This window comes from Microvirga zambiensis WSM3693, from assembly GCF_016735695.1.
GTDB classification, from domain to species: Bacteria; Pseudomonadota; Alphaproteobacteria; order Rhizobiales; family Beijerinckiaceae; genus Microvirga; species Microvirga zambiensis.
Map to the genome: position 1 here is coordinate 1 of NZ_JAERQD010000030.1, position 55,602 is coordinate 55,602.

General features: G+C 61.0%; 56 protein-coding genes (1 of these 56 only partly in view). 30 read left to right on the forward strand and 26 right to left on the reverse strand.

Annotation, left to right across the window (positions count from 1 at the left end; all coding sequences use genetic code 11):
- Positions 1-209: 209 nt before the first annotated feature.
- From JKL46_RS20610 to JKL46_RS20630, 5 genes are read right to left on the reverse strand one after another with little or no spacing between them, the layout of a single operon-like run.
- Positions 210-914: a fumarylacetoacetate hydrolase family protein gene (locus tag JKL46_RS20610; protein WP_201836915.1), complete on the reverse strand. Its 705-nt coding sequence runs from the start codon at positions 912-914 to the stop codon at positions 210-212.
- Positions 914-1,666, reverse strand: a complete 753-nt coding sequence (locus JKL46_RS20615; protein WP_201836760.1) for an ABC transporter permease — start codon at positions 1,664-1,666, stop codon at positions 914-916. Before JKL46_RS20615 ends, JKL46_RS20610 begins: the two co-directional genes overlap by 1 nt.
- Before the next feature lie 11 nt (positions 1,667-1,677).
- Positions 1,678-2,478 (reverse strand): ABC transporter ATP-binding protein, encoded by an 801-nt coding sequence (locus JKL46_RS20620; RefSeq protein ID WP_201836762.1) that lies wholly within the window; start codon positions 2,476-2,478, stop codon positions 1,678-1,680.
- A 1-nt stretch (position 2,479) separates the two neighbouring features.
- Positions 2,480-3,313 carry an ABC transporter permease gene (locus tag JKL46_RS20625; RefSeq protein ID WP_201836764.1) on the reverse strand — a complete coding sequence of 278 codons (834 nt, stop codon included), beginning with the start codon at positions 3,311-3,313 and terminating at the stop codon, positions 2,480-2,482.
- Between the two features lie 9 nt (positions 3,314-3,322).
- On the reverse strand, positions 3,323-4,318 hold the full coding sequence (locus tag JKL46_RS20630; RefSeq protein WP_201836766.1) for an ABC transporter substrate-binding protein: 996 nt from the start codon (positions 4,316-4,318) through the stop codon (positions 3,323-3,325).
- A 175-nt stretch (positions 4,319-4,493) separates the two neighbouring features.
- Between JKL46_RS20630 and JKL46_RS20635 the strand changes: the two genes are divergently transcribed.
- Positions 4,494-5,195, forward strand: coding sequence for a FadR/GntR family transcriptional regulator (locus JKL46_RS20635; RefSeq protein WP_201836768.1), 702 nt, complete (start codon positions 4,494-4,496; stop codon positions 5,193-5,195).
- A 64-nt stretch (positions 5,196-5,259) separates the two neighbouring features.
- On the opposite strand, the gene JKL46_RS20640 is transcribed toward JKL46_RS20635, so the two are convergent.
- Positions 5,260-5,568: a hypothetical protein gene (locus JKL46_RS20640; RefSeq protein ID WP_246529432.1), complete on the reverse strand. Its 309-nt coding sequence runs from the start codon at positions 5,566-5,568 to the stop codon at positions 5,260-5,262.
- A gap of 94 nt (positions 5,569-5,662) precedes the next feature.
- Here JKL46_RS20640 and JKL46_RS20645 point away from each other — a divergent pair, with 94 nt between their 5' ends.
- From JKL46_RS20645 to JKL46_RS20710, 14 genes are all read left to right on the forward strand, one after another.
- Positions 5,663-7,486: a tetratricopeptide repeat protein gene (locus JKL46_RS20645; protein ID WP_201836772.1), complete on the forward strand. Its 1,824-nt coding sequence runs from the start codon at positions 5,663-5,665 to the stop codon at positions 7,484-7,486.
- Positions 7,487-7,625: 139 nt separating this feature from the next.
- A complete protein-coding gene (locus JKL46_RS20650; RefSeq protein WP_210381416.1) occupies positions 7,626-9,071 on the forward strand; it encodes a DUF1254 domain-containing protein in 1,446 nt (481 codons plus the stop codon).
- A 38-nt stretch (positions 9,072-9,109) separates the two neighbouring features.
- Positions 9,110-9,400 (forward strand): hypothetical protein, encoded by a 291-nt coding sequence (locus JKL46_RS20655; protein WP_246529433.1) that lies wholly within the window; start codon positions 9,110-9,112, stop codon positions 9,398-9,400.
- A gap of 381 nt (positions 9,401-9,781) precedes the next feature.
- Positions 9,782-10,534 (forward strand): FadR/GntR family transcriptional regulator, encoded by a 753-nt coding sequence (locus JKL46_RS20660; protein WP_201836774.1) that lies wholly within the window; start codon positions 9,782-9,784, stop codon positions 10,532-10,534.
- A 25-nt stretch (positions 10,535-10,559) separates the two neighbouring features.
- Positions 10,560-11,465, forward strand: a complete 906-nt coding sequence (locus tag JKL46_RS20665) for an NAD(P)-dependent oxidoreductase (RefSeq protein WP_343074086.1) — start codon at positions 10,560-10,562, stop codon at positions 11,463-11,465.
- Positions 11,466-11,481: 16 nt separating this feature from the next.
- On the forward strand, positions 11,482-12,165 hold the full coding sequence (locus JKL46_RS20670; protein ID WP_201836778.1) for an amino acid ABC transporter permease: 684 nt from the start codon (positions 11,482-11,484) through the stop codon (positions 12,163-12,165).
- A 10-nt stretch (positions 12,166-12,175) separates the two neighbouring features.
- Positions 12,176-12,844, forward strand: a complete 669-nt coding sequence (locus JKL46_RS20675; RefSeq protein ID WP_201836780.1) for an amino acid ABC transporter permease — start codon at positions 12,176-12,178, stop codon at positions 12,842-12,844.
- 1 nt (position 12,845) lies between these two features.
- Positions 12,846-13,601 carry an amino acid ABC transporter ATP-binding protein gene (locus JKL46_RS20680; protein ID WP_201836782.1) on the forward strand — a complete coding sequence of 252 codons (756 nt, stop codon included), beginning with the start codon at positions 12,846-12,848 and terminating at the stop codon, positions 13,599-13,601.
- Between the two features lie 31 nt (positions 13,602-13,632).
- Positions 13,633-14,427 (forward strand): transporter substrate-binding domain-containing protein, encoded by a 795-nt coding sequence (locus JKL46_RS20685; RefSeq protein WP_201836784.1) that lies wholly within the window; start codon positions 13,633-13,635, stop codon positions 14,425-14,427.
- Positions 14,428-14,493: 66 nt separating this feature from the next.
- Positions 14,494-14,940: a ribose 5-phosphate isomerase B gene (gene rpiB, locus JKL46_RS20690; RefSeq protein ID WP_201836786.1), complete on the forward strand. Its 447-nt coding sequence runs from the start codon at positions 14,494-14,496 to the stop codon at positions 14,938-14,940.
- 33 nt (positions 14,941-14,973) lie between these two features.
- Positions 14,974-15,885 carry a ribokinase gene (locus JKL46_RS20695; protein ID WP_201836788.1) on the forward strand — a complete coding sequence of 304 codons (912 nt, stop codon included), beginning with the start codon at positions 14,974-14,976 and terminating at the stop codon, positions 15,883-15,885.
- Between the two features lie 539 nt (positions 15,886-16,424).
- The gene (locus JKL46_RS20700; protein ID WP_201836798.1) at positions 16,425-17,576 is read left to right on the forward strand and encodes an acyl-CoA dehydrogenase family protein; all 1,152 of its coding nucleotides are present in this window, start codon (positions 16,425-16,427) and stop codon (positions 17,574-17,576) included.
- A gap of 35 nt (positions 17,577-17,611) precedes the next feature.
- Positions 17,612-19,576, forward strand: a complete 1,965-nt coding sequence (locus JKL46_RS20705; protein WP_201836800.1) for a non-ribosomal peptide synthetase — start codon at positions 17,612-17,614, stop codon at positions 19,574-19,576.
- Positions 19,573-20,568, forward strand: coding sequence for a thioesterase domain-containing protein (locus JKL46_RS20710; protein WP_201836802.1), 996 nt, complete (start codon positions 19,573-19,575; stop codon positions 20,566-20,568). Before JKL46_RS20705 ends, JKL46_RS20710 begins: the two co-directional genes overlap by 4 nt.
- Before the next feature lie 84 nt (positions 20,569-20,652).
- On the opposite strand, the gene JKL46_RS20715 is transcribed toward JKL46_RS20710, so the two are convergent.
- The 5 genes from JKL46_RS20715 to JKL46_RS20735 are packed head-to-tail and all read right to left on the reverse strand — an operon-like array spanning position 20,653 to position 25,700.
- Positions 20,653-22,245 carry a gamma-glutamyltransferase family protein gene (locus JKL46_RS20715; RefSeq protein ID WP_201836804.1) on the reverse strand — a complete coding sequence of 531 codons (1,593 nt, stop codon included), beginning with the start codon at positions 22,243-22,245 and terminating at the stop codon, positions 20,653-20,655.
- Between the two features lie 53 nt (positions 22,246-22,298).
- Complete coding sequence (locus JKL46_RS20720; RefSeq protein WP_201836806.1) at positions 22,299-22,988, reverse strand: GntR family transcriptional regulator; 690 nt, start codon at positions 22,986-22,988, stop codon at positions 22,299-22,301.
- Positions 22,989-23,011: 23 nt separating this feature from the next.
- The gene (locus JKL46_RS20725; RefSeq protein ID WP_201836808.1) at positions 23,012-23,884 is read right to left on the reverse strand and encodes an ABC transporter permease; all 873 of its coding nucleotides are present in this window, start codon (positions 23,882-23,884) and stop codon (positions 23,012-23,014) included.
- Positions 23,881-24,687, reverse strand: a complete 807-nt coding sequence (locus JKL46_RS20730; protein WP_201836811.1) for an ABC transporter ATP-binding protein — start codon at positions 24,685-24,687, stop codon at positions 23,881-23,883. The genes JKL46_RS20725 and JKL46_RS20730 overlap by 4 nt, the downstream gene beginning before the upstream one ends.
- Positions 24,684-25,700, reverse strand: coding sequence for an ABC transporter substrate-binding protein (locus JKL46_RS20735; RefSeq protein ID WP_210381417.1), 1,017 nt, complete (start codon positions 25,698-25,700; stop codon positions 24,684-24,686). The genes JKL46_RS20730 and JKL46_RS20735 overlap by 4 nt, the downstream gene beginning before the upstream one ends.
- Positions 25,701-25,879: 179 nt before the next feature.
- Between JKL46_RS20735 and JKL46_RS20740 the strand changes: the two genes are divergently transcribed.
- Complete coding sequence (locus tag JKL46_RS20740) at positions 25,880-26,623, forward strand: fumarylacetoacetate hydrolase family protein (RefSeq protein ID WP_201836813.1); 744 nt, start codon at positions 25,880-25,882, stop codon at positions 26,621-26,623.
- Between the two features lie 192 nt (positions 26,624-26,815).
- Here the strand turns inward: JKL46_RS20740 and JKL46_RS20745 are convergent, their stop codons facing one another.
- The 6 genes from JKL46_RS20745 to JKL46_RS20770 all read right to left on the reverse strand — a co-directional run bounded on the left by JKL46_RS20745 (position 26,816) and on the right by JKL46_RS20770 (position 32,499).
- Positions 26,816-27,835 carry an ABC transporter ATP-binding protein gene (locus JKL46_RS20745; RefSeq protein WP_201836815.1) on the reverse strand — a complete coding sequence of 340 codons (1,020 nt, stop codon included), beginning with the start codon at positions 27,833-27,835 and terminating at the stop codon, positions 26,816-26,818.
- A 31-nt stretch (positions 27,836-27,866) separates the two neighbouring features.
- Positions 27,867-28,721 (reverse strand): carbohydrate ABC transporter permease, encoded by an 855-nt coding sequence (locus JKL46_RS20750; RefSeq protein ID WP_201836817.1) that lies wholly within the window; start codon positions 28,719-28,721, stop codon positions 27,867-27,869.
- On the reverse strand, positions 28,718-29,578 hold the full coding sequence (locus JKL46_RS20755; protein ID WP_201836931.1) for a carbohydrate ABC transporter permease: 861 nt from the start codon (positions 29,576-29,578) through the stop codon (positions 28,718-28,720). The genes JKL46_RS20750 and JKL46_RS20755 overlap by 4 nt, the downstream gene beginning before the upstream one ends.
- 78 nt (positions 29,579-29,656) lie before the next feature.
- Positions 29,657-30,889: an ABC transporter substrate-binding protein gene (locus JKL46_RS20760; protein ID WP_425493288.1), complete on the reverse strand. Its 1,233-nt coding sequence runs from the start codon at positions 30,887-30,889 to the stop codon at positions 29,657-29,659.
- A 42-nt stretch (positions 30,890-30,931) separates the two neighbouring features.
- On the reverse strand, positions 30,932-31,738 hold the full coding sequence (locus JKL46_RS20765; protein ID WP_201836821.1) for an SDR family NAD(P)-dependent oxidoreductase: 807 nt from the start codon (positions 31,736-31,738) through the stop codon (positions 30,932-30,934).
- Positions 31,735-32,499: a FadR/GntR family transcriptional regulator gene (locus tag JKL46_RS20770; protein WP_201836823.1), complete on the reverse strand. Its 765-nt coding sequence runs from the start codon at positions 32,497-32,499 to the stop codon at positions 31,735-31,737. The genes JKL46_RS20765 and JKL46_RS20770 overlap by 4 nt, the downstream gene beginning before the upstream one ends.
- Positions 32,500-32,629: 130 nt before the next feature.
- On the opposite strand from JKL46_RS20770, the gene JKL46_RS20775 reads away from it, so the two are divergent.
- From JKL46_RS20775 to JKL46_RS20785, 3 genes are all read left to right on the forward strand, one after another.
- Positions 32,630-33,754, forward strand: a complete 1,125-nt coding sequence (locus JKL46_RS20775) for a mandelate racemase/muconate lactonizing enzyme family protein (RefSeq protein WP_201836825.1) — start codon at positions 32,630-32,632, stop codon at positions 33,752-33,754.
- A gap of 191 nt (positions 33,755-33,945) precedes the next feature.
- Entirely contained in the window at positions 33,946-34,812 is an 867-nt protein-coding gene (locus tag JKL46_RS20780) for a DUF6772 family protein (RefSeq protein ID WP_201836933.1), read from the forward strand.
- Positions 34,812-35,147, forward strand: a complete 336-nt coding sequence (locus JKL46_RS20785; RefSeq protein ID WP_201836827.1) for a hypothetical protein — start codon at positions 34,812-34,814, stop codon at positions 35,145-35,147. Before JKL46_RS20780 ends, JKL46_RS20785 begins: the two co-directional genes overlap by 1 nt.
- A gap of 27 nt (positions 35,148-35,174) precedes the next feature.
- Here the strand turns inward: JKL46_RS20785 and JKL46_RS20790 are convergent, their stop codons facing one another.
- The 8 genes from JKL46_RS20790 to JKL46_RS20825 form a co-directional block, all read right to left on the reverse strand.
- The gene (locus JKL46_RS20790; RefSeq protein ID WP_201836829.1) at positions 35,175-35,723 is read right to left on the reverse strand and encodes a chromate transporter; all 549 of its coding nucleotides are present in this window, start codon (positions 35,721-35,723) and stop codon (positions 35,175-35,177) included.
- Positions 35,716-36,273, reverse strand: a complete 558-nt coding sequence (locus JKL46_RS20795) for a chromate transporter (RefSeq protein ID WP_201836831.1) — start codon at positions 36,271-36,273, stop codon at positions 35,716-35,718. Before JKL46_RS20795 ends, JKL46_RS20790 begins: the two co-directional genes overlap by 8 nt.
- Positions 36,274-36,378: 105 nt before the next feature.
- On the reverse strand, positions 36,379-37,440 hold the full coding sequence (locus JKL46_RS20800) for an ABC transporter substrate-binding protein (RefSeq protein ID WP_201836833.1): 1,062 nt from the start codon (positions 37,438-37,440) through the stop codon (positions 36,379-36,381).
- 90 nt (positions 37,441-37,530) lie between these two features.
- The gene (locus JKL46_RS20805; RefSeq protein ID WP_201836835.1) at positions 37,531-39,219 is read right to left on the reverse strand and encodes an ABC transporter permease; all 1,689 of its coding nucleotides are present in this window, start codon (positions 39,217-39,219) and stop codon (positions 37,531-37,533) included.
- Positions 39,216-40,340 carry an ABC transporter ATP-binding protein gene (locus tag JKL46_RS20810; RefSeq protein ID WP_210381418.1) on the reverse strand — a complete coding sequence of 375 codons (1,125 nt, stop codon included), beginning with the start codon at positions 40,338-40,340 and terminating at the stop codon, positions 39,216-39,218. Before JKL46_RS20810 ends, JKL46_RS20805 begins: the two co-directional genes overlap by 4 nt.
- A gap of 290 nt (positions 40,341-40,630) precedes the next feature.
- Positions 40,631-42,049, reverse strand: a complete 1,419-nt coding sequence (locus JKL46_RS20815) for an MmgE/PrpD family protein (protein ID WP_343074087.1) — start codon at positions 42,047-42,049, stop codon at positions 40,631-40,633.
- Complete coding sequence (locus JKL46_RS20820) at positions 41,980-42,738, reverse strand: SDR family NAD(P)-dependent oxidoreductase (RefSeq protein ID WP_201836840.1); 759 nt, start codon at positions 42,736-42,738, stop codon at positions 41,980-41,982. Before JKL46_RS20820 ends, JKL46_RS20815 begins: the two co-directional genes overlap by 70 nt.
- A 2-nt stretch (positions 42,739-42,740) precedes the next feature.
- The gene (locus tag JKL46_RS20825) at positions 42,741-44,096 is read right to left on the reverse strand and encodes an MmgE/PrpD family protein (protein WP_281399914.1); all 1,356 of its coding nucleotides are present in this window, start codon (positions 44,094-44,096) and stop codon (positions 42,741-42,743) included.
- 212 nt (positions 44,097-44,308) lie between these two features.
- Here JKL46_RS20825 and JKL46_RS20830 point away from each other — a divergent pair, with 212 nt between their 5' ends.
- From JKL46_RS20830 to JKL46_RS20860, 7 genes are all read left to right on the forward strand, one after another.
- Complete coding sequence (locus JKL46_RS20830) at positions 44,309-45,673, forward strand: MmgE/PrpD family protein (RefSeq protein ID WP_201836844.1); 1,365 nt, start codon at positions 44,309-44,311, stop codon at positions 45,671-45,673.
- Between the two features lie 129 nt (positions 45,674-45,802).
- Positions 45,803-46,300, forward strand: coding sequence for a MaoC family dehydratase (locus tag JKL46_RS20835; RefSeq protein WP_201836846.1), 498 nt, complete (start codon positions 45,803-45,805; stop codon positions 46,298-46,300).
- Positions 46,297-47,454 carry an acyl-CoA dehydrogenase family protein gene (locus JKL46_RS20840; protein ID WP_201836856.1) on the forward strand — a complete coding sequence of 386 codons (1,158 nt, stop codon included), beginning with the start codon at positions 46,297-46,299 and terminating at the stop codon, positions 47,452-47,454. Before JKL46_RS20835 ends, JKL46_RS20840 begins: the two co-directional genes overlap by 4 nt.
- Entirely contained in the window at positions 47,451-47,927 is a 477-nt protein-coding gene (locus JKL46_RS20845; protein ID WP_201836864.1) for a MaoC family dehydratase, read from the forward strand. The genes JKL46_RS20840 and JKL46_RS20845 overlap by 4 nt, the downstream gene beginning before the upstream one ends.
- Positions 47,928-47,965: 38 nt before the next feature.
- A complete protein-coding gene (locus tag JKL46_RS20850; protein ID WP_201836866.1) occupies positions 47,966-49,171 on the forward strand; it encodes a CaiB/BaiF CoA transferase family protein in 1,206 nt (401 codons plus the stop codon).
- 12 nt (positions 49,172-49,183) lie between these two features.
- Entirely contained in the window at positions 49,184-50,098 is a 915-nt protein-coding gene (locus JKL46_RS20855; protein WP_201836868.1) for an HpcH/HpaI aldolase/citrate lyase family protein, read from the forward strand.
- Between the two features lie 18 nt (positions 50,099-50,116).
- The gene (locus tag JKL46_RS20860; RefSeq protein ID WP_201836870.1) at positions 50,117-50,848 is read left to right on the forward strand and encodes an IclR family transcriptional regulator; all 732 of its coding nucleotides are present in this window, start codon (positions 50,117-50,119) and stop codon (positions 50,846-50,848) included.
- Positions 50,849-51,020: 172 nt separating this feature from the next.
- Here the strand turns inward: JKL46_RS20860 and JKL46_RS20865 are convergent, their stop codons facing one another.
- Entirely contained in the window at positions 51,021-51,914 is an 894-nt protein-coding gene (locus JKL46_RS20865) for a LysR substrate-binding domain-containing protein (RefSeq protein ID WP_201836872.1), read from the reverse strand.
- Positions 51,915-52,052: 138 nt separating this feature from the next.
- On the opposite strand from JKL46_RS20865, the gene JKL46_RS20870 reads away from it, so the two are divergent.
- The 4 genes in view from JKL46_RS20870 to JKL46_RS20885 are tightly spaced (at most 48 nt apart) and all read left to right on the forward strand, a layout consistent with a single transcriptional unit that may run on beyond the window.
- Entirely contained in the window at positions 52,053-52,847 is a 795-nt protein-coding gene (locus JKL46_RS20870) for an SDR family NAD(P)-dependent oxidoreductase (RefSeq protein WP_201836874.1), read from the forward strand.
- Between the two features lie 48 nt (positions 52,848-52,895).
- Positions 52,896-54,155, forward strand: coding sequence for a ribulose-bisphosphate carboxylase large subunit family protein (locus tag JKL46_RS20875; protein ID WP_201836876.1), 1,260 nt, complete (start codon positions 52,896-52,898; stop codon positions 54,153-54,155).
- Positions 54,152-55,519, forward strand: coding sequence for a four-carbon acid sugar kinase family protein (locus tag JKL46_RS20880; protein ID WP_201836878.1), 1,368 nt, complete (start codon positions 54,152-54,154; stop codon positions 55,517-55,519). Before JKL46_RS20875 ends, JKL46_RS20880 begins: the two co-directional genes overlap by 4 nt.
- A 38-nt stretch (positions 55,520-55,557) precedes the next feature.
- Positions 55,558-55,602, forward strand: partial view of an SDR family NAD(P)-dependent oxidoreductase gene (locus tag JKL46_RS20885; protein ID WP_201836880.1) — the start only. 735 nt of this gene lie beyond the right edge of the window; the window shows 45 of its 780 coding nt (coding positions 1-45); the start codon lies at positions 55,558-55,560; the stop codon falls past the right edge of the window.

The following is a 55,602-nucleotide window of genomic DNA, read 5'->3' on the forward strand; positions in this document are numbered from 1 at the left end:
GATGAAGTGCCAGATAATGCGGGTCATCTCGTCGCCGTCGAGCTCGACGACCGGATTGGCTACCTTGATCTTCGCCACTTTTGGCTCCTGACCGATTTGGATGCGGCGGTTGTCTCCCGCCTTAAAATTGCACCGCAGCACATGCGAATGCACCGCGGTGTTAAATGCCCCTCGCCCGTACCGAGACGTTACAATACGGACTGTACAGGTTAGACGACGACGACTTCGATCTTGCCGACGCCCTCTACGAAACCTTCCATGACATCGCCGCGCACGACTGCGCCGACGCCAGCCGGCGTGCCGGTCATGATGATGTCGCCCGGCTGCAGGGTGAACAGGCCGGACAGGTACGAGATCATCTCCGGCACCTTCCAGATCAGCTGGTTCAGGTCGCCCTGCTGGCGGAGTTCGCCGTTCACCTTCAGGGCCACAGCGCCCGATGTCGGGTGGCCGATCTCGCTTGCAGGGACCAGCGGACCGCAGGGCGCGGAAGCCTCGAAGGCCTTACCGACTTCCCATGGCCGTCCCAGCTTCTTGGCTTCGCCCTGGAGGTCGCGGCGGGTCATGTCGAGGCCGACGCCATAGCCGAAGACGTGATCGAGCGCCGCTTCCACAGGGATGTCGGTGCCGCCCTTGCTCAGCGCCACCACCATTTCGATCTCGTGGTGCACATCCGAGGTTGCGCTGGGATAGGGAAACTTGCCGTCAGTGACGATGCTGTCCGGGTTTTTCTGAAAGAAGAACGGCGGCTCCTTCGAAGGATCATGCCCCATCTCGATGGCGTGCTCGGCATAGTTGCGGCCGACGCAATAGATACGATGGATCGGGAAGAGCTTGTCGCTGCCCTGCACGGGCAATGTGGCAACCGGTGCCGGCTGAATGACATATCCGGTCACGGCGAGAGGCGCATTCATCATCTTACTCCTGCGTAATAGTCGACTTTTTTCTCAATATGTTCGATGGCCGCCGACATCAGCATCGCCGCAACGAAGAGGATGATCGTCAGAGCCCAGAAGTTCTCCATGTCGAAGCTGCGTGAATAGAGTTCAAACAGTTCGCCATATCCAATGATCGCCACCAGCAGCTGGCCGATCACAACACCCTTTACGCCGCGCACAAGGCCGAGACGGATCCCCGCGAGGATCTCCGGCAATGCGGCGAGGAGAACGATTTTCCCGTAAAGGGCGAAGGGAGAGGCGCCATAGCAGCGCCCCATCTCGATGAGCGAGTTCGGCACATGCTGAATGCCCGCTCGCGTATCCAGCACGATGATCCACACCGCGAAGAGGAAGACCGTCACGATGACCGTGGTCTCGCCCATGCCGAAGAGGATCATCAGCACCGGGACCAGGGCCGAAAGCGGCGCACTGACGAAGATGTTGACCCAGATGCTGAACAACTCGTCCGCGGCCTTGAACCGCCCCATCAGCACGCCGAGCGTGACGCCGACCACGATGGCGAGCACCATGCCGACGGCGAAACTGTGCAGCGTGATCAGTGCAGCCGCCTGCCATGTCCCGGTCTGCACCATCGCGATGCCGGCCATCATTACGCTCGAAAGCGGCGGCACCAGGAACATCAGACCGGATTGACCGACCAGCTCCCAGATCACGCACCAGACCAGGAGGGATGCCATCATCGGCACCCGGTAGCCGTAAAGCGTCATGCCTCTCTCCCTCAGTCCACGTAGTGCTTGAGGCCCTGCCAGATCTCCTCGACCGTATCGAGATAGCCCTGGTCACGACGGATGGCATCGGGAGACGCCGTTCGGTCGATCTTCGGCTCGATGATCTGTGCGACGCGGCTGGGCCGCCGCGAAAGCAGCACGATGCGATCGGATACGTAGACGGCCTCCTCGATGCTGTGCGTCACGAAGATGAAGGTCTTGCGCTCCTTCTCCACCAGCTGCAGCAGGTCTTCCTGGAACTTGCGGCGATTCTGTTCATCCACCGCCGAGAACGGCTCATCTAGGAGCAGCACCTCTGCATTGACGGCGAAGGCCCGCGCAAGACCGACGCGCTGGCGCATGCCGCCGGAGAGTTCGTGCGGGTACTTGTCCTCGAAGCCCGTGAGGCCGACTTCGGCAATGTAGTGACGGGCGATGGACTGGCGCTCCGCCTTGCCCATGCCTTTCAGCTCGAGCCCGAAGGCCACGTTCCGCATCACCGTCGCCCACGGCATCAGGGCAAAATCCTGGAACACGAAGGCGCGCTCCGGGCCCGGGCCGGTGACGGTCTTGCCGTTCACACGCACTTCGCCCGACGTCGGCTCGACCAGACCGGCGATGATTTTGAGCAGGGTGGTCTTGCCGCAGCCGGAGGGGCCAAGCAGCGTCGTAAGCTTGCCACGGGGGAAGTCGAGATCGATGAGGCGCAGCGCTTCGATGTCGCCGTAGTTCTTGCAGATGCCGCGCACCTCGACGGCGACGTCGCCTGCAACCTGAGTCACGGCGTGAATGGCAGAAGCGGGAACGGTCATATCAACCTCTCTTCTTTTCAGGACGCAGCACACGGACCTCGAATGCTTCCAGTGCTGTTAGCGTCAAGGTCGAGACCAGGATGATGGAAACAACTGCCGCATACATTTCCGGATAGTTGGCCACTGAGCGATGGTAGGTGATGAGATCTCCGATTCCGGTCGGCGTGATCAGGAGCTCGGCCAGGATGACGCCGATGAACCCGGCGGCAAGGCCGAGGCGCAATCCAGCGAAGATTACCGGACTGGCATCGGGGATGATGATTTTGGAAATCTGCTGGAGCCGCGTGCCCTGAAACGAATGGCACATGGCGACCAGAGACGGATTGGCGTTTCGTACCGCCTTGTAGCCGTTCAGAACAATCACCGGCAGGGCAAGCATGATGACAGCGAGGGTTTTTGCCACAAGGCCGATGCCGTACACGAAGGTGATGAGCGGGATGAGGGCTGCCATGGGAGCCGATTGAAGGACGATGAAGAGTGGTGCCACGAGCCACTCGGCCTTGCGCGACAACCCCATCACGATGCCGAGCCCGACCCCCACCACGGCTGAAATGGCAATGCCGATGATCAAGGGCTGAACGGTAGATCCGTAGGCAATGATGAGGCTGCCATCGAGCAGCATGGAGACGAAGGCCCAAAGCGTGTCGAGGAAGGTCGGAAACGCATAGCTGATCGGCACACGCCCGGCGATCTCCCAGATCAGGAAGAAGAGTCCCAGTGAAATCGCTCTCGTGGCAATCGGGTGGCCTGTGAACAGGCGGCCGAGGCTCAAGCCCCAGCCTGCCGGCGAATGGACGGCCCGCGCGGGGCCGTTCACTTGAGAGGAAGCCATCATGCCGGCGCCCTACTTGGAGCCGACTTTGGCGAGGACGCGATCCAGCGGTCGGGTGTCCCAGAAATCCTCGACCTTCAGACTGGCGGCCTCACCCGTGAGCTGGCCCGAGAGGGTATAGAAGGCGAAGTCGTCCTTTGCCGCTGCAGCGCCGCCCCCGTTGAGCGGGAAGGCCTTGCCCTTCGCGAGTTCATCGAAATAAGGCCCGATGTCACTTGCCTGCGCGGCAGGCAAGTCGGGAAGCAGCTTGTACTTGGCGCGCCACTCCGAAACCACGGCCGGATTGGCCGTCACTTCGCGCCAAGTGGTGAGAATGGCCTCGACGATCTTGTCGACATCCGCCGCGTTCTTCTCGAGAAAGTTCGTGTTGGCGAACAGAGCCTCGTCGGTTGCGTTCACGCCTTCGAGCGGCAGGATGACGAATTTGCCGGGAGCCTGAGTCTCAAGCAGGCGGCGACCTGAGGAATCGACGATACTCGCCTTGACGTTGCCTTGGAGCAGAGCGCCCGTGCGAACCTCGGCGCCTGGGATGTAGCTGATTTTGGAGAACTTGATGCCCTGCCGCTGCTCCATCAGCTTCATGATGGCTTCGGTTCCGGAACCGCGTGAATGAACGGCGACCTCCTGACCGTTAAGATCCTTCCAGGTCTTGTAGAATTCGCCGTTGACGGCCGGGTAGAAGCGCAGCGTCGAAAGCTGCATGAACATGCGGATCGGCGCCTTGACCTTTTGCACGAGAGCATAGGGTCCTCCAACGCCGATGTCGGCCTGGCCCCCGACCACTGCCTGGGCAGCGATGTCTTCGGACTTCAGGTACGTCATCTCGATATCGACGCCCTGTTCCTTGGCCCGCTCGAAGGCCGCCAGGAGGTGCAGGGATTCCACACTGGCGATGTCACCATAAACCACACGAACCTTGGCCGCTTCCGCTGCGCTCGAGGTCAGGAGCGCGGTACCAATCGCGAGAACTGCAGCGCCTGCCTTTAAGCACATTAAGTCCTTGAACATGTTTCTCTCCCGTTGTTTTAGGCGGTTTACCCGCTCTGGATGCCGGCCGCACCATTTACGACCAATAATGCATTGGTTGCAATTGGCTGAGAGAGTGTCAAGGATTATTTCTATTGACGCGGTGCAATATTTGGATCAAAGATCCGACCAATCTCGAATTGGTTGAGACGGGCAGATGCAGATGTACAGTGAGGCAGGATCCAATCGGGGCATCGTCACCCAGCTGAGAGCCTACCTTGCGCAGACCGAACTGCCTGAAGACGGCCGCTTGCCGCCCGAACGGGACCTCGCTGTCGCCCTGGGCGTCACACGGACCGAGCTGAGGAAGGCGCTTGGAACACTCGAGGCCGAGGGTCAGATTTGGCGCCACGTCGGGAAAGGCACCTTTTTGGGGAACCGCCCCACCGACAGTCTCTCAGATATCGCCGCCTTGGCGAAGCGGACCAATCCGGCAGAGTTGATGCGCGCCCGCTTGATTATCGAACCCGAGATCGCTCGTGCGGCCGCCTTGACGGCGACGCCGATGCACCTCGCCGAGTTGAGGCTGTGCCAGACCAGGACACGGGAAGCTGCTACGTGGCGGCAATATGAAAACTGGGACACCCGTCTCCACCGCACCATCGCTGAGGCGACGCAGAACACCCCACTGCTTGGATTGTTCGATATGCTGAATTCCCTGCGCCGGGCGGTGACATGGGGCCGTCTCAGGTCGAATCCCGTCAAACCGGAGCCCGACCATCACAGCTTCATCGAGCATGAGGCGATCATTGCAGCCATCGAAAACCGCGACATGAACGGCGCTGCAGGGGCGATGCGGATCCATTTGCAGAGTGTGGAGCGCAATCTTTTAGCGCGGCAGTCGAACTCTGCACTCTGATCCCGGAGAGAAGCGGATCAGGCTCTAAGTTACACGCTGCAGTCGCGATCCGGCTCTGGTGTCATCATGGCAGCTCACTGCCCTTGCGGCGGTCCAGCTCGGCCTCGATTTCGACCGCGAGTTCCCGCACCATATCCCGATATTCGGTACAGCGCGCTTCCCTCACCGACGAGGAAGAGCGCTCCCAACGCGCGAGAGCCGCTTCGGCCTCGGCGAAATCCTCGCACAGCGACAGGAACTCCTCGTCCGTTTGGGCCAATTCCTCGATGGCATGTCCCCGGTCGGGGAAGCGGGCGATGACGGCCTGGACGGCGTAGTGCATGGCGTAACCCCGTTGCCGGGTTCGGGCGGCGCGGGTGCGCTGTCCCATCATTGCCAGCATCGACCCATACCGCGCGCATGGGGAGTATGTTACGGTAGGTTACGGGGACGGCGTCTTGCGATGCCCACGGATAGCGGACCGATCCATGCTCGGCGAAAGCGATGGCACTGACGGTGCCTCGCCGCAGGCGCAGTCGCAGCCGGCGGCGGATGACGTGCGCGCCCAGCTCGAGGTTCTCCTCGCCAGCCCCGACCTCGACGCACCCGCACGGGCCCGAAGGTTCCTGCGCTATGTCGTCGAGGAGACGCTTGCCGGCCGCGCGGACCGCATCAAGGCTTATGCCATCGGGACGGAGGTGTTCGAGCGAACGTCGGACTTCGATGCCCAGAGCGATCCGGTCGTGCGCATCGAGGCAGGACGGCTGCGCCGGGCCCTCGAGCGCTACTATCTCTCCGATGGCCGGTCAGACCCGGTCATCATCACCATCCCGAAGGGAGCATATGTCCCGCACTTCGCCTGGCAGACGCCGCATGCCGCAGAATCGCATCCGTCCCCAGCCGCTGGGCCTGGATATCCTGTCGGTTCGCCGCCACGGCGCTGGACGCCCTGGCTCGGCGCGGCGACCCTCGTGGTCGTCCTCCTTGCCGGCCTCGTCCTGTGGGGCATGTTGCGTGACGATGCAACCGGCGCACCCCAAGCATCCGCCCCCTTGCCCTCCGGAGAACCTACCCTCGTCGTGATACCGTTTGCGGATTTTGGCGAGCCTCCGGCAGCCAGGACCTATGCCGATGGCCTGACCGAGGAGATCCTGAGCCAGCTTGCTCGCTTCAAGGAGATCACCGTCCTCGGGAGGGAGACGTCCCGCAGCATCTCGCCGGGAGCGGATGCCGCCCGCATCCGCCATGACCTCGGCGCCCGGTATGTGCTGGAGGGAAGCGTCAGGACCGCAGCGCACCGCCTGCGCATCACAGGCCGGCTCCTCGATGCGGAAACCGGCATCGTCCTGTGGTCGCAGACCTACGACGAGGATTTGCAGGCCAGCGATATTTTCACGATCCAGGACGATGTCGCGCGCAAGGTCGCCACGGCGGTGGCGCAGCCATACGGCATCATCCAGCGGGCCCGCCAGACCCAGTCGGGCATGCGCGCGCCGAACGACCTGGAGGCTAATTCCTGCACCCTGCGATTCTACGAGTACAGGGCAGCGCTGTCGGAGGAGAGCCATGCCGCGATCCGGGCCTGCCTGGAACGGACCGTGGGGCTACATGCAGATTATGCGACCGCCTGGGCAATGCTGTCCGTCGTCTATCTCGATGAGGATCGGTTCGGGTTCAATCCGAGGACCGAACCCGCCACGGCAATCGAACGCTCGCTCGAGGCCGCCCGCCGTGCGATTCGTCTCGATCCGGAGAACGTGCGGGCGCTTCAGTCCCTGATGATGGCGCTGTTCTTCGCCCAACGGCCGGTCGAGGCCCTGGAGGTCGGCGAGAAGGCAGTGGCGCTGAACCCGAACGACACCGAGCTGCTCGGCGAATTCGGGACGCGTCTTGGTCAGGCCGGAGCCTGGCGGCGTGGTGCCGAACTGCTGGAGCAGGCCCTCGCCCGCAACCCGGGCCATTCCGGCTATTATAGCGGGACCCTGGCGGTCTACGCTTACATGCAGCGCGACTACACCCGCGCCGAAAGCCTGATCCGGCAGGCGGCGCTGGAGAAGTTTCCCCTCTACCACTTCGTCGCCTCCGTCATCTACGCCCAGCTCGGCAAGGCAACCGCAGCCGCCGAGGCGCGCGACGCGTTCCTGCGCATGCGTCCGACCATCTTCGATCACTGGGACGACGAGATGGCCAAGCGAAATTATCCGCCGGAGGACGCGGCCCATTTCGCCGAGGGCGCGCGCAAGGCCGGCTTTCCGGTCCCGGCACGGACGGCTGCGGAAATGGCCCTTCAGGCATCGGCAGCCCGACACTGACGGTCGCCGCCACTATGTAAATTACACGATGCTACAGGCGCAGACGCTCCCCTGTTGCTAGCGTCCGGTCAGTGCGCAGAAGGCGTGCTCTCTGGACGCCGCGCCGTGTTCGCAACGGAAACGCAAAGGGAGTTTCGTCATGACAATCGATCTGACCCGTCGCCAGGCTGCGATCGGAGCCTTGAGCCTGCTTGCCGGGACTTCCGTGAGCACGCCCAGCAAGGCCTATCTCGGCGAGATGCTAGGCATCGACGACGGACTCGAAGAGTTCTGGCTGGCAACCGACGCCTATGTCTACGGCTACCCGTTAGTCACCATGGAGATGACGCGGCGCATCATTACCAACGTGGCCGCCCCCGAAGGCACCCGGGCGCCGATGGGCCAAGTCATCAAGATGAGGCACTATCCGGATGCCGCGTTCCGCGACGTGACCGCGCCCAACGCCGATACGCTCTACACCACCGCCTTTTTCGACGTCGGCCAGGAACCCTGGGTCCTGAGCCTGCCGGACATGAAGGACCGCTACTTCCTCATGCCGATGCTGGACGGCTGGACGAACGTCTTCCAGGTTCCCGGCAAGCGCACCACCGGCACCGGCGCCCGGACCTTTGCCATCACGGGGCCCGGCTGGACCGGAACGCTGCCGGCGGGCGTCAAGGAGTACAAGTCGCCCACCAACATCGTCTGGCTGCTCGGCCGCATCTATTGCACCGGCACGCCGGAGGATTATGCGGAGGTGCATGCGCTCCAGGATCAGGTCAAGCTGATGCCGCTCAGCGCCTACGGCAAACCGTACACGCCGCCCCCCGGCAAGGTCGATCCTTCGATCGACATGAAGACCGCCGTGCGCGATCAGGTGAACAGCATGGACGCGGTGGCCTACTTCACCCTGCTGGCGCAGCTGATGAAGGCCAATCCTCCCTCAGCCGCCGATGCCCCCGCCCTCGCGAAGTTCGCCCGGATCGGGCTCGTCCCCGGCCAGGATTTCGACGCCAGCAAGCTGCGTGCCGATTTCGCCAAGCGCATTCCGGAGATCGCCAACGATCGGATCATGATCCAGTTCAAGATCAACAAGGATGTCCGCGACATCAATGGCTGGGGATTTACGACGAAAACCGGCATCTACGGCACCGACTACCTGATGCGGGCCCTCATCACGGCGATCGGCCTTGGAGCCAACCGCCCGCAAGACGCCGTCTATCCGACGTCGCAGAAGGATGGTGACAGCCAGGCCTATGACGGCGCCAACAAGTACGTCATGCGCTTTCCCAAGGGCCAGTTGCCACCGGTCGAGGGCTTCTGGTCGCTGACGATGTATGACGGCGCCTATTTCTTCGTGCCCAACCCGATCAACCGCTACTCGATCAGCGCACGCCAGAACCTGAAGGCCAATCCGGACGGGTCGGTCGATCTCTACATCCAGAAGGACTCGCCGGGAGCGGACAAGGAGGCGAACTGGCTGCCGGCGCCGGCCGGCAAGTTCATCCTGATGCTGCGGATGTACTGGCCGAACGAAAGCAACCCGTCGATCATCGACGGCACATGGACCATACCCCCGGTCAAGAAGGCTGCCGACCGGGCATAGCCGGCCGCCGACACCTACTATTCAAGCCACAGGAGGAAATGATGATGAGATGCCTGCTCACGTTCTCTGTCCTCACCCTATGCGCAACGACGGCCATGGCCCAGGTCGGGCCACCGACCTCCCAGCGGACCTGCGGCGCCAACCGCCAGCTCGTCATGAAGGAAGGCGCAGTCGTCCTCGATACTGGACCCTCCACCTACGCCCGCTACGTCAAGAACGGCTCGGAATGCCTCGTCGACCAGTTCCCCGAACCGGCATGGGTTCCGAGCTCCAACAATCCGCAATGCTTCATCGGCTATCGATGCAGGGATGGGTCCGACGACTTCTGACGACACCGGGAAGGCGGGGCGCGGACCTTCGCGCTCCGGCTCGTCGACTGGCCCGATCCGATCATCGAAGCGTCGCCATTATCTAAGTATCTGTAATATTTTCGATTTATCTTTGAAACAGGCGCTCCCCGCCGTTGATTAGGCAGCTTGGGAGCAGATGGCCAAGCCCAGATGTGCCGTTTCGGGCATTTCCCTCGTGAGACATCACGGAGAGCCGATCTCATTTGCCTGACTCGGCAAGCGGTGAAAGGCCAACCATCGCCACGATCCAATTGAAAGGAACCTGGAAGCGCCTGCCACATCCAGTGGCAGCCAAGGATGATCCCTGCCGCTTGACTGGCTGACCGTGGTATGTATCTTGGTCTGACCAAGGTAAGATACATGACCGCTGATCTAGAAATCACGCGGCTTAGGGAGAGTGGCGGCAAGGGGTTCGAGAAGGTTTTTGCCTTCCTGCGCGAGCGTCTGCTCGCGGGCTCGTTGCGACCGGGTGACCGGCTCATCCCTGAACGCGATCTCGCTGCGCAGCTCGGTGTGAGCCGACCGATCCTGCGCGAGGCGCTGCGTGCGCTGACGGTTCTCGGTGTCGTGGAAATCCGCGACCGGGTCGGGACCATCGTTCGCCGTCCGGACCTCTCCGTCCTCAACGATTTCTTCACCTTCGCCTTCGCGCAGCAATCCGACGTCATCGACGACGTGATGCAGGCGCGCATCGCAATCGAGTGCCAAGCCGTTCGGCTTGCCGCCGAACGGGCGACCGTGTCCGATTTCGAGAAGTTGCAGCTGGCGCTCTCCCGCATCGTCGAAACGATCGACGATGCCGACAGCGGCGGCGTGGCCGATTTCGAATTTCATCGCGCCGTGGTGATGGCGGGGAAATCCGAAACGCTCATGGTCCTTCACGATTCCATGTCCGGAATCCTGATGCGCTCCCACCAGGGCCGGCGCGAGCTGCTTCAGGTCTTCGACACGATGAAGACCTACCTGATCGAGGATCATCGCCGCATCTTCGATGCGATCGTCGGGCGCGACCCAGAACATGCCGAAAGGGTCATGCGTGAGCATTTCGCGATTGGCGACGATTTTCGCCGTCGGGCCGCAATCGGCGGATCGCGATCCGTGAGCGCCGGGTAACAACACAAATCAAGAGCGAGACGCCGTGATGGAGCGAAACGACCATAAGGGTACAGTCGGCTTTGCCGGTCTGGGAACGATGGGGCGCGAAATGGCCCTCAACCTGCTCAAGGCAGGATACGCGGTGCGTGCCTACGATGTCCGCAAGGATGCCGCGGACGATCTCGTTCCCCATGGCGCGCACGCAGCCGAAAGCCTGGCGGATGCTGCACGGGATGCCGACATCGTCATTTCCATGCTTCCCGACACGCCGCAGGTCGAAGACATCGTCTATGGCGAAGGCGGCCTTCTGAGCTCGCCGCCAAGGGGCCGGCTCGTCGTCGACATGAGCACGATCTCGCCCGTCGCCGTCCGGCGCATGCATGCCGACCTCAAGGCTGCGGGCATTGCCTTTCTCGACGCACCCGTGTCCGGCGGCCCTGTCGGCGCCAAGAATGCATCCCTTTCGATCATGGCAGGCGGCGACGGAGACGCCTTCCTGCGTGCCGAGCCGTATTTCCGGGCCATGGGCACGACGATCACCCATGTAGGCGAGGCCGGAGCCGGGCAGACGGTCAAGCTCTGCAACCAGCTCGTCTGCGCCATCAACCTCCAGGCCATCTGCGAAGCGCTTGCGCTCGGCCGCGCCTCAGGGGTCGATCTCGATCAGCTCCGCAACGTCCTCCTCGGCGGCTCTGCGGCGTCCTGGATGCTCGACAAGCTGGGATCATCGATGATCGCAGGCGATGCTTCTGCGGGCTTTCGCATCGACCTGATGCTCAAGGATCTGCGCCTCGTGCAGGAGCAGGCGCTCTCGCTTTCCATTCCGCTGCCGGGAACGGCGCTGGTGACCAGCCAGTATGTCGAAGCGCGCGCCCACGGCGAAGGCGCCAACGGCAATCAGGCCCTGTTCCGGGTCTACGACCGAATGACCAATCAGACGGCCGTATGACGGGGAGCGGAGAGGGATGAATCTCAATCTGGACTTCGCCGCCATCATCGAACGGTGGCCGGCCTTCCTGGATGGGGCATTGCTCACCCTCCAGCTCGCCTTCATCGCGACCGTACTCGGCACGGTCATCGGTGTCCTTGGCGCCATCGGGCGACGCAGCAGCCATCCCGTCGTTTCGCGGATCTGCGGCATCTATGTCGAGGCCATCCGCAACACGCCGCTTCTGGTCCAGATCTTCCTCGTCTATTTCGGCCTCGCCAGCCTGGGATTGAAGTTTTCCGCCTTCGCGGTTGCGGCGGCAGCGCTCACGATCAATGTCGGCGCCTATACGACCGAAATCATCCGCGCGGGATTCGATTCCATTCCTCGCGGGCAGATCGAAGCCGCGGAAGGGCTGGCGCTGTCCAAGGCTCAGATCTACTGGCACGTCGTCATGTGGCCGGCGATCGAAAAGGTCTATCCGTCGCTGACGAGCCAATTCGTGCTGCTGATGCTGGCCTCGTCGGTGACGTCCCAGATCTCTGCGGAGGAACTGACGGCGGTCGCGAACTATGTCCAGTCCGACACGTACCGCGCCTTTGAGACCTACATCCTCGTCGCGATCGTCTACATCGTCCTGTCGCTGATCATGCGCGCCGGGTTCTGGCTTCTCGGCCTCGTTGTCTTCCCGCGTCGTCGACGCCTCGGCACCCCTTTGTGAGGAGGAGAAGATGGGCGGTTCTCTCAATGCCAATCATTTGATGTTCCTTGGGTATGGAGCGCTGTGGACCATCGGCCTGTCGCTCATCGGCCTGCTCGGCGGCGGAATTGCAGGGTTCATCATCGCCCTCTGCCGCATCTCGCCGAACCGGATCGTGAGGCTTCTCAGCGCCGGCTACGTCCAGCTGATCCAGGGTACGCCGCTTCTCGTCATCATGTTCCTGACCTATTTCGGCCTGCCGACGCTCGGCGTGACCGTCTCTCCGCTGACGGCGGCAGGCGCCTCGCTCACGATCTATGTCGGCGCCTATCTCGGCGAGATCTGGCGCGGCAGTATCGAATCCGTTCCGAAGCCGCAATGGGAAGCGGCGGAAGGCCTTGGCCTCAGCCGGGCTCAGCGGATGATGAAGGTCATCCTGCCGCAGGCGATGCGGATCGCGACGCCTCCGACCGTGGGCTTCATGGTTCAGATCATCAAGAACACATCGCTGGCATCGGTGGTCGGCTTCGTGGAACTGGCGCGGTCCGGCCAGATCATCAACAACTCCCTGTTCGAGCCGTTCCTGATCTACACGATCATCGCCGTGATCTATTTCGCCCTTTGCTATCCGATTTCGCGCATCAGCCGCCGCCTGGAGATGCGCAGCGGCCCTGCCCGCCTTTCACTCGGGACTGCCTGACATGCACAAGATTTCGAACGTAGCGTCTCAATCGCCGGTCGTTTCCCTCAGGAACGTGCACAAGAGCTTCGGCCCGCTCAAAGTCCTCGACGGCGTCAGCTTCGAGGTCGATCGCGGCGAAGTTCTCGTCCTCATCGGACGCAGCGGCTCGGGCAAGAGCACCGCACTTCGCTGCATCGACCGCTTCGAGACCATCGACAGCGGCGAGATCGTCGTCGGCAGCCATCGCGTCAGCGACCCGAAGCTCGATCTGAGAGCGCTGCGTCAGGATGTCGGCATCGTTTTCCAGAGCTATAATCTGTTCCCCCATCTGACCATCGAGGAGAACATCACGCTTGCCCCTTGTTCCGTGAAGGGAATCTCGAAATCCCAAGCGAAGGAGCAGGCGCGCCAGGTTCTTGCCCAGGTCGGACTGGAAGACAAGCTCCACCAATATCCCGAACAGCTCTCCGGCGGCCAGCAGCAGCGCGCGGCGATCGCCCGCTCGCTTGCCATGCAGCCGAAGGTCATGCTGTTCGACGAAGTGACCTCGGCCCTCGACCCGGAACTGACCGGCGAGGTTCTGAAAGTCATCGAGGCGCTCGCTGCGGACGGCATGACCATGGTGATGGTCACGCACGAGATGGGATTTGCCAGAGGCATCGCCAACCGGGTGGTGTTCATGCATCGCGGCAAGGTCCATGAGACGGGACCCGCCGCGATCCTGACATCGCCCGCAACTCCGGAACTCGCCCAGTTCGTTGGCACAGGGCTTTGAACCACAAGCAATATCCAGGGAGACACAGACGATGATGAAACGCACGCTTTCCGCTGCTGCAATCGCCATGAGCTGCGTGGTGGCGCTCGGCGCCACCGCCGCGCATGCCGACCTTCTCGACGACATCATGAAGGCGAAGAAGATCCGCATCGCGACCGACCTGGCGATTCCACCGTCCGGCATGATGGACGGCAATCTCAAGCCGACGGGATCGGACGTTGAAACCGCCCAGCTTCTCGCGAAGGACCTTGGGCTCGAGCTCGAGTTCGTCCAGACCACCGGCGCGACCCGGATTCCGAACGTCCAGACCAACAAGGCGGACATCATCATCTCGACCCTCTCCGTCACGCCGGAACGCGCCAAGGTGATCGACTTCACCAAGGCCTATGCAGCTCTGCAATCCGTTGTCGCGTGCCTGAAGACCGTCGATGCGAAGAGCTGGGACGATCTGAAGGGCAAGACCATCGCCGTCTCCCGCGGCACGACCCAGGACACCGAATTGTCCAACATGAAGGATCGGAACCTCACCCTCGCCCGCTTCGATGACGACGCCACGATGGTGACGGCGGCCGTCTCCGGCCAGGCCGATTGCGTTGCGACCTCGGCAACGATTGCGAACCAGATCGGCGTCAAGAACCCGTCCCGTGCCTTCGAGCCCAAGGTGCTGATCCGCACCTTCGATCTCGCCGTCGGCGTGCGCAAGGGCGAGCCGGCCCTGATCGAGAAGCTCAACGAGTGGATTTCGATCAACCTGAAAAACGGCAAGCTGAACGAAATCTACAAGAAGTTCCATGGCAGCGAGCTCCCCCAGGAAATGCGGAGCTGAGCCTGTACGAAATCGAGTGGTGCTCCGGCACCACTCGACCTGCAATCACGAAAGAAAGGTTACTCAATGCGCGTCGTAATCGGGTCGGATCACGCCGGATGGCCCCTCAAGAATGCAGTGGTCGAACACGTCCGCTCGCTCGGCCACGAGGTTATCGACGTCGGCTCCTTCGATGACAAGCCTGTCGATTTTCCGGACATCGCCCGCACCCTGACGGAGAAGCTCAAGTCCGGTGAGGCCGAGCGCGGCATCATGGTGTGCGGGACGGGCGTCGGTGCGTCGATCGCGGCCAACAAGGTCAAGGGCATCCGCGCCGCAGTCTGCCATGACATCCATTCGGCCCATCAATCGGTCGAGCACGACGACGTCAATGTCATGTGCATCGGTGCCAAGATCGTCGGCTCCTGGCTCGCGCAGGACCTGGTCGCCTCCTATCTTTCGGCAACTTTCTCGACCGACGAGGACTGCCGCCGCCGCGTGGAGAAGCTCCACGCCATGGATGCCGAAGGCTGAAGCCGATCGACCGGGAAAGGGAGTGCGTGTGACATGATCGTCGTTTTCGGTTCGATCAACATCGATCTTGTCGCCCGCGTTCCGGCCATTCCATGTCCCGGTGAAACCGTCCTTTCCCCGAGATACGAAACCCTGTTTGGCGGCAAGGGCGCGAACCAGGCGGTTGCCGCCGCTCGCACATCCTTGCCGCATCAGGTGGCATTAGCTGCCTGCGTCGGCGACGACGCCTTTGGCCGATCGGCGCGCGACAATCTCGTTTGCAATGGTGTCGTGGCCGATTTCATCTCAGGAAGCGCGGAGCCGACCGGCTGCGCGTTCATCACCGTCGATGAGCGCGGCGAGAATGCAATCACCGTTGCCAGCGGAGCAAACGCCGCACTGACGGAAGCACCGGTTCTCGATTTCCCGGTCAATGCCTCGACGATTGCCGTTCTTCAAATGGAGGTGCCGTTTCCGGCATCCTTCAATGTCGCTCGCCATGTGAGGGCCTCGGGCGGCCGCGTCATCTGGAACTTCGCCCCTGCTCCGCCGGCCTTCTCGCCGAGAGACCTCTCGGATCTCATCAACGAGACCGATGTCTTTGTCGTCAATGAGCATGAGGCGATCACCGCGGCACGGCTTCTCGGCTGCGAGACCGGCAATTACGAGGAAGCAGGCGCCTATCTCTCGAGAAGCGGCTGCCTTTGCATCGTCACGGCAGGTGCACGCGGTGCCATCGCGTTTCATCCCGATGGGCGCAACGAAGCCGTGAATGCGCAGCCGATACGTGCACTCGACACGACGGGAGCCGGCGACACCTTCGTCGGCATCCTGGCAAGCGGGCTCGATGAAGCTCTACCCTTGAGAACGGCTCTTCAGCGAGCATGCCATGGAGCATCGCTGGCTTGCCTGGCCCATGGCGCCCAGCCTGGGATGCCGACACGCGACCAACTTATCGATGCTTGATTTCGCGCTGCGAGGCACCTTGGCCAAGCGGAATCGACGAATTCTGATGCAGCACAACATGATATCATGCTGCAATCAATGCCACGTGCGTGAGAAATTCTGACGATGTCGTCGTAGGCTCAGTGAGCTGAAGCGAGGTGTCTCACCGCCACGCCATCGTGTACGGTTGGCCGCGTGCGATCACGGATGTACTTGGTAAGACCCAGCATTACCCAGCCGTGAAGTCGAGCAAGCATAGATGCACCAATCATGCCAAGAACATTCCTTAGCCTTTTATCCGTGGTGAGGAAGAGTTGCAGGCCTGACATCTGTTTCCTCAGTTCATTGCCCGTCGAGTATCTATCAACTGGACTTCGATAACCTTAACAGGTCTCGTAAATCTGCTCATATGAGTTAATGCGACCCCTAATAAGTGGTAGAGCCAAAGATCATTACCGAAAGCAGTAAATCGGTGGAATATTTAGTCACGAAATTGTGACTGATACTGCTCAGGCGTCATTCAACAAAAACGAATTCTTCCCTCGCGCAAGGTTGTGCCAATGGAGTCATCTTTTTGCGAGCCGCTCTGGGAAACTGACGAAACTCGCATATTCCGCAACACTGTTCGCCGGTTCGTGGAAACGGAATTCGCGCCAGCCCAGGACGAATGGCGGAAACGCAAAAACCCCGGTGCTGAAGCCTGGAAGAAAGCCGGTTCGGCCGGACTGCTGCTCGCCGATGTACCCATGGACTATGGCGGCGGCGGCGGCAACTTCGCTCATGAAATCATTGTTTGCGAGGAGCTTGCAGCAGCCGGCGTCCATTTCGGCTGCTCGGTTCAAGGCATCGTAGCGCGATATATCCTGTCCTACGGTACGGAGGAACAGAAGCGCCGATGGCTTCCGGAAATGGCCCGGGGCAACCTCGTTGCGGCGATTGCAATGACGGAGCCCGGCACCGGGTCGGATCTCCCGTCGATCCGGACAACCGCACGACCCGATGGAGATCAGTACGTCATAAACGGCTCCAAGACTTTCGTCAGCAACGGTTCCCTCGCGAATTTGGTCTGCCTGGCCGCCAAGACCAATACGGACGTCGCCCCGTTCCGGGGCATATCCATGATCATTGTCGAGACGGCAGACCTGCAGGGTTACAGAGTGGGATCTCCACTCGAAAAAGTGGGCATGCATGGCCAGGACACCTGCGAAATATTTTTCGAAGACGTCCGTGTTCCGAAAGCCAATCTGCTAGGGCCTTCCGAGGGCCACGGCCTGATGCAGATGGGTGAGCAGTTGCCCTACGAGCGTCTCACGATCTCGGCAAAAGCACTTGTAACGGCCGAACGGGCGCTGACGCTGACGACGGAATACGTCAAAGATCGGGCCGCGTTCGGTCAGTCGATCATCGATTTCCAGAACACGCGCTTCAAGCTCGCCGAATGCAAGACAAAAACGCACATCGGCCGTGTGTTCCTGAACGACTGCATTCAGCGCTGCGTAACGGGCAAGATCGACGACCTGACCGCCGCAATGGCGAAGCTCTGGTTCACGGACACCGAGTGGAAGGTCGTTGACACCTGCGTTCAGCTGCACGGTGGCTACGGCTACATGCTTGAATATGCCATCGCACGAATTTGGACCGACAGCCGCGTCCAGCGAATCTATGGAGGAACGAATGAAATCATGCACGAGATCATTGCGTCCACACTTTAGCAGCCGAGCACGGTCGAATTAGCGGGATAAGCGCCATGATGGATGATCAAACACCCGATGTCGCGAACCTAGACTCTTCCGTTCAGGTAGAAATGCATCTCGCGCACGCACGAATACCGCATGCCCCGATGACCATGGGCATGACCGGGATCAAGGGGGAGATATCGCCCTACCCGAATGAATGCGTCCATGTGCTGTTCGAGGAACAGGTGCATCGCGATAGGAACGCGGTAGCCGTCCGGTACGGCGACCAGACGATGACCTACGATGAACTGAACGATCGCGCCAACCGAATAGCGCGACATCTCCGGTCTCTCGACGTCCGGCCGGGTGATCTGATCGGCGTTTGTCTTCCGCGCTGCCCCGATCTCGTTGCAGCACTGATTGGTGTCTGGAAATCGGGCGCTGCCTATGTTCCCCTCGATCCGACTTATCCGCGCGAGCGGCTGCGTTTCATGGTGGACGATTCCGATGTGTCCTGTGTTCTGACGATCACATCGCTGGCCCACCACTTTGAGGCCAATGTATCGACAGTTCTACTCGACGGCGATCAGCTCGACACCGCCGGTGTGCAGGAGGCGAGCATTGCCGCTCCTATTACGCCCGCCGCACTTGCCTATGTCATGTATACTTCCGGATCGACCGGAAAGCCCAAAGGGGCGATGATCACGCATCACGGGCTGGTCAATTACCTGACTTGGGCGATAAGCGCTTATGATGTGCGCAGCGGCTGCATAGTCCCGGTGCATTCCTCGATTGCATTCGATCTGACGGTAACCAGCTTGTATCCGGCTCTGCTGGTCGGAGGTGCTGTTGAGCTTCTTCCCGAGAGCGAGGGCGGCCAAGAACTTATCAAGGCGATGCGCCAAGGGAAGCATTATGCATTGGTGAAGATTACCCCCGCGCATCTTGAGATGGTAACTCAGGAATTGGGAGAGACGGAAATCGCGGCGTCAGCTGATGCTCTGGTGATCGGCGGAGAAAACCTGCGGTCCGAGATCCTTGAAAAGTGGCGTGTATTCGCGCCGAAAACCCGCATCTTCAACGAATACGGTCCGACCGAGACTGTCGTGGGCTGCTGTGTTCACGAAGTGAAGGCGTTTGATCCGCACCAAGGGTCGGTTTCGATCGGACGGCCGATCTCGAATACCCAGCTCTATGTACTCGACAGCGATTTCAACCCCGTTCCGGATGGAGAGGCTGGCGAGCTTTATATTGGCGGAGACGGTGTCGCCGGGGGATATCTGAACAGACCCGGCCTCACCGCCGAACGATTCCTACCCAATCGCTTTCTCCCGGCAGGAGGAGCAAAGCTGTACAAGACGGGCGACCTTGTGAAAATGAATGACGACAACACGCTTCTGTATCTCGGGCGCATCGATCACCAAGTGAAGATTCGCGGATATAGGGTAGAGCTTGGCGAGATCGAACAGACCATACTCGAGCACCCTGAGGTTCAATCGTGCATGGTTCTTGCGGATGCACCTCCGGACGGCCTTCCGTTCCTCACGGCCTATGTCATTGCCCGAGACAGCATTCCGACAGAGAAGTCGCTTCGTGAATTCATTGCGACCCGTCTCCCCGAACATATGGTTCCGCAGCGCTTCGCGGTCGTCGATCTGTTCCCATTGACGAACAACGGCAAAGTGGACCGGAACGCGCTCGCCGCCCTTGCATCCAGCGTGACCAAGCCCTCGCTCGAGTCGCGGCCGGCCATCCCAAACTCGGCAATCGTGCTCAGCCGTATCTGGGGCGAGCTGCTGCGCAGGGACAATATCGGCACGGATGAAGACATCTTCACATTGGGGGCCTACTCGCTGCTGGTCACACGAGCCCTGACCAGGATCCGCAATGAACTCAAGGCGAATCTGAACCTCCGCGACATCTTCGAAAATCCCACGATTGCCGGTCAAAGCGAACTCGTCGAAGGCCTTCTTCTGTCGATGCGCCCCAGTTCCATGTCGGCAGGAGAGAGCGGGCGCGAGGAGATCGAGATATGAGTATCGGGTCGATTCTCGCAGAGCTGAGAGAGAAGGAGGTTACGATTTGGGCCGAGGGCGACCGACTACGCTGTGAAGCTCCGACCGGTGTCCTAACCCCCGAACTCAGGTCGCTTCTTGCACAACACAAAGCCGAGCTTTTGGAGTCTCTCAAGTCGGTGCAGCAGCGGTCCGAGGAGCAGAAGAGCCTTGTTCCACTTCAAAAGCACCGCGGCGGAACTCCCATCTTCGCGGTCCCCGGCCATAACGGCGACGTCTTCTGTTACCGGGCCCTGTCTCAAAATCTCGGCGCTCAGCAGCCCTTTTTCGGCCTTCAGCCACCTGGTCTCGACGGTGGCGAGAAGCCTCTCGGAAAGGTCGAGGAAATCGCCGGATATTTCGCAAGACAGATTCGTCAGACGACAACGCAGCCCGTTATCATCGCCGGATTTTGTGCGGGCGGCACGATCGCATTCGAACTCGCCAGACAGCTCGAAGGGATCGACGTTCCTGTTCTCCTTTTGGCACTGTTCGGCAGCCCCCACCCTGCGTATTTCCGGCCCTATAATCGACTAAAGGAGCGCGTCCTGAAAAACCTGCGGCGTGCAAGTGCCGACATCGATGGGCTACGCACGACTGCCTACAAGGTGATGTCTGTCACGAAGCGCAGGTTGAAAGCATCGCAGGAGCCTGACAGCGCGGCGGAAGAGGACCCATCGCTTGCACGTCGCACCCTTGTCGAGCAGGCAACGGTGTCAGCAGTCTCGCATTATAGGCCTTCTTCGTTTTCCGGTCGGACATCCTTGTTTCTTCCAAGCGCAGGTTGGGCGGATTCGCAGTATTTCGCACGATCCTGGTTCGCTCACGCGTCTCGCTGTGAGGAGTACGTTGGTCCTGAAGGGTGCGATGGCGACAACATGCTCCTGGAGCAGAACGTACCCATCTTCTCCGCCATGTTCACCCGAGTGATCGAGGATGCGGCATTGCCGCGGATCGCTCCTTCGCACGCTTAGAGAAAATGCGCTGAAAGCACGAACCGCGGCCGAAGAATAGATGCCTTTCTATCTTGCAACCCACGCGGCAGGCCCTTGGCGACATCAGTAGCCTGAGGCCTGCCCGTCCTTTCGTGGGTCGGAGCCCGCCGCGTAGCCACCTGGGATACGCTGGACGAGTTGGGCGCCGCCGAAGCCAAAGCTGGCCTCAGGCGCTTCGGACACCACCGCATGGCCGAGATCCGACAGTCTCTGGACCGTCGCCGGATTCATGCTGCTCTCGAGCGCGACATCGAGACCGGAGATGACGCGCCACCGCGGCGCATCTGCGGCGGTCTGCGGATCCTGTTTCCAGAACTGCGTCCGCAACATCATCTGCAGGTGACCCTGCGCCTGCATGGGCCCGCCCATCAAGCCGAATGCCATGAGCGGCCCCGAGCGGCCCATAATGAATCCCGGAATGATCGTATGGAACGGTCGTTTGCGCGGACCGACCTCGTTGGGATGCCCCCGTTTAAGAGAGAAGCCGAACCCGCGGTTCTGAAGGCTTATTGCCGTCTCCGGCACCACGATCCCTGAACCGAAGCCCGCATAGTTCGATTGGATGTAGGACACCATCATGCCGTCAGCGTCGCCCGTCGCGAGGCAGACAGTGCCGCCATCTCTCGGCGCTCCGGTCGGAAATGAGGACGCCTTCGTCCGGTCGATCAGCCTTGCCCGCGACGCCAAGTAGGCTTGGTCGAGAAGGTGCGTGTCCGCCACCTCGCGCATATGCGACAGGTCGGCAACGTAAGCATGAACATCCATGAAGGCGAGCTTCATGGCCTCGATCTCAAGGTGCAGCGCTTCCGGACTGTCCGGCGCAAGCTCCGCGATCTCGGTTGCCTTGAGGATCCCGAGCGCCATCAATGCGGCAATGCCTTGACCGTTCGGTGGAATCTCATGCAGCGCCGCGTCACCAAAATCCTTGCTGATCGTGCCGCACCAATCGTTCTCGTGGGCAGCCAGATCGTCGGCAGTCAAAGCCGCGTCGTGCTTTCTAGCAAAAGCAGCGATGCGCTCGGCGAGTTCACCGCGATAGAACGCCTCTCCTTTTGAGTCCGCAATCAGGCGCAGGCTTCGCGCGAAGGCTGCCGACCGGAATATCTCGCCGGCGCGTGGAGCACGCCCATCCGGCATGAAAGCGTCGGCGAAACCGGGCTGATCCTTCAATTCATTCGCCCCTCGCCGCCATTGCTCGGCGATGATCGGAGTGACATGAAAGCCGCGCTCCGCATACTCAATCGCCGGTTCGAACAGGGCCTCGAAGGGTAATCTTCCAAAGCGTTCGGAAAGTTGAGCCCAGGCGGATACGGCACCCGGCACCGTCACGCTCTCCCACCCACGACGCGGCATGGCCGTATGCCCGGCGAACCGATCGGCCGACCAGGCCGACGGCGAGCGGCCGGAAGCATTCAGACCGTGCAAGTTCTTGCCATCCCAAAGAATGCAGAAGGCATCCGATCCAAGTCCGTTCCCGGTCGGTTCGACCACCGTCAATGCGATAGCGGCACTGAGGGCCGCATCGACGGCGTTGCCTCCCTTGCGCAACGCCTGTACGCCTGCCTCGGTCGCGAGCGGGTGCGAGGTCGAAACGGCGTTTCGCGCCAGAACCGGGGAGCGGCGGGAAGGATAGAGCGGGTCGATAGGAAGCTGCATTTCTCGGCCTTCAGGAACAAGCGAAAGGTTGGTGGGATGTCGGTGAAAGTGCCCTAGTCTTCGTCTGTCGGCACGGGAAATCGATGATCGTCGAACAACTCCTCGATTGTCTGCAGTGTCTTCGTGTAGTGCCTGACCAGAAGGTCGCAGGCGTCGTCAGGCGTGCCATGAAGCACCGCTTTCATGAGATCTTCGTGCTCCGCCTGACCGTTACGCCCTGCTTTACGATAGGCGTTCGAGATTGAAATGTAGCGCACTGCGTGATCGGCAAGGATATCGCAAAACTCAATCAGCCAGGGCGATCCGCAATTCGCCAGGAGCGCGCGGTGGAAGTTGCGATGCGCGTCTTCCCACCGGGCCCGATCCTCTGCACTGTCGGATCGGAAGCGAGAGAGCCTGTGAAGGGCCACGACGATGGCTTCCTCCCAAGCGTCGTCCCGGTTCAGCATCGACTCCCGCAGCGCCCGTGTCTCGAGCCAGCATCTGGTCTTGACCAGAATGCGCCAGTCGTCGAGGGCAATCGTCGGGACGGAGAAGCCGCGCTGCTCGTGCCGCTCCACCAGACGCTCGGACGACAGTCGCGACAGAGCCTCGCGGACCGCATTGCTCCCGACCTCATACTGAGACGCGATACCCTCGATCCGGAGCTTCTCGCCAGGGTTGAACGCTCCTCGAATGATATCGGAGCGGAGCTTCTGGTAGACCGCGGTCGTAAGAGTTGTTTTGTCCGGTTGCTTTGACATAAGGAATTCTCTTGGATTCTCGACTAATGGCCCGCCCGCGCGCGCACACCATTGTCGGTTCTATGCCAGAAGACAAATTTGTACTGCATCCAGGAGACGATGGCGAACATCGACAGGCCGAGCAAGCTCAGATAGATGATCAATGAAAAGACGCGCGGTGTATTCAGCTGAGATGCTGCCACGCGGATCAACTCGCCAAATCCCTGGCCGCCCCCCAGAAATTCGCCGGCGATCGCTCCCGAGACCACGCTGATCGATGCGATCTTCAGGCCTGTAAAGAACTGGGGCAGGCCGGTCGGGATCTTCAGCTTGAGAAGCGTCTTCAGGCGCGAGGCACCGATGCTCTTGAAGAGCATGCGCGCATTCTCATCGGCCGCATGCAAGCCGGCGGCGGTGCCAACGACGATTGGGAACACGGAAATGAAGGCGGCAAGCGCGACCTTGGACGTGATGCCGAATCCGAGCCATGCGACGAAGAGCGGCGCGAAAGCGAGCTTCGGCATTGTATCGATCGCAACGATGTATGGCATGACGGCTCGCTCGCCGAAGGATGTCTCCCCAACGAGAATGCCGAGAGAAACGCCGATCACCAATGCGACGACAAAGCCCCAGATCACCTCCTGCGTGGTGACCCAGAATGCGGCAAGCATATAGTTGCCAGAAAGGAGGCCGCGCCCAACGAAGCCGAGGTCGAGGATGGTTTCCGTTGGCGACGGCAGAATGAGCGGAGACACGATGCCTGCAGAGGTTGCGAGGTGCCAGATGCCGATGAAGGCAACCAGCAGAAGCGTCATCGAAACCCACCGCGGAATGAGCGAGATGAGGGATACCCGCTCCGTCCAGACGGTGTCCTCTTCCTCTGTGCCATAGACTGCCGGCTGCGCAAGATCGCTCATAGGAAGGCTCCCTTGTCGAGGAGGTTGCGGATGGTGCTGACGTAGCGGCCGAATTCCGGCAGAGTGGCCATGTCGAGCGTGCGCGGGCGTGGGAGGTCGATTTCTATGGTCTGCACGACGCGACCCGGCCTGGCCGACATGACATGTACGACATCGGAAAGGATCACGGCCTCGGATATCGAGTGGGTTACCAGAAATGCCGTGGCACCCCGCTCGAGACAGATGCGCTGCAGTTCCATATTCATGAAGTCGCGGGTGATTTCATCGAGAGCGCTGAACGGCTCGTCCAGAAGCAACACATCCGGCTCGGATACGAGCATTCTGCAGATCGCAGCACGCTGCGCCATTCCGCCCGACAACTGCGAAGGATAGACGCTTTCGAAGCCTTTAAGCCCGACAAGCTCCAGGAGAGACAGCGCACGTGGGCGCGCGGCCTCCGCCGCCGCTTTTCCATCCCGCACTTCGATCGGCAGCAGAACGTTCTGCAATGTGGTGCGCCAGGGAAACAGTGTCGCCTGCTGGAACATCATGCCGATATCCGGACGAGCGCCCAGAACCGGTTTGCCGGAAAGCATGACACGCCCCTTCGAGGGAGGCGTCAATCCGGCCATGATCTTGAGAAGCGTAGACTTGCCGCATCCGCTTGACCCGATGACGGAGTGAAACTCACCCTGACGAAGCGAAAGGCTCACCTGTTCCAAGGCAACGATGCCGCCGCCGCGGTAATATTTGGAGACATTGGTCAGTTCATAGACTGGCCGGGGCAATGCCCCGGCCGTTTGGAGTACCGGAAACGGCCTCATTTGGCGGCATTCCACTTTTCTACGAATTCGTTGGAATAAGCGCGCGTCAGATCTGGCAGCGGCTTCTGAAGATCGCCTGCGGCAACCAGGGTCTTCTGCCACAATTCCCAACCCACCGGGTTATTGTAGCCATATCCCTTGGACGGGTCGATCGGCGCGGTCAGGTTGAAGTAGATGTCGAGGAGCGCGTCGGCGAACTTCATATCTTCGAGCTGTTGGGGGTTGCCCAGTTTCGCATGCTCGAGAGTCTTCGCGCGATTGGCGGGATCGATGCCGAACTTCATGCCCTTCACCAGTGCACGTCCGAACCGTTCGATAGTATCCTTGTTTTCCTCGAGATACTTGCGGGTCACAACATATCCGTTGCCGAAGAAGGCCTGAAATTCCGGCGGGGTCAGGGTGCGAAGCTTCACGCCGCGCAGGCGCAGAGTTGCGGCGCCTGCGGTGTCGGATGCATAGGCATCGATCGATTTGCGCATGAAGCCCGCGACCGCCATGCCGCCTTCGCCGACGGTGATGAATTTGTAATCCGTTCCCTCCTTCATGCCGACCGAGTCGAAGATGGAGCGCACGAAAGCAACCTCCGCGCCGTCAGCGGTTCCGACGCCGATCGTCTTTCCCTTGAGATCCGTCGGCTTCTGAAACGGCGATTCTTCCGGAACGACGAGATTGAACTGGCTGCGGGTGAAGTAATTGTAGATGTAGACGAGATCCTCGCCACGCTGACGGGCACTCATGAGGGGGCCGGGGCCGGGATGGCCGAGATTCGCTTGGCCCGCGAGCAGCGCCTGAATGACCTGGCCCGATCCGTTGACACTCTGGGGTTGGATCTTCAGTCCTTCGGCCGCGAAGTATCCCTCCCCGATCGCGTTGTAGAGGCCGAAGTAACCGAGACCGCCGGGGCTTGGGAAAGCAATCGTCAGTTGCTTCAGCTCCTGCGCGACGGTTTGGGCTGACGACATGAGGAGCGGCACAAGTGCCGCTGCGGCGATGAAGTGTCTGCGCTTGATCATTACGGTTCCCTCTTTTTATGTGCCGTAACGGGAATGATGCACCATCAAATATCGCTGTCAATTAAAATGGCTAATTGCTCCATTAAAAACATTTTATGCATATTATTCTCGACAGGCGAAATTGTGCAGATAAGATGCTGGCGCGATCTGGCCCTTAAGGCCCCTACGGGAATGGAAAGATGAAAGATTCGGAAAATCTTGTGGTACCGGCACCTGTCCTGCCGACATTGCCGATTGTGGGCACCGACCGACGTTTCCCGGTTCGACGCATCTATTGCATCGGTCGAAACTACGTTGCTCATGTCCGTGAGATGGGCGGTGACGAGACGCGGGACTTTCCGCTGATCTTTCAGAAGCCCCTTGACGCCATCGTGCAGGATGGCGGTGTGGTTCCATATCCGCCGAAGACAAACAACTTTCACTTCGAGCTGGAACTGATGGTGGCGATGAAATCCGGCGGCTACAACATCCCGGAAGGCGACGCTCTTTCGCATGTTTTCGGCTATGGCATCTGTCTCGACATGACCCGCCGCACTCTGCTCGACACTCCCGATGGCCCGCGAATCCCATGGGAATTGAAGAAGGCGTTCGATCATTCCGCGCCGTGCGGTCCCATTCACCCGGTAGAGCAAGTGGGTCACCCCACCAGCGGCCGTATCCGCTTAGAGGTTGACGGCGAGGCCCGACAGGATTCGGACCTCAGCCTGCTGATCTGGCGTGTGCCGGAGATCATCGCGACGCTGTCGAATTACTATTCCCTCGAACCAGGCGACATCATCATGACAGGCACGCCGGACGGTGTTGGCCCGGTCATGCCGGGAAATGTGATGGTCGGAAGCATCGACGGGCTTGGAACCCTGACCATCACCGTCGGTGAGCAGGCAGTCGCCGGTGCTCCGGTCCCCCATCGCCTTAGCGCCTAGAGCATTTTTCGGCGAAGTGGATTCGGCTCACCGTCAAAAAATGCGGGAAACCAAAGAAGAGAGGCGATTCCCCACGCAAGTGGAAACAGCTCTAGGCTCGTCCAGGCGGCGAGAAGCTACCCCAATGCCAAAGCGGCCGGTGCAACGCAGCCGGCCGCTTTTTCCCGTCTGTCTCTCGCAGGCAGTTGAAATCTAGCTGGCTCGTTGGCCGGCGCTGTCGAAAAAGTGCAGCCGGTCTGGCGCGATCGTCAGTCCCAGGGTGGTGTCCGCATCGATTGTCGGCCCGTCATACGCCACGAGGAAAATCTCGCCGTCAGGCAGTTCCACGTGCAGCAGCGAGGAGGCACCGGTATACTCGCTGAGGAGCACTTTCCCGCTGACGAGACCCGAACCGGGATCGGTCAGCTTGAGATCCTCGGGCCGCATGCCGACATGGGCAGCGCTGTCGGGACGGACGGGCAAAGCCTTCGCGACCGAACCGACGGGAAGGATGTTCATTTTTGGGCTGCCGATGAACTGCGCCACGAACAGATTGCCAGGCCTCTCGTAAAGCTCTCGCGGCGTGCCGACCTGCTCGACGAGCCCGTCACGCAGCACCACAATCTTGTCGGCCAGCGTCATAGCCTCGATCTGATCATGCGTCACGTATATCATGGTGCTGCCGAGACGCTTGTGCAGCGAGGCAATCTCGGAGCGCATATGAACGCGCAGCTCCGCATCGAGGTTGGACAGTGGCTCATCGAACAGGAAAACCTCCGGGTCGCCGACGATCGCACGGCCAATGGCGACGCGCTGCCGTTGTCCGCCCGAAAGTTCGCGCGGGAAGCGGTCGAGGAGAGGCTCGAGCTTGAGCGTGCGTGCCGCCTCCATGACGCGGCGGGCGCGTTCATCGATCGGCACCTTCCGAACTTTGAGGCCGAATCCCATATTGTCGCGCACGTTGAGATGGGGGTAGAGCGCGTAGGACTGGAACACCATCGCAACCCCGCGACGGGCCGGCGGCGTCTCGTTGACGACCCGATTTCCGATTTTGAGCACGCCGGAGCTGATGTCCTCCAAGCCCGAGATCATGCGCAGCAGGGTGGATTTTCCGCAGCCGGATGGCCCGACGAAGACGACGAATTCACCGTCATCGACCGAGAGATCGACGCCCCGAATGACTTCGGTTCGGCCGAAGTGCTTCTTGACGTTATTGAGAGAAAGACTGGTCATGACAAATCCGATATGCGGTCGGGAGTGTTGCCTAGCCCTTCACGCCGGAGAGGGCGAAGCTCTCGATGATCTGGCGCTGGGCGATGATGTAGACGACAAGGATCGGGATGACCGCAAGGCTAGTGGCGGCCAATTGCAGGTGCCAAAGCGGCATGCCGTAGGGATCGGTGAAGTTCGACAGCGCCAGCGGCAACGTAAACTTGTCCAGAGACGAGACGAAGATCAGCGGCTCGAGAAAGAGATTCCAGGAATTGAGGAACGTAATGATGGCGACAGCGGCAAGCGCCGGTCGGGACATGGGCAGAGCGATGCTCCACCAGACGCCAAGCCGCGACAAGCCGTCCATCTTGCCAGCATCCTCGAGCTCCTTCGGCAACGCGAGAAAGTACTGACGCATGAGGAAGGTCGCCATGATGCCTTGCGGCCCGAAGGTCGGCAGCAGGATCAGAGGCCAATGCGTGTCCACGAGGCCGGCCCAGCGCATCATGAAGAAATTGGGGATGATCGTCACTTCTTCGGGAACCATGAGCGCGGAGACCAGGAAGAGCGCAACCAACGCTGCGCCGGCAAACCGCATGCGCGCCAGCGCATAGCCCGCGAGCGACGAGACGAGCAGCGTCAATGCCGTTACGGTGACGGCGATATAGAGCGAGTTGAGATATTGCCGCGCAAACGGCTGATGCTTGAAGACGTCGATGAAGTTCTGCCATTGCCATTCGCGCGGCACAAGGCTTGGCGATCCGAAAATCTCGGCAGCGCTTTTGAAGCCGGACGAGACCATCCAAAGGAAGGGAAAGACGAACGGAATGGCAACGATGCAGAGCGCGAGCGTCCAGCAGATCTGATTGATGATGCGGATCCGGCGTCTTGTGAGAGATGCAGTCATGTATCCCTCCGGCGCAGTACGAGTTGGAAGATCGTCAGCATCATGACAACGACGAACATGATCATGGCGAGCGCCGACGCGTAGCCGACGTCGAAGAACTGGAATCCTTGCTGGTAGATGTAGAACGCGAGGACGAGGGTGCCGTTCTCCGGCCCGCCGCCGGTCATCTGATAGATGTGGTCGAACACCTTGAACGATCCGATGGTGGTGATGACCATGATGACCAGCGTCGTGGGCCCCAGCAGCGGCCAGATGATCCAGCGAAAGATCTGCCAGCCCGACGCGCCCTCAAGCCGGGCGGCGGCCGCATAGTCGCGTGGGATCGCCTGCAGCGCAGCGATATAGAGAATCATGTTGAGGCCGACCATCTTGATGACGCGAGTCACGATCACGGCGGCCATTGCCCAGTTCGGCTCGCGCAGCCAGTTGGGTCCATCGATGCCGATCGAAGCGAGCATCTGGTTGATGAACCCGGCTTCACCCTGAAGCAGGAATTTCCAGACGATCGCCCAGGCGACGGCGGATGTCACCACCGGTGCGAAGAAAACTGTGCGGAAGATGACGACGCCTGCGAAGCGGCCCGACAGGGCAAGCGCCAGCGAGAGCGCCAGCGCCATGTTGAGAGGCACGAGCCCGATCGCGAAGATCACCGAGTTGCGGATGACGTGCCAGAAATCGGGATTGCGAAACAGCGCATCACTGTAATTGTCGAGACCGACGAAGGTAGCCTGCTGCGTGAGCAGGTTCCACTCGGTCAGCGAATACCAGACCACGGCGATCAGCGGTCCGACGAAAAAGATCAGGAAGCCGGCAAGCGTGGGGCTGATGAAGAGCCATGACTCCATCGCCTCACGCATCTTCAAGGTGAGCCACGGCGCATCCTCGCGGCGCGCCGTGTCTCGTATTGGGAGAGCCCCCGCCACTGTCCTGACCCCTCAGAGCAGCGGTTGGATGGCAGTGCAGACAGCTTTCAACGAAGCTTCCACGTCCGCATTGGCACGCCACAGGGCGTCGACGCGCGGCTTCATCGCGGCGAGGATCTGCGGGCTTTTCTCATGGGCCGGCAGCACCTTGCCCTTGGAAATGGCGTCGGCGACGACCTTCATCTGCTCCGGGGGAATAAGGTTGTTGGATTTCGTGAAGGCGTCGCTGTCGAGCACGCTCTTGCGTGCCGGCGGGAAGAACTGCGCGGCAGCGGCGACGTTATCCTTGGTGGTCATGTGAGCCACGAACTCGGCCGCGAGCTCCTTCTGCTTGCCGGCGGAGAATACGACGATGCCGGCCTGGCCGATGACGGGCGACTCGCCGCCAGCACCTGTGGGCAGTGGAGCGATGCCCCATTTGAAACCTGCCTTCGGCATGAGCGAGGCACGCGAAATCTGGTTGATGGTCATCGCAGAGCCGCCGGAGAAATAATCCCCCTGCTCGCCGGGCGGAACGATCGACTTGTCCTTGAAGACCATGTCGTGCAGCTGCTTGACGGCCGCTACCGCCTCAGGCTTGTCGAACCCGCACTGCTTGTTGGCCCACACGTCTCCGCCGGCAGCGCGGATCGGCGGCATCAGTGCATGCATGATGCGTGTGTCGTAGCCCTGACCGTCCTTGAACTCGAAGCCCCATTTACCCGTGGCATCCTTCAGCTTTTTGGACACTTCCTGGAACTTCGCCATGTTCCACTGGCCCTTTGCCGCGAGCGCATTCGGGTCTTCCAGACCTGCCTTGTCGAAGAGGTCCTTGTTGTAGAAGATCACGAAGGGCGAGGTCGAGAACGGCACCCCATAGACCTTGTCGCCCGCGGTCCACAGGCCGAGAGCGGGCTTGGAGAAGTCCGCGAAGTCGTAACCCTGAGCCTTGTTCAAGGCTGGAGCGAGATTGTCCAGCACACCCGCCGCGGCGAAGGTAGGCGCGGCATCCTCCATCAACCACCCAGCATCCGGAGCATTGCCTCCGGCCAGCTGGAAGGTCAGCTTCTGGGTGTAGTCGCCCGGGGGAATCGTCTCATACTTGACGGTCACGTCCGGATGCTTCGCCTTGAAGCTCTCCGCGAACCCATTGAGCATCTTGAGATGCGCCTCGTTGCCCGTCCAGATGGTGAAACGGAGCTCGGCGGCACCAAGGGAGCCCGACATCATTCCGAGCGCCAGCACCGTCGTCGTCATTCTCTTCATTGTGGTTTTCATCGTTCTCCTCCCTGCTATGTTTGTTTGGGTTTATCTGAGCACGAACTCGCCCGGGAGCGAGCCCGGTGCATCGCCGATCGTCCAACCGCCATCGACCGGTATGTCCACCCCCGTCAGATACGCTGCTTCCTCCGAACACAGGAAGATAGCAGGTCCCACGCAATCCTCCGGCCGCCCGGGACGCCCGACGGGAATCTTGGCGGCGACGGCATGGCGGAACGAGGGGTCGGCATAGCGGTCCGCCGTGCGTTCCGTTTCGATGGCGCCTGGAGAGATCACGTTCATTGTGACCCCACGTGCGGCAACCTCACGGGCAATGGCGCGAATAGCGGTGAGCTGCGCAGACTTGAACGCCGCATAGGCGACTGTCTCGGCACGCGGCCGAGCCGCCATGACGCTGCCAGTGGCCACGACACGACCCCACCCACGCTCTGCCATAGCAGGAACGAGCGCGCGGCAGAGCGCTATGAGCGACGCGAAATTCGCGGTGAAATGTAATGCCAGATGATCTTCCGTCGCATCCTGCCAGGGCGCACGGCGCTCGATGGCCGCATTGGCGATCAGGATGTCGACGGCCCCGAATTCATTCGTCACCCGGCGCGCGAGCGCTTCGGGCGCAGAGGCATCCAGGAAATCCGCCTCGAATTCCATTGTGGCACGGCCGGCGGCGCCGATCTCGGCACGGACCGACGCCAAACCTTCCCGATCGCCGTGACCATGGACCGCCACATCCGCACCCTGTCTCGCCAATCCCAGTGCGATCGCGCGCCCGATGCCCGAATTGGCACCGGTCACCATCGCGCGGCGACCGAGGAGGGAGAAGGCACCGGTCATCATTGCGCCTCCCTGCCCTTGCCGAGCTTTTCGGCAACCTCGAGCGAAGCGATGTCCGCCGCCTCGAAATGAGCAATGATCTTCTGCTCGGCGAGATCCGGCTTGCCGGCCGCAATCGCTTCGTAGATGGCACGATGACGCTCGACGGTCGCGTTCCAGTCGGCACCGGTGCGGTTCGCGCGGCGCGAGAAGAGTTCCGAGACCTCGCGCTGGACGGAGCGCATACCCTCCATCTGGACGCGGATCATGGTGTTGCCCGTTGCGAGCGCGATACCGAGGTGAAAGAGGATATCGGCCTCGGTGAAGCCTGCCGGCTCCTTGATGGAGCCGGTCATGTCATGCAGCGCCTGCTTCATGGCGGCCAGCCCCGCCGGATCGCGACGCTCCGCCGCCAATCGGGCAATCCCCGTCTCGATCACACGGCGCATTTCGTTCGCCTCGCGCAGGCGCTCGAGGCTCGACCGCGCGGCATAGCCGTAGATGCGCTCCATCGGCTCGCCGTTGATCGCCTTGGCGCGCGCGACCTTGCCCTGCTGGGTGAAGATCAGACCTGCCGCCGCCAGCTGGCGCAGCGCCTCGCGGGCGATGGGCTTGGAGACACCGAACTCGCGGGCGATCTCGCCTTCGGCCGGCAGCGCCTCTCCGGGTGCGATGCGACCATCGAACAGCGCCGCGGCAATCGCGTCGGAAACGGTGTCCGCGAGCCGGGCGGGTACGACCGGCTTCGAGGAGAAAAGAGGCTTTCTGGCCGATCCTGCGCTCATGGGACTCCCGACTTTCCCGATCATTACCACACCAGCTATAAACATAGCAACTATGCTTTTTAGTTGCCAAGCAATTGCGTTCCACGCTATGACCAGCTTGAGAAAGACGTAAAGCCAGGTGCCGACAGGTATGAACAGCGCAGAGATCCGCATCACCGACGTGATTGCCCATCCGCTGAAGCAGACATTGCCGCGGCCGACGGTGACCTCATGGGGAACCTACAATGAGGTCTCGATCCTGCTGGTCGAGGTGCGCACCGACGCCGGCATCACCGGCGTGGGCGAAGCCTTGGCGCGCTTTTCTCCGAAGGCCTATGCCGAACTGATCGAGACCTCGCTGAAGCCGCGCCTCGTCGGCGGCAATCCCACTGACATTCAAGCCCATTGGCGCGCCATGCGGCGTGCGCTCTCCGGACGTTCCGGCGGCATGCTGTTCGAGGCGATATCAGGCGTCGACATCGCCCTCTGGGACATACTCGGCAAGGTGGCCGGCCTGCCCATTCATCGCCTGCTCGGCGGCATGGGCCGGACCGAAGTGCCCGTCTACGCGGCTTCCGTGAACTGGGGCAGCGACGAGTTCATGGACAGCGAACTCGACAACTACCTGGCGAAGGGATTCCCGCGGATCAAGGTGAAGATCGCGAATCCCGTCAAAGACGCCTGCCGGCGCATCGCCCGTCTGCGCAAACGGGCCGGCGACGACATCGAACTCTGTGTCGATGCCAATTGGGCCTATACGCTGGAAGAGGCGGTGGAAGTGGGCCGCGCCCTGTCCGACAATGCTTATTTCTGGTTCGAAGAGCCACTGCGGCCCGAGGACGAGGCCGGCTACGAGGAGCTCCACCGCCGTTGCGCCACGCCGCTCGCGGCGGGTGAGAGCAATTATACCCTCGATCAGGCGATGCGCCTCGTATCCAATCGAACCCTCTCCTACCTCCAGCCCGATGTTGCCCGTTCCGGCGGAATCAGCGAGACGCGCCGCATGGCCGAGTTCGCTGCAGCGCATGATGTTCAATACGCGCCCCATATCGGCATGTCCGGCATCATCTGCGAAACGGCGAGCGTGCATCTTGCCGCGGCGATGCCGAACATTCGCGCCATGGAATGCGAGACCGATTCCAGTCCGTTCAAGACGGCGCTGACGGGCGCCGCGCCCGGCGCGGACCGGCAGAAGAACGGCATGCTGCCGGTACCGACCGGCCCTGGCCTCGGCATCGAGATCGACTGGGATGCAGTCGCGCGGCTTCGCGCTTAGAGCATCGTGCGGACCCAGCGGGCCGCGCAAGCGAAAGTGGCCCCGGTTTGCCACAAAGAACGGTGCTCTCATCAAAAGAGGAAGCATCGGATTGGTTCCCAAAGGTGGGTCCGCTTTTGGGTCCGATGCTTTAGCGGAGCATGGAGACGAGGATGACTTCGACTGTACCGACGAACGACCTGACAGAGGCCATGCGGCTTGCGATTCTGCGCTCCGATCCCAAGCTCAGCCGGTTCGATCCCCTGCCGCGCATCATCAGCCACGACAGCTTTTCCACCGGCCATTGCGGCTGGTCGCAGCTTGTCGGCAACTACGAGAACGATCTCGACACGATGCTGCCGGGCTATGCTCAGCACACGAGCGCCATGCTCTCGACATTGCCGCATTGGGATTCCGGTTCGCACGGCGGCATGGGATCGTCCTACGCCCTGAAGATCGCGACGCGACCGCGTAAAGGAGCACAGAACGTCGCCATCAAGCGTCATACCTTCCGCCACCGCGGCAGGATCCGGTTCGAGATCTATTTCACCTTCAAGCCGGAGGCGACGGAGCTCAAGCTCAGCGAGACCGACGTGCGCTCGGTCGGCTTCCTGTTCGATCTGCAGTCGGGCGACCAGGACGCCGACGGCCAGCGTGTGATGCCGCATCTGCGCTTCCTCAATGCGCTGGACGGCGAGCACTTACAGAAGTGGCAGTTCAAGCGCCGGACCACCGAACTGAAGCCGATCGGCAACAGCGACAAGACCCTCAGCCATTACCATCTGTCGCCTGAAGACTGGGAAGATCTGCCTGGAGGCGCCCAGCGCCTCTGCTACAACGAGATTCCGACCAAGATCAACTGGACCTATCTCGCCTTCGACTTCGATCTGGAAGAGATGAAGGCATTGTCCTTCCGCTGCAACGATCGCACCTTCGATATGTCTGGATTCGAGTCCATCCGCATACCGGCGATGAAGAATCTCTGGTGCATGCTGAACTTCTGCCTTTTCGCCGAAACAGATACGGACAAGCGTGCTTTCCTGTACGTCGATTCCGTCTGCATCTCGGGAGATTTCTGATGCTGCCCGAGAACATCACATTGGTGGTCGGCCGCAACGAGCGCTGGACGGGCGCCGCGGCAACGGAGCCTTTCGAAGCAGGCTGGGCCCGCGAGGCCATCATCTTCATCCGTGCGTTGAAGGAGCCCAAGGGCGAGCAACCCGTGGCGCGGGTCGAGATCTCGCCCGATGGCATGCGCTGGGCGGCCGAGGGAACCGAGGCTCCAATGCCTTCACGCAAGGACGGCATTGCGGTCCTTCGCGTGAAGCACTTCGGCAACTGGCTGCGTGTCGCTGCGGATTACCCGTCAGGCTCCGAAAGCACCGTCCTTGTGACGGTTCACCTGAAGGCCTGACGTGGCCTTCTGGATCCGCACGCTTCGCTAATTGAATTGAGGAACCATGCTGTGCCAGAGCGCGAAGGCAACGGCACCGCCCGCAAGCAGGGTCAACGGGTTCAGCTGCGGACGCAAGGCCAAGACCGCGGCCGCGACGCCCGCGATGACCCAGGACAGGATACCCGCCCCCGCGATGCGGAAGATCGCGAACACACCGGCCAGGATCAGCCCCGCGCCGATGGGTGCGAGCCCGTTTTCCAGCGCCGTGTGCCAGTGGCGCCCGCGGTAATGGTTCCATATCTTCGTGATGCCGTAGCAGAGAAGCGATGACGGAACGAAGAGCGCGAGCGTCGCCACGATGGCGCCGGTCCAGCCTGCCACCTTCCAGCCGAGCAGGGTCACGAGCATGGAGCCCGGGCCGGGCGCAGCCCGGGCTATCGCGAAGAGGTCGACGAACTCCCGCGCCGTGACCCAGTGATAGACCTCGACGGATTGATGCTGGATGCCGGCGAAGATGCTGGGGCCACCGCCGATCGAGACCAGTGAGAACGGCACGAAGACGACGATCAGGGACCAGAGAGCATTCTCACGCATCGGACGAGCTCTGCCACCACGCAAATGCGACCGATACGGGTGCGAGCCCCAGCACCACCGGCACCAGCGGCCATTGCAGAAGACCCACGGTCACGAAGGTCGTCATCAGGATCAGGAACGGCACGAGGCGGCGGCTCGAACTATAGGCGCCCTTCACGGCCACGATCAGGAGCAATCCGATGGCAGCCGCCGCAGCTCCGCTCATGGCATCCTGGATCCACGGCATCGCAGCGAGTTGCGCATAGGCCGAAACCATCGCGATCACGGCAAAGAACGGACCGATTACAAGTCCAACTAGAGCGCTGACAGCCCCCACGGGTCCGCGTAGGCGCTGGCCGATATAAACTGTCAAATTGGTGACGTTGGCTCCGGGCAGAATCTGAGACAGCGCCAAGCCGGAGAAGAAGTCCTCGTCGCTTATCCAACCCCGTAGGGTCACCACTTCGCGATAGATCCAGCCCGAGAGCCCTCCGCCGAAGCTGAAGAGCCCCACACGGAAGAACACGAGAAAGAGTGACATCAGGGAAACCGGTGTCTGGATCGGGCTCATCGGACCATCCAGGGTTCATCAGGGCAATGGCAGGATGCCACTGTATCACGCTCCCGCCGCGCGAATGGAGCGCCGCCCGTCGTCGGACAGCGCTCCTGAATAGTTCTACCGCCCGAAGGTTGTGAGCCATGTTTTGCGATAGTTGTCGGCGTTGGTCTTCCAGGCATCGGCGCTGAGAGTCCACACCTCCGAATATGGCGGATACTCGACACCGCTCTTAACCGGCCTGTTGGAACTCGCATTCAAAGGATATGCGCCGACGCTGGCGATGAGATCGCCGCCCCGCTTGCTGGTTGCCCAGTTGAGATACAGTGCTGCTGCGTTCGGGTGCGTCGCCGTCTTCGTGATCCCCGCCGGAATCTGGAACGATGGGATACCCTCGCTGGGGAAAATAACCTTGACCGGCGCGCCCGCTGCCATCTGACTCAGCACAACTTCAGAGATGGGTCCGGTGGCCACACCGATTTCACCGCGGGTGAGATCGGTCGTCAGTGGAGCGATACCATCGTAAATCTTGGGTTTGCGTGCAGCTAACTTCTTCCAATAATCTTCATCGACCTTCTGCCGAAGGAAGCTGAACATCGACAGAGCCGATCCGCCGTCAATGTTATTGGTTCCGACCAGCCCATCGTATTTGGGGTCCAGCAGATCCTTCCATGATTTCGGCGCATCGGCTTCCTTGATCCTTGCGGTGTTGATTGCAAGCAGCGAGATCGGCCGCACGAGACCATACCAATACCCTTGAGGATCCTTGAGATCCGCGGCGATCGAGTCGAAGCCCGGCACCTTGTGCGGCGCCAGAATTCCCTTCGCAACGAAATCGTTGATCTGAACCAGATCCGTCAGGTCAACGAGATCAGCAGCGAGCTTTCCGGCACTGTTCTCGCTCAGGACGCGCTGATATACGTTCGCGCCGCTCAGACGCACATACTCAACCTTGATTCCGGTATCTTTCGTGAAGCCGGCATGGATGATTTTCATCAAGTCCATTCCGTAGGTTCCATAGTGGACGAGAACGCCTTCCTTCTTGGCACTCTCCCACATGGCCTCGGTGGCGATCTTCTCGCCTGCGATAACGAGGTCTTCTGCCTTCCCGCTGCCAATGCTGCCGAAGGCAGCAACAGCCATGGCGAGGGCTGCGACGGCACCCATCCTGAACATGTTCATAGCATCTCCTCCCATCTGAACGATCGCATTTTGTTGTTGCTCCCGGCACGAGCGGCCGGGTTTCGTGCCAGGAGGCCGGAATGTCCGGCCTCACAATGAGGGTCTGAGCCACTTAAGTCCCAGCAAGGTAATTCCGCCCAGCAAGACGGTGTAGAGCAGACTCACGCCGGCAACGAAATCCCAGCTGCCGTTCTCGTAGCTCTCGAAAACCACGATGGAGAGAACGCGCGTGTTCGTCGTGTACAGAAACAGAGCGCCGCCGACCTCGCGCAGGCTCAGGACGAAGAGCAGGAAAGCCGCGGATACGACGCCGCCACGTACGAGTGGAAGGAAAACCTTCCAAACCGTCTGCGCGCGAGTGGCACCGCACAGAAGAGCTGCGTTCTCGAGGTCCTCGTGGACCTGCATAACGCTGGACGAAAGCGCCCTGAACGCCTGCGGCATGAAGCGGGGGAGGAAGGACAGGATAATGATATAGATTGTGCCGTAGACCGGGATCGGAGACCCGATCCAAGCCCAAAGTACACCCATCGCCAGAAGCGTCGCCGGAATGGCCAGCGGCATCATGGCGATATATTCGATCACTTTCCTGCCAGGAATGCGAGTTCGATGAACGATGTAGGCCAGGATAAAGAAAAATCCCGTTCCGAAGACACAGGTCACGAATGCGACGACCAAGCTGTTCTTAAGTCCATTGATGACCTCGGAATCGCTGGTGATGGACAACAGCCGATCACTGCTTAATTGAGCGACATCGAACATCGCAGCCGTATTTGCAATGTATGCATTTGCTCTCAACGCTCCAAGGAGGAGCGCCAGCATCGGCAGGACGATCGCAACCGTGAAGTAAAGGACGACGAAGCCGGCGGCGACATAGCGCCAGTTCCCGAGGGACATAACTTTCTGCTGCGCGCCTTTGCCTGAAATCGTGCGATAGTCTCGCCCTTTGAGCACAAAATTCTGCGCGTAGATGAGGGCAAAAACAATGGCGGCGAGGAGCAGTGCCACCGCGCTCGCCTGGGTCGGCGAGGATGGAATCCGATTCATCAGGTAATAGACGCGAATGGACAGGGTCTCGAGCCCTACGGGACCACCCAGAATCTGAGGAACGGCGATGTTCTCGACCATCATGACGGCATTCAGGATCATCGACCCTAGAATGGCGGGAAGAACCACAGGAAAGATGATCTTCATCGTCGTCTGAAATTGGTTCGCGCCGTGGACCGCTGCGGCCTCTTCGATGTCCGAAGTGATCAGCGAGAGCGCCGCATACACGAGAAGGAATGGGTACGGGACGTGATAAAGACCCTCGACGAAGATGAACCCCGCGAGCGAGCGCATCTCGATGCGGAATGGCGCACCCAGATCGGCGAGGATGATGTTGAGATAGGCGCTGTTGCCGGCGCCGAGGAGCGCCCAGGTCACGGTCGCCGCGAGCATCGATATGAAAAGAGGAAGGATCCCTACTACGTGCACGAGTGGTTTGAACGGAATATCGGTTCGGGCAGCGAGCCATGCCAGGATGCATCCGATGGCGGTTGCCATAAGGGTTCCGCCGATCGTCACAATCACGGTATTGATCGCCGCGCTGACGGTTTTCTCCTCGAAGAGCGCTCCGAAATTGCTGAGCGTGAAATTTGACTCGCTTCCCGAAAAGGGCACCGCATCCCGGAATGCCGTATAAACCACCATCAGGATCGGCACGACGACGAGCACGAAGAGTGTCACCAGCACGAGGACCGGGACCGCGGACCGCTCTGCTACCGTCGCCCTTCTCATGATGCCGATCTCATCGGGAGGAGAAGGACGGACTTGGGCGCGACGTGCAATCTTGCAGGTGATCCAGGCGGAAGATCGAGCGGCGCACGATTGTGGAAGACGTCGATGACTTGTCCGGTCGTGCTGCGGACGCGGTATTGCGTGTAGGATCCCATGAAGCTTGCCGAAGTCACCTCGCCGATAAAGGTATTCGGCTTCACCGGCTGATCGGGCCGATGGGCCTCGATCTCGAAATCCTCTGGCCTCACGCACGCGAAGATACCCCCCTCGCCCGGCGGCGGTGGGTGGACGGATGTCAATTCAAATGAGGATTCGTCGAGCGCAAACAGAATTCCATCATCGCCGCCTTGCCGAACGGCTCCCGGGAAGATGTTGCGGTAGCCGATGAAATCGGCCACGACGCTCGAGTGCGGGTTCTGGTAAATCGTGACCGGGTCATCCGCTTGCAGGACGCGACCGGTATTCATGACCGCGATCTGATCGGCGAGGGATAGAGCCTCACTCTGATCGTGTGTCACGAACACACTCGTGATGTTGAACCGGGTCTGCAGCTCACGCAGCTCGACGCGCAAATGATCGCGCAGCCGTGCGTCCAGATTCGACAGGGGCTCGTCGAAAAGAAGGACCGCCGGGCGCATGACGAGGCTCCTGGCAAGAGCCACCCTCTGCATCTGCCCGCCACTCAGGGAAGTCGCCCCGCGGTCCCGAAACTGCTCGAGGCCCACGATCCGCAAAATCTCGGCAACCCGCTCCTCAACCTCAGCTGTAGGCAGCTTCTGCATCTTCAGCGGAAACGCAACATTCTCCGTAACTGTCATATGCGGCCAGATGGCATATGACTGAAAGACCATCCCGACATTGCGATGGTTGACAGGAACGTTGATCCTGCGCTGGCTGTCGAAGACCGGCTGACCGCCGAGTTCGATGATCCCCTCGGTCGGCGCCTCCAAGCCGGCGATGCAGCGCATCGTCGTTGTCTTACCGCATCCGGAAGGTCCCAAGAGAACCAGCATCTTTCCTTCAGGCACTTCGATATCGACCCCATGGACCGCAACGAAGCTTCCGAATTTCTTTTTTAGACCTTTTATCCGGATACTCATTGCATCGATAACCCGCACCATGTTCTGGCGAAGCGAAGCCTATCCGCCCTCGGCAGATTACTGCGTATCAACCCGGGGCTTGCAGCAATACGTTTCACGTTCATTGACCACGAAAGTTAAGACAGGCGTTCCGCAGCATGCTAGTCGCCGACACGCAGGCTGACCAAAAATCACATATGTGACAGAGGCGACACGTCCCATTCACCAGATGTTGGCTCAGGTTCCCCAATGCCAGATGATGAAACAGCTTAGGCTTCTGCACTCTTGCTGGGCCCGCAGGTGACGCATCGATCTCTCCAGAGGCGATCAATTTAAGATTCCGCAACGCGGAGAAGCGCCGTCAATGCCCGGACATCGGGCAAGGTTTCGACAGCCATGATTGATGCGATCACTTTCTCGGTTCGATCTTTAGATAGGATCGGCTCCATCAGATCCCGAGCTTTCGCGACGATCTCATCGGTGTCCATGGGATTATGCGGGGTTCCTCGGACATGGCGCACCTTGCTTACATGCTCCCGACCGTCCACCGTACTCACGGTCACCTGCGCTTGGCGCGTATAGGTCTGGAACTCCTCATCAGTTCGGGGATCTAGGCTGATCCGCCCCTTGACGGCGACGACAGCCGGATCGCGCATACGGCCTTTGTCATGACTTGTGGCGAAGGTCATCGAGCCATCGAGCAGCAGAACCGCGAGCTGATGCTGTAAGTTGACGTCCGGCATGTCGCGGTCGTCGACCACTCGGGAGGATGTCTCCGGAAGTGCGACAACGATCTCGGCAATATCCTCAGGCGTCAGCCGGTGCTCCTTCATCAGGATCTGAAGCGCGTCCAACGCCGCCTGAATTGGCGACCCCACACACCATTTCTTGATGGCCGTTCGGGAGATTTCAAATACCTCGTCCAGATCCTTTATAGCCAGCGCCGGTTCGGCATCCTGCGGAAAAGCGCTGAAAAGACCAGGATTTCCTTCAAGCGCGTCTCGAACCCCAGTGAAGCCCGAGGCCACCATTTCCGCCGCAAGAGTTCCGTTCATGGCAGGCATGCCGCCAAAATCGAAGGCCTTCTCGATATGGTCGGGATCTCGACGCCAGCAGGCATTGCCCGACGCCATCTGCACAGCATAGCCGAGAAGGGAGCAGCATTGGTCCTGATTCAGCTCAAACAGCGCCCCTGCCGCGGTAGCGGCACCGAAGAGCCCGCCGACGGCGTGGGACGAGTGATGCTGGACGAAAAACTTCTCTCCGCCGAGAGCCATGGAAATTCGGGGGCCGACATCGTAGCCGGCGACGACGGCACGGAGAAGCGCTTCGCCGGACATTCCGCGGGTTTCGGCGACGGCCAGAGCGGCCGGGACCACGGCACAGCCGGGATGCGTCAGGGAGGGGGCGTGCGAATCGTCGGTCTCGTCCGCATGTGCGAGCATCCCGTTAGCGAGAGCAGCCTGTACGGTTCCAGTCACCAACGACGAACCGATCACCGACGCGCCACCGGTGCCCCTGTTCGCCGCGCAATAGGAGAGCGCCCTCCGTCCCGCCGCAAGATGCGATCCTGAGACCATCGCTGCGACCGTGTCGAGCAGGTGCTGGCGGCCCTTCAGAGCGATCTCGGGTGGGAGGGGCCGGGACATGGCTGTCGCGATATGCTGGGCAAGACGCTGGGTCAGCAAAAGAACGAACCTCCGTTGAGGTGAAGGGTCTGGCCCGTGACGTAGGCGAACTCGTCGCCGCACAGCGCTGCTGCCGCCGCTCCGATATCGGCTGGACGGCCGATGCGCCTCAGCGGAATCTTATCGAGCGGCGTATGCTTGCGACGGAAGGCCGTATGCTCTGCATTGTCACCTTCATCCTCGACGAGGCCAGGCGCGAGACAGTTGACTGTAATCCCATAAGGGCCCAATTCCACCGCGAGCGCTTTCGTGAGCCCTACGACTCCTGCCTTGGCCGCAACCACATGGGCGCGCTCATCGGCACCGATATGGGCGGTAACGCCGCCGATGTTGATGATACGACCCCGACCGCTCTTCTTCAGATGTGGAGCAGCTGAACGGCAGCACAAGAACGTGCCGTCGAGGATGACGGATGTGATCGCACGCCACTCCTCGTAGTCGATTTGCTGCAATGGAGCGGCCCGCCGAATGGCTGCATTATTGACCAGGATGTCGAGTTGCCCGCACAAATCGACCGCCTCGTCGACGAAACGCTGGACGGCCTCCGGATCGGCGACGTCCCCCATCACCATCTCGGCCTTGCCGCCATCGTTACGGATCTCCTGGACGACCCGCTCGGCATCGGCCCGCCCCTCGCGGGCATGCACGACGACGGTCGCCCCGCGTGCAGCGAGATGCAGCGCGATCTGACGCCCGATCCGCCTGGCGCTTCCCGTAACAAGCGCAACCCTTCCCACCAACTCGTCTCTCATGATCAATGCAGCAACCCCGCAGGCGTGAGACTCTTCAACATGCTCCGGACAGGCATCCTCATCATATCGTCGAATGCAGCCTCCAGCCCGTCAATTGCGTCAGGTCGCAACAGGCAGGGAGCGCAATCTCGAAGCTTTTTCATCGCACCCTCGAATGTCAAAGGACTTCTCGGATGGCCCGGAGCATAAGGAACTTCGAACGACAGGCGTGTACCATTGGACAGATCGACCTCATACTGAGCTGCGAACTGACCTTCAGTTGCACCAGGAAGATCGGCAGTCAGTACCAGGCGGTCGATGATCGCAAGCACATCGCGGTCGAGCCATCGCCGGCTGTCGAACTGTGCCAGAGTCAGATCGCCATCGGCAGCGGCCATTGCGATCAGAGCGTAGAATGAGTGGTCGGCCGTCTCCCGATTCATCGGCCGGCGATAAGCATCGCCGGTTTGATGACTGACGACCGGATTGTCTGCAAGGCGGACGGTGATGCTCCGGATGTCCTGCCCATCGGCCATTCTATTCAGTTCAATCGCACCGAAGACGGCGGCCTGCGCCGTTCCAATGCAGGGAAACCGCTTGATCGCCACGTCCAGCAGCTTCGGTTCACTATGGTCGGTCAGCAGCAGCCCGTCCAAGGTGGCGTCCGGACGGATCACGGCGCCGAGGCCGTTCGATCCTCCGATTGCGGCGCGCGGCCCTGTCAGCCCTGCTGCGGCCAGCTGCGCGGCGGCGACGCCACCGGCGCAGGCCAGAGCGCCGGCCGCTGCCTTGATCTCCGCGATCTGCCCCTGACGAAGCGCGGAAAGTGCCGGCCCTCGCGCCAGCACGATCGCCAGGGCGTGCGCCAATGCATCGTCGTCGAGGCCAAGCAGGATCCCGGCAATTGCGGCCGACGCGAAGCCGCCAGCGGTCGTGTGATCGAAGGGCGCGCGGGCATCCATGAGATCGAGAAGCCGAATATAGAGTTCGTACCCGACAGCGGCGGCCTCCAACATATCCGCCATCGACCTGTCGAGCCGCTCGGCAACGACAAGTGCAGCGGCGAATACATCGCTGGGATGTCCGCCCATTCCAGGCCCCCAATAGAAATCATTGTAGTCGAGAGCGCGGATCGCAGACCCGGAATCGACCACTGCATCATATGTGGACCGGCGCTGCCATGTTCCGAGAGCGAGGGCGGGCCCCGAACTATCGGAGGCGGCGGCAATTCTGCTGAGGGCGGGATGGCTGCGGCCACTGACAAGGCATCCGAGCGTATCGACAAGCAGAACCCACATTTTCTGTCGGGCGGCATCCTCCGCGAGAACAGGCGGCGCTTGTCTCAGCGTCCTGGCTATGGCGAGACAGATGTCGTGCAACCGGATCCTCCCGCGGCTCCGCTCGAGAAATCATATTATGACGATGGAAAGGTACGAGACGCCCGCGAAAAATGTCAAAGTAAAGCTCCGCATTCTCGTCATTACGCTCGTCTATATCACGTATGTGTTATCGCTGATCCCCGACCTCCCACTAGGAAGACACCCGATGAAAAGCGACTAATCTTGTCGGATGTCCTGAAGGCGGAGGTCGAATGACGGGATTGACGCAAACTCTTGCCGAATTCGTGAGCGGCCTGTCATTCACGGACATACCGTCCGATGTCCATCCCATCGTCGGGCGCGGGTTCGCAGATTGTATCGCTGTAATGTTTCTGGGACGCGACGAGGAAGCCGTGACACGGTTACGGGCGATCGCGCGAGGCATGCATGGGCCTGCAAGAATTCTGTTCGACCAGGGTCAGAGTTCGGTGGAAATGGCAGGCCTCATCAACGGCACCGCCGCGCAAGCTGTCGACTTCGACGATGCGACTCTGGAGGGGCATCCGAGCGCCGTTCTGGTTCCCGTCGCGCTGGCCGTCGGGGAAGAGATGGGGGCTAGCGGCAGGGATCTTTTGACGGCCTATGTGGCAGGCTATGAAATCTGGGCGGAACTCCTGCAGCGCGATACCGACAAATACCACGCCCGAGGTTTCCACCCGACAGGACTGCTCGGTACGCTCGCCGCGGCGGCATGTGCAGCGTCGCTCTACGGGCTCAATGCTATTCAGACCCGCAACGCCTTGGCGATAGCAGCTTCCTTCGCGAGCGGTCTCGTCGCCAATTTCGGCTCGATGACGAAACCTCTGCAGACTGGCCACGCCGCGGAAAGCGGCATCCGCGCGGCCAGGCTCGCAGCCAACGGCTACACGGGAGCGGAAGATGCGCTGGAGCACCGGCTCGGCTTCCTCAAAGCCTTCTCGCCGGAGGGACGGGTGAATGTCGATCCGCAAACAAAACTCGGGAGCGACTGGGCGATCGTCGAAAAAGGGCTGAACATCAAGCTCTATCCCATCTGTTACGCCGCTCACCGGATCATCGACGCGGCCTTGGACTTGCGAGAAGTCTCTAAGGTCGATCCGACACGGATCCGGACGGTAAAGGCATCGCTCGGCAGGGCGCAGGCGTCGCCACTTCGATGCCATGAGCCGACAACGAAGGTCGATGCGCGGTTCAGTGGGGAGTTCGCCGTTGCTGCGGCGCTCATTGCCGGACGTGTGACAATCGATGAAGTTCGCGACGAGTTCGTGATGCGGCAGGACGTTCAGGCTCTCATGCGCAACGTGTCGCTCGAGCTGCTTGACGGACGCGATCCAGAAGACAGCCTTTTCTCGCCGGCGGACTGGGTCTCGATTCAGCTGAGTGATGGCGAAACACTTCGCAGTGACCCGGTTCGTCATGCACGCGGGCATGCCAAGAACCCTGCTTCGGATGAAATGCTATGGGACAAATTCGAGACATGCACCCGAGCGGTACTCGGTAAGGAGGGATCGCGGAATCTCTTCGAGCGGACGATGGAGCTTAAGAATCTGGCCAGCCCATCAGACATGTATCGGGCGTTCGACGACGTGACAGCATAGGGCATCATCTCACGTGCGCTGCACATCATGTATGTGAAATATGAACGTCAGTATGATGAATGAGTGGAAACACGCTCGATCTCGTGGAAGCCTAATGACTATTCGAAGCAACATGCATCAGACCGTGCCATGACCCCCACAAGAGAAGAGATCCTCGGCGCCTCCGTGAGGCAGCGCGGCCGAACATTCGAAGATTTCGAGATCGGCAAGACATACAACCATCACTGGGGTCGTACGATCGGCTCCGCCGACAATATCCTGTTTTCGACCTCCACGTTGCAGATCAACCCTATCTACTTCAATCGCCGCCACGCCGAAATGCTTGGGCATCGCGACATCGTCGTCGCGCCGATGCTGGTCTTCTCGATCGTTTTCGGCCTTTCCGTCGAGGATCTGAGCGAGCGCGGAGGCGCTTTTCTGGGTGTCGAGGAATTGACCTTCCACAAGCCGGTCTATCCGGAGGATACCCTGACTGCACGCTCGACCGTCGTGTCCCTACGCGAATCCCGCAGCGACGAGAGGCACGGCATTGCGACCTGGCATACGGAAGGCTTCAACCAGGACGGAGAACGCGTCGTCGATTTCAAGCGCTCCAACTTGGTCATCAAACAGGAATTCGCGGCATGAGCATCACGCTGACCGATGAGCAGCGCATGATCCAGGACGCCGCGCGCACCTTCGCGATGAACGAAGTGCTTCCCGTTGCAAACGAACTCGATCCTGAGCGGCGAGACATCCCGGCCGATCTGCGCCGCAAGCTCGCGGAGATGGGCTTCTTCGGGATCACTATCCCTCAGGAATATGGCGGCCTTGGACTGGGAGTTCTCGAGTATTGCCTCGTGACCGAGGAGTTGGCCCGTGCCTGGATGAGCGTATCGAGCATCATCCGGCCCATGATGGGATATGGCCTTTTCTCGGACGAGCAGAAGGCACGGTATCTGCCGAGAATGGCAGCCGGAGAGATGCTATGCGCCTTCTCGATGTCGGAGCCCGGGACCGGTTCAGACATTTCGGGCCTTTCCTGCCGGGCTGAGCGCGACGGAGACGATTGGCTCATCACCGGGAATAAATACTGGTGCACGTTCGCCGACGGTGCGGATGCCATCCTTGTTCTGGCCCGCACCGAGCCCAAGAGGCCCGATACCAAGCCGCATCAGGGCATTTCCGCTTTCCTGGTCGAGAAGGAACGGGGCAAGCTGCCGGCCGGGGTTGCAGGAGCCCCGATCCCCAAGATCGGCTATTTCGGCTGGAAAACCTGGGAGCTTGCCTTCGATCGATGCCGGGTACCTGCCGCCAATATGGTAGGCGCAGAGGGGCGCGGTTTCTATCTCGCCACTCATAGTCTCGAAACTGCGCGGGCACATACGGCAGCACGCTCTATCGGGCTGGCGCGGGCAGGCCTTGAGGACGCGATCCGATACGCGAAGGAACGCATTCAGTTTGGGCGTCCGATCGGAGAATTCCAGGCGATTCGCTTCAAGATCGCCGAAATGGCCACCCAGATCGAGGCGGCCCGGCAGCTCATGTACTCCGTCTGCCGCAAGATCGATACCGGCGAGCGGTGTGACCTCGAAGCGTCGATGGTGAAGTTCTTCGCCAGCGAGATGGCCGAGCGCGTTACGAGCGAGGCTCTGCAGATCCATGGCGGTGCCGGATACACGACCCACTACGCAGTGGAACGACACTGGCGCGACGCGCGGCTCACCAAAATCTTCGAAGGAACTTCCGAGATTCAAATGAAAATCATATCTGATCACCTTCTTGGGCGAGCAGCCGCATGACCAACGACGGTATGACATCCAGAAATACATACTTCGAAGATTTCGAGCCGGGAACGCTCATGCGCCACATGCGCGGCAAGACCGTCGGAGAGTTCGAAGTCGTCCAATTGGCCCACCTCGTCATGAACTCGGCCCAGGGCCATTTCAACAGCCACGCCATGTCCGCAACGAAATTCGGCGTACGCGTCGCCTTCGGCGGCATTACGGCCTCCATCGTCGTTGGTCTCGCAAGTCAAGACACGAGCGAGAACGCCATCGCCGAACTCGGCCTCGATAAACTTCGCCTTAAAGTGCCGGTTGTCGAGGGCGATACTCTATACAGCGCCACTCAGGTTCTGTCCTGTTCGGAATCGGAAGAGTCGAACGCTGGCGTCGTGACTTTCCGTCACTTCGGCATCAACCAGCGCGATGAAATCGTATGCGAACTTGAACGAACCGTGCTGATTGCCCGGCGTCCAGCGAGAGACAACTGATGGCGGCTGCATCATTGGACCAGAATCGGGAAACCTCGATGGGTGCCCTCAGAGGATTGCGTGTCATCGACATGACGCAAGTTCTTGCAGGACCCTTCTGCACCCAACTGTTGGCGGATCATGGCGCCGATGTCGTCAAGGTCGAGCCGTTGCAGGGAGACAGCACGCGTCATCTGGGCCCCTACCGAAGTGACGATCAGCTGCGCAGCTACGGTGGCTACTACGGGAGCGTGAACAGGAACAAGCGCAGCATCGCCATCGACTTGAAGTCGCCGGAAGGCAGGGAAATGCTCCTGCAGCTGATCGACGGCGCCGATGTCGTCGTCGAGAATTTCCGCCCCGGTGTCATGGACCGCCTCGGCTTCTCCTACGAAACCCTTTCCGAACGCAACCCGCGCCTCGTCTATGCGGCCATTCGCGGGTTCGGCGATCCACGCTCCGGGCAAAGCCCTTACGTGGATTGGCCGGCCTTCGACGTCGTCGCCCAGGCGATGGGGGGAATGATAGGGATAACAGGACAAAAGGACACTCCGCTCAAAGTCGGTCCAGGCGTCGGTGATCTAATTCCGGCGGTGCTGACAGGGTTCGGAATTCTTTCGGCGCTGATCGAGGCACAACGATCGGGCAGAGGCCAGTTCGTCGATGTCAGCATGGTCGACAGCATCATGGCAATCTGCGAACGGATCGTTCATCAGCACAGCTTTGCAGGATCCACGCCACAGCCGGAGGGCAACCGGCACCCCCTGCTTTGCCCCTTCGGCCTTTTTCCCGCTGCGGATGGCTGGATCGCTCTCGGAGCACCTCAGCCGGAATTCTGGCGAGAGCTCTGCCGCGTCATCGAACGGCCGGAGCTTGCTGAAGACCCGCGCTATGCTACGAATGCCGCGCGGCTCGAGATTCGCGACGAGGTCTACGATCTTCTCGAAGCTTTCACGTCGGTCAGGACCAAACAGGAATTGATGTCCCTGTTCGGAGGCCATGTACCATTCTCACCGGTTTATGACGTGACGGAAATTTTTGACGACGAGCATTTTCGAACCCGAGAGATGCTCGTCGATGTAGAGCAGCCGGGCTCGAAGGCACCTGTCACGATCACTGGCGTTCCCGTGAAGCTTTCCCGCACGCCCGGGAGTGTTCGCCATCGCGCCCCGCTTCTCGGAGAGCATACCGACGAGCTTCTGACGGCGCTTGGATATGCGCGTGACACTATCGGCGATCTGCGCTCACGTAACATCATCAGATAGAAGGAAATCAATATGATCTTCCAACGTTCTCGGAGAAGCCGCCGCGTGCAGCTGGCCGTGCCTGGATCGAGCGAAAAGATGATGTCCAAGGCGGCAGGCAGCAAGGCGGATCATGTCTTCCTCGATCTCGAGGATGCGGTAGCTCCTAAAGAGAAGGTAGCCAGCCGCCGGAAGATCATCGATGCACTGAAGTCGCTTGACTGGACCGGCAAGACGCGATGCGTGCGGATCAACGATCTGACCACGCAATGGGCCTATGAAGATATCATCTCGGTGGTTGAGGAGGCGCATGAGCATCTTGACACGATCATGCTGCCGAAGGCGCGCTCGGCCTCCGATGTTCTCTTTGTCGACACCCTCCTTTCTCAGATAGAGAAGAAGCTGAAGATCGAACGCCGCATAGGCATCGAGGTCCTGATCGAAGAGGTCGAGGGCATGCTGAATGTCGAGGAAATCGCCTTCTCGACACCACGTCTCGAAGCCTTGATCTTTGGGATGGGGGACTACTCGGCATCGCAGGGAATCGACCCGAAGGTCATTGCAGGCAAGAGCGGCTATCCAGGCGATGCTTGGCACTACGGTCGATGGAAGATCGCCGTTGCGGCGCGCGCCGCCAAGATCGATGCGATCGACGGTCCTTTTCCCGATTTCCGGGATGCCGAGACCTATAGCGAAGAGTGCCGGCGCGGTCTCCTGCTCGGGTTCGTTGGCAAGTGGGCGATCCACCCTGCGCAGATCGAGCCCGCTCTTTCTGTATTCACTCCCGATCCGGCGGCCGTCGCCAAAGCACGGCGGATGGTCGAGGTCTACGCGCAGGCCGAGAAGGACGGTTTGGGAGCCATCGCGATGGATGGGGAGATGGTCGACGCCGCAACCGTCAGGATGGTACAGGATATCCTGCAGCGCGCCGATTCGGCCGGCCTGTAACGCTTGTCGATGGGGTCCATGAACCGGGTCGTCAAATCTGCCCAGCGGGTGATGGAGATCTTCGAGTTCTTTGCCGAACGTCGCACGAGATCGAATATCAACGACGTCTGCAAGGCCCTCGGCTATCCTCAATCCTCCACATCCATGCTGCTGCACAGCTTGGTTCAACTCGGCTATCTGACCTATGACAAGCAGGCGCGGACATTCCACCCGACGCTGAGAATCGCGACGGTCGGAAGGTGGCTGCTGGACGAGGCTGCGGACGGGATCAGCCCCCTGCACATCATGGAGAAGGTCTCTCAAGCGACCGGGCATACGATCGTGCTGGGCGTCCAGAACGGCATCGATGTCCTCTATATCCAGGTGATCCAGGCAACGAACCCCATTCGGTTCTACATGAAGCCAGGCTCATTGCGACCGATCCATTCGACGGCCGTCGGCCAGATGCTGCTCAGCCTTAAATCCGATTCCGAGGTTCGAGCGATCATCCGCCGCATCAACTCAGAACGAGAGCCGAGCGAGTCGAGGGTCAACACCGATGAGGTCTTAGAGGCAGTAGCGGCCATCCGATCCAAGGGATATGCCATGACGATCGGAATGGCGACGCCCGGCGCTGCCGTTATCGCGCGCGCTCTCCCGCCCCTCCCAGATCAGCCGCCAATGGTGGTCGGCATCGGCCTCCCGGCGACGGATTCCGATTCGGAGCCTCTTTATGCCGAGATTCTACGGAACGAGATTGAAGGGAATTAAGACAACACAGGGTTGTCCGGGGCGGCCAATGCGCAGGCTTTTCTCGACAGCGGCGATAAGGTTAATCGAGTGAAGTAATGTCCGCATTGCGATAGAATGCGAAGGACGCGCTCACTCACTCCTGCATATGCGGAACTGCCTTCAGTTCCTATGCTTGCGAGGCCCTCGTCTCCTACGATCTCCGCGCCGGGTCCTGAAGAGCCATTTCGGCTTGAATCCAGCTGGACAGGCGCCTTACATCATCGCGCGAGCGCACATGCGGCGCGATCCAGAGATTCAGCTCGTGCGGGCCTGGGACGAAGCCGAAGGGCGCGACCAGATGCCCGCGCTCGATCTCGTCCGCCACGAGAATTCGCGGCGCGAGCGCCATGCCAAGTCCGTAAGAGGCAGCCTGGATCAGCAGATAGAAATGCTCGTAGCTTTCATGAGTGCGAAGTTCAATGTCCGACCGCGCGATCGAAGCCAGCCATTCGGACCAGGCGGCAGGGCGGGTCGCTGTGCCGAGAATCTGCGCCAGCATCAGGTCTTCCGGCTTGTTCAGTTCCATCCTTGCGGCATAGTCGGGATGGCAGATGGGCCCGATTTCCTCGAGCAGCAGCGGCTTGATGGTTACCCCCTCCGGCGCTCGGAACTTGGTCGAGCGAATGGCTAGGCTGACCTCGTCACGAACGAAATCCAATTCGCCGTAATTGATGTTGAGGCGCACCTCGATGGAGGGATTGTCGCGCTTGAACATCCTCAGTCGTGGGATGAGCCAATTCATCGCGATGGTGGCCGAGCAGGACAGCGTCAGGGGTCCGGGAGCGAGCCGCGACACGCCTTGATGCATGAGCTCGAAGGCCTGCGCGAGATTGACGGCAAGCTGGGATCCGGCCGGCGTCGGCGCGACGGATTTCGGCAGTCGAACCAGCAGCGGCACGCCGAATTGCGCCTCCAGTTCCCGGATGTGCCGGCTGACGGCGCCGTGCGTGACGCCGAGCTCGACGGCCGCGGCCGACATGCTGCCCAACCTCACCGTCGTCTCAAAGGCGCGAAGGGCGTTCAAGGGGAGGCGTGGCAGCGGCATGGAATCTGTCTCGGGAATCCCCTGGTGTCAGAAAATCTCACACCACCCTGCGCCGATTTGCAATGTCGCCGTTAGGATGAGGCATATAGGGTCGCTCCCAATCAAGAAAATCGAGCCAGTCTCACCGGAAGTTACGCCATGACCGATCGGTTGAAGAACAAAGTTGCCATCGTCTTCGGGGCAGGCTCCGTCGGACCCGGCTGGGGCAACGGCAAGGCGACGGCAGCGCTGTTCGCTCAGAACGGTGCGGACGTCATCTGCGTCGACATCAACAGGATCGCCGCCGAGGAGACTGCAGGTATCATCGTCCGCGAGGGTGGCCGCGCTTCGGCCTATTCCTGCGACGTCACCGATTCTGCCGCCGTGTCCGATCTCGTCGCGAACGTCGTGCGAGAACACCGTCGCATCGATGTGCTGCACAACAATGTCGGCTATGCCACGATGGGCGGCCCGATCGAGCTGGACGAGGCCGCTTGGCAGCGCACCTTCGATCTCAACGTCACGAGCTGCTTCATCACCTGCAAGCATGTGCTGCCCCACATGCTGGCGCAGAAATCTGGCGCGATCGTCAACGTCTCCTCGATCGCCGCGATCCGCTACACGGGCTACCCTTATGCCGCCTACTATGCCGCGAAGGCCGCGGTGAACAACTTCACCATGGGTCTTGCCCTGCAATATGCCAGGGACGGCATTCGCGTGAATGCGATCATGCCTGGACTGATGAACACGCCGCTGATCTTTCAGCAGATTTCCGGGCAGTATTCCGATGCAGAGGCCATGGTGGCAGCCCGCGACGCCGCCTGCCCGACCGGCAAGATGGGCACGGCCTGGGACATCGCCAAGGCCGCCCTGTTCCTCGCATCCGACGATGCCGCTTACATCACGGGGGTCAGCCTGCCGGTCGATGGCGGCCTCAGCTGCCGCGCGGCCTGAAGCCCGACCCACGACCCGCACATCAAGCATTTTCTATCAGGAACGCCCATGCTGACCGACCGCATCGAAGCCGATTACCTGCTCGAGACACCCATCGCCCCGGAGCGTGCGGCGGAGATCATCGCCGGCGAGCAATCGAGCGGCACCTTCGTCGCAGTTCCGGGCGAGACTCCTGAACTCAAGGAGCGCTCGGCCGCCCGCGTGATCCGGCTCGTGGTCCTTGATGAGAAGGTCCCTCATCGCTCACTTCCCTCGGCGTCGGCGCCGAAGCCCGGCGAGCGCATCACCCGCGCGCTCATGACCCTGTCGTGGCCGCTCGCGACGCTCGGCCCCTCCCTGCCGAATCTCGTTGCGACCGTCGCCGGCAACCTGTTCGAGCTGAAGGACGTAAGCGGCCTGCGCCTGCTCGACATCCGCCTGCCCGAGGCCTTCGGGAAAGCCTATTCCGGCCCGCGCTTCGGGATCGAAGGCACCCGCCGCCTCGCGGACGTTTACGGCCGGCCGCTGATCGGCACCATCATCAAGCCGAGCGTGGGCCTCGGTGCCGAAGCGACCGCAGCGATGGTCAAGCAGCTCTGCGAAGCCGGGATCGACTTCGTGAAGGACGACGAGCTGCAATCGGACGGGCCCGACTGCCCCTTCGACGAACGGGCCCGCGCCGTGATGCGCGTCATCAACGATCACGCAGACCGGACCGGCAAGAAGGTGATGTATGCCTTCAACCTGACCGGCGAGTTCGATCAGATGCGGCGACGCCACGACCTCGTCCGCGATCTCGGCGGCACATGCATCATGGCGAGCCTCAACTCGGTTGGTCTTACCGGCATGATCGAGCTCGGGCGCTTCACCGAGCTGCCGATCCACGCGCACCGCAATGGCTGGGGCTATCTCACCCGCCATCCGCTGCTCGGCTGGTCCTACGTCGCCTGGCAGAAGCTGTGGCGACTGGCAGGCGCCGACCACATGCATGTGAACGGATTGCAGAACAAGTTCTCCGAGGACGACGACAGCGTGATCGCCTCGGCGCGAGCCTGCCTGACGCCGATGTTCGACGACAAGCCGTGCACCGTGATGCCGGTCTTCTCGTCCGGCCAGTCGGCGCGGCAGGTTCCTGGAACCTATGCGGGCCTGAACTCCACCGATCTCATCGTGACGGCCGGCGGCGGCATCATGGCTCACCCGGACGGACCCGCAGCGGGGGTCCGGGCGTTGCGCGAGGCATGGGATGCAACCATGGCCGGGATCCCGCTCGAAGTGCATGCACGAACCCATCCCGAGCTTGGGCGCGCTCTGGAGATGGCCGCATGAGCCCGTCTCGACCACTGCCGCCGGGGCCGCTCGTCGCGTTCTACGGCGACGACTACACGGGATCGTCGGCCGCGATGGAGGCGCTCGCCTTTGCCGGGCTCGACACCGTGCTGTTCCTTGCGCCGCCGACGCCGGAACGCCTGCGAGATTTCGGTGCCTATCGCGGCATCGGCATTGCCGGGGTGGCGCGCTCGCGCGATCCCGAATGGATGGACCGGAACCTGCCGCCGCTCTTCGGATTGCTGCGCACGCTTGGCACGCCGGTCGTGCATTACAAGGTTTGCTCGACCTTCGATTCCGCTCCTCATATCGGCTCCATCGGACGGGCCGCCGACATCGCGGCAGAGCTGTTCGAAGGCTGGATCCCGATGATCGTCGCCGACCCGGGCATGGGTCGGTTCCAGAGCTTCGGCCACCTCTTCGCGCTGGCGCAGGGCAAGGGATACCGGCTCGACCGGCATCCGACCATGTCGAAGCATCCGGTGACGCCTATGGATGAGTCCGACCTCGGTCTCCACCTCGCGAAGCAGACGAACAAGGGGATAGGACTCATCGACTTCGTCGCGATGAAGCACGGGCAGGCCGATGCGCGCCTCGCGGCGGCTGTCACTGACGGAGCGAAGGTCGTGTCTCTCGACGTGCTCGACGAGGAGACGTTGCTCGAAGCCGGCCGTCTCGTCTGGGAACGCGGTGGCGAGCAGGTGTTCAGCATCGGCTCGCAGGGGGTTGAGGCCGCGCTCGTGGCCTATTGGCGCTCCTGCGGGCTGCTGCCGAAGCAGAAATCCGCATCGCGTGTGGGTGGCGTCGACCGTATCGCCTGCGTGTCCGGTTCGGTTTCCCCGGTTACGGCAAGCCAGATCGCCTACTCGGTCAAAAACGGCTTCACCGGCATCCGCATCGACGCGGCAAGCGCCGTGGACGAGGCTGCCTGGGAGAAGGAGATCGCGCGCGTGACGCAGGAGGCGCTGCGCGTGCTCGCCGACGGCAGCAACCCGCTCGTGTTCACGGCAACCGGTCCCGACGATCCGGCTGTTTCCGCCCTGCGGCAGGCGATCGTGACTGCGGGCGTTTCGACGGAAAGCGTGAACGACCGGATCGGCTCAGGCCTCGGGCGCGCCCTCGACACCGTGGTGCGCGAAGCGAAGCTGCGGCGGGCCGTCATTTCGGGCGGCGACACGTCGAGCCATGCGGCCTCGATGCTGGGGATCGATGCGCTCACCGCCATCGCTCCGGTGGCACCGGGCTCGCCCCTGTGCCGTGCCCATTCCACCGACCCTGCGCGCGACGGTTTGCAGATCGCGCTCAAGGGAGGACAGGTCGGCGGGGATGATTTCTTCTGTGCGGTGCGCGACGGCGCATCGTGACGACCATGAATGACGGGTAGAGCCCGCGAGGAGGACGAATGAGACTGCAGGGAAAAGTCGCTCTGGTGACGGGCGGTGCACGC

What these genes read in the sequence shown, in the direction of transcription:
- JKL46_RS20860 (WP_201836870.1), top strand. Translation starts at nt 50,117, where the DNA reads ATGAACCGGGTCGTCAAATCTGCCCAGCGGGTGATGGAGATCTTCGAG.
- JKL46_RS20695 (WP_201836788.1), top strand. Translation starts at nt 14,974, where the DNA reads ATGATCGTCGTTTTCGGTTCGATCAACATCGATCTTGTCGCCCGCGTT.
- JKL46_RS20705 (WP_201836800.1), top strand. Translation starts at nt 17,612, where the DNA reads ATGATGGATGATCAAACACCCGATGTCGCGAACCTAGACTCTTCCGTT.
- JKL46_RS20670 (WP_201836778.1), top strand. Translation starts at nt 11,482, where the DNA reads ATGAATCTCAATCTGGACTTCGCCGCCATCATCGAACGGTGGCCGGCC.
- JKL46_RS20610 (WP_201836915.1), bottom strand. Translation starts at nt 914, where the DNA reads ATGAATGCGCCTCTCGCCGTGACCGGATATGTCATTCAGCCGGCACCG.
- rpiB (WP_201836786.1), top strand. Translation starts at nt 14,494, where the DNA reads ATGCGCGTCGTAATCGGGTCGGATCACGCCGGATGGCCCCTCAAGAAT.
- JKL46_RS20685 (WP_201836784.1), top strand. Translation starts at nt 13,633, where the DNA reads ATGATGAAACGCACGCTTTCCGCTGCTGCAATCGCCATGAGCTGCGTG.
- JKL46_RS20655 (WP_246529433.1), top strand. Translation starts at nt 9,110, where the DNA reads ATGATGATGAGATGCCTGCTCACGTTCTCTGTCCTCACCCTATGCGCA.
- JKL46_RS20725 (WP_201836808.1), bottom strand. Translation starts at nt 23,884, where the DNA reads ATGAGCGATCTTGCGCAGCCGGCAGTCTATGGCACAGAGGAAGAGGAC.
- JKL46_RS20640 (WP_246529432.1), bottom strand. Translation starts at nt 5,568, where the DNA reads ATGATGGGACAGCGCACCCGCGCCGCCCGAACCCGGCAACGGGGTTAC.
- JKL46_RS20850 (WP_201836866.1), top strand. Translation starts at nt 47,966, where the DNA reads ATGGGTGCCCTCAGAGGATTGCGTGTCATCGACATGACGCAAGTTCTT.
- JKL46_RS20875 (WP_201836876.1), top strand. Translation starts at nt 52,896, where the DNA reads ATGCTGACCGACCGCATCGAAGCCGATTACCTGCTCGAGACACCCATC.
- JKL46_RS20810 (WP_210381418.1), bottom strand. Translation starts at nt 40,340, where the DNA reads ATGGTGCGGGTTATCGATGCAATGAGTATCCGGATAAAAGGTCTAAAA.
- JKL46_RS20790 (WP_201836829.1), bottom strand. Translation starts at nt 35,723, where the DNA reads ATGCGTGAGAATGCTCTCTGGTCCCTGATCGTCGTCTTCGTGCCGTTC.
- JKL46_RS20715 (WP_201836804.1), bottom strand. Translation starts at nt 22,245, where the DNA reads ATGCAGCTTCCTATCGACCCGCTCTATCCTTCCCGCCGCTCCCCGGTT.
- JKL46_RS20680 (WP_201836782.1), top strand. Translation starts at nt 12,846, where the DNA reads ATGCACAAGATTTCGAACGTAGCGTCTCAATCGCCGGTCGTTTCCCTC.
- JKL46_RS20865 (WP_201836872.1), bottom strand. Translation starts at nt 51,914, where the DNA reads ATGCCGCTGCCACGCCTCCCCTTGAACGCCCTTCGCGCCTTTGAGACG.
- JKL46_RS20675 (WP_201836780.1), top strand. Translation starts at nt 12,176, where the DNA reads ATGGGCGGTTCTCTCAATGCCAATCATTTGATGTTCCTTGGGTATGGA.
- JKL46_RS20750 (WP_201836817.1), bottom strand. Translation starts at nt 28,721, where the DNA reads ATGACTGCATCTCTCACAAGACGCCGGATCCGCATCATCAATCAGATC.
- JKL46_RS20730 (WP_201836811.1), bottom strand. Translation starts at nt 24,687, where the DNA reads ATGAGGCCGTTTCCGGTACTCCAAACGGCCGGGGCATTGCCCCGGCCA.
- JKL46_RS20755 (WP_201836931.1), bottom strand. Translation starts at nt 29,578, where the DNA reads ATGCGTGAGGCGATGGAGTCATGGCTCTTCATCAGCCCCACGCTTGCC.
- JKL46_RS20770 (WP_201836823.1), bottom strand. Translation starts at nt 32,499, where the DNA reads ATGAGCGCAGGATCGGCCAGAAAGCCTCTTTTCTCCTCGAAGCCGGTC.
- JKL46_RS20805 (WP_201836835.1), bottom strand. Translation starts at nt 39,219, where the DNA reads ATGAGAAGGGCGACGGTAGCAGAGCGGTCCGCGGTCCCGGTCCTCGTG.
- JKL46_RS20710 (WP_201836802.1), top strand. Translation starts at nt 19,573, where the DNA reads ATGAGTATCGGGTCGATTCTCGCAGAGCTGAGAGAGAAGGAGGTTACG.
- JKL46_RS20700 (WP_201836798.1), top strand. Translation starts at nt 16,425, where the DNA reads ATGGAGTCATCTTTTTGCGAGCCGCTCTGGGAAACTGACGAAACTCGC.
- JKL46_RS20830 (WP_201836844.1), top strand. Translation starts at nt 44,309, where the DNA reads ATGACGGGATTGACGCAAACTCTTGCCGAATTCGTGAGCGGCCTGTCA.
- JKL46_RS20775 (WP_201836825.1), top strand. Translation starts at nt 32,630, where the DNA reads ATGAACAGCGCAGAGATCCGCATCACCGACGTGATTGCCCATCCGCTG.
- JKL46_RS20870 (WP_201836874.1), top strand. Translation starts at nt 52,053, where the DNA reads ATGACCGATCGGTTGAAGAACAAAGTTGCCATCGTCTTCGGGGCAGGC.
- JKL46_RS20800 (WP_201836833.1), bottom strand. Translation starts at nt 37,440, where the DNA reads ATGAACATGTTCAGGATGGGTGCCGTCGCAGCCCTCGCCATGGCTGTT.
- JKL46_RS20615 (WP_201836760.1), bottom strand. Translation starts at nt 1,666, where the DNA reads ATGACGCTTTACGGCTACCGGGTGCCGATGATGGCATCCCTCCTGGTC.
- JKL46_RS20880 (WP_201836878.1), top strand. Translation starts at nt 54,152, where the DNA reads ATGAGCCCGTCTCGACCACTGCCGCCGGGGCCGCTCGTCGCGTTCTAC.
- JKL46_RS20635 (WP_201836768.1), top strand. Translation starts at nt 4,494, where the DNA reads ATGCAGATGTACAGTGAGGCAGGATCCAATCGGGGCATCGTCACCCAG.
- JKL46_RS20660 (WP_201836774.1), top strand. Translation starts at nt 9,782, where the DNA reads ATGACCGCTGATCTAGAAATCACGCGGCTTAGGGAGAGTGGCGGCAAG.
- JKL46_RS20855 (WP_201836868.1), top strand. Translation starts at nt 49,184, where the DNA reads ATGATCTTCCAACGTTCTCGGAGAAGCCGCCGCGTGCAGCTGGCCGTG.
- JKL46_RS20630 (WP_201836766.1), bottom strand. Translation starts at nt 4,318, where the DNA reads ATGTTCAAGGACTTAATGTGCTTAAAGGCAGGCGCTGCAGTTCTCGCG.
- JKL46_RS20845 (WP_201836864.1), top strand. Translation starts at nt 47,451, where the DNA reads ATGACCAACGACGGTATGACATCCAGAAATACATACTTCGAAGATTTC.
- JKL46_RS20795 (WP_201836831.1), bottom strand. Translation starts at nt 36,273, where the DNA reads ATGAGCCCGATCCAGACACCGGTTTCCCTGATGTCACTCTTTCTCGTG.
- JKL46_RS20625 (WP_201836764.1), bottom strand. Translation starts at nt 3,313, where the DNA reads ATGATGGCTTCCTCTCAAGTGAACGGCCCCGCGCGGGCCGTCCATTCG.
- JKL46_RS20740 (WP_201836813.1), top strand. Translation starts at nt 25,880, where the DNA reads ATGAAAGATTCGGAAAATCTTGTGGTACCGGCACCTGTCCTGCCGACA.
- JKL46_RS20785 (WP_201836827.1), top strand. Translation starts at nt 34,812, where the DNA reads ATGCTGCCCGAGAACATCACATTGGTGGTCGGCCGCAACGAGCGCTGG.
- JKL46_RS20760 (WP_425493288.1), bottom strand. Translation starts at nt 30,889, where the DNA reads ATGAAGAGAATGACGACGACGGTGCTGGCGCTCGGAATGATGTCGGGC.
- JKL46_RS20720 (WP_201836806.1), bottom strand. Translation starts at nt 22,988, where the DNA reads ATGTCAAAGCAACCGGACAAAACAACTCTTACGACCGCGGTCTACCAG.
- JKL46_RS20745 (WP_201836815.1), bottom strand. Translation starts at nt 27,835, where the DNA reads ATGACCAGTCTTTCTCTCAATAACGTCAAGAAGCACTTCGGCCGAACC.
- JKL46_RS20645 (WP_201836772.1), top strand. Translation starts at nt 5,663, where the DNA reads ATGCTCGGCGAAAGCGATGGCACTGACGGTGCCTCGCCGCAGGCGCAG.
- JKL46_RS20820 (WP_201836840.1), bottom strand. Translation starts at nt 42,738, where the DNA reads ATGAGAGACGAGTTGGTGGGAAGGGTTGCGCTTGTTACGGGAAGCGCC.
- JKL46_RS20835 (WP_201836846.1), top strand. Translation starts at nt 45,803, where the DNA reads ATGACCCCCACAAGAGAAGAGATCCTCGGCGCCTCCGTGAGGCAGCGC.
- JKL46_RS20765 (WP_201836821.1), bottom strand. Translation starts at nt 31,738, where the DNA reads ATGATGACCGGTGCCTTCTCCCTCCTCGGTCGCCGCGCGATGGTGACC.
- JKL46_RS20780 (WP_201836933.1), top strand. Translation starts at nt 33,946, where the DNA reads ATGCGGCTTGCGATTCTGCGCTCCGATCCCAAGCTCAGCCGGTTCGAT.
- JKL46_RS20840 (WP_201836856.1), top strand. Translation starts at nt 46,297, where the DNA reads ATGAGCATCACGCTGACCGATGAGCAGCGCATGATCCAGGACGCCGCG.
- JKL46_RS20650 (WP_210381416.1), top strand. Translation starts at nt 7,626, where the DNA reads ATGACAATCGATCTGACCCGTCGCCAGGCTGCGATCGGAGCCTTGAGC.
- JKL46_RS20735 (WP_210381417.1), bottom strand. Translation starts at nt 25,700, where the DNA reads ATGATCAAGCGCAGACACTTCATCGCCGCAGCGGCACTTGTGCCGCTC.
- JKL46_RS20620 (WP_201836762.1), bottom strand. Translation starts at nt 2,478, where the DNA reads ATGACCGTTCCCGCTTCTGCCATTCACGCCGTGACTCAGGTTGCAGGC.